At 65.2% G+C, this 45,182-nt stretch carries 28 protein-coding genes and 1 pseudogene; 23 read left to right on the forward strand and 6 right to left on the reverse strand.

All coding sequences use genetic code 11. The features are described from left to right. The coding region (locus tag ACX80E_RS12960) for a hypothetical protein (protein ID WP_459302407.1) at nucleotides 1–614 on the reverse strand (614 nt) is incomplete at its 3' end. Nucleotides 615–715: 101 nt separating this feature from the next. Further along, nucleotides 716–2,080 (reverse strand): reverse transcriptase family protein, encoded by a 1,365-nt coding sequence (locus tag ACX80E_RS12965; RefSeq protein ID WP_459302408.1) that lies wholly within the window; start codon nucleotides 2,078–2,080, stop codon nucleotides 716–718. 291 nt (nucleotides 2,081–2,371) lie between these two features. On the opposite strand from ACX80E_RS12965, the gene ACX80E_RS12970 reads away from it, so the two are divergent. From ACX80E_RS12970 to ACX80E_RS13030, 13 genes are all read left to right on the forward strand, one after another. Continuing rightward, nucleotides 2,372–3,769, forward strand: a complete 1,398-nt coding sequence (locus ACX80E_RS12970) for a pyridoxal phosphate-dependent decarboxylase family protein (RefSeq protein WP_459302410.1) — start codon at nucleotides 2,372–2,374, stop codon at nucleotides 3,767–3,769. 195 nt (nucleotides 3,770–3,964) lie between these two features. Further along, a complete protein-coding gene (locus ACX80E_RS12975; RefSeq protein WP_459302411.1) occupies nucleotides 3,965–10,072 on the forward strand; it encodes an Ig-like domain-containing protein in 6,108 nt (2,035 codons plus the stop codon). A gap of 105 nt (nucleotides 10,073–10,177) precedes the next feature. After that, on the forward strand, nucleotides 10,178–11,149 hold the full coding sequence (locus ACX80E_RS12980) for an AAA family ATPase (protein WP_459302412.1): 972 nt from the start codon (nucleotides 10,178–10,180) through the stop codon (nucleotides 11,147–11,149). A gap of 62 nt (nucleotides 11,150–11,211) precedes the next feature. Further along, a complete protein-coding gene (locus ACX80E_RS12985; protein WP_459302413.1) occupies nucleotides 11,212–12,543 on the forward strand; it encodes a DUF58 domain-containing protein in 1,332 nt (443 codons plus the stop codon). Then, entirely contained in the window at nucleotides 12,540–14,987 is a 2,448-nt protein-coding gene (locus ACX80E_RS12990; protein WP_459302414.1) for a transglutaminase-like domain-containing protein, read from the forward strand. The genes ACX80E_RS12985 and ACX80E_RS12990 overlap by 4 nt, the downstream gene beginning before the upstream one ends. Before the next feature lie 58 nt (nucleotides 14,988–15,045). Beyond that, complete coding sequence (locus tag ACX80E_RS12995) at nucleotides 15,046–16,488, forward strand: RDD family protein (protein WP_459302415.1); 1,443 nt, start codon at nucleotides 15,046–15,048, stop codon at nucleotides 16,486–16,488. Continuing rightward, complete coding sequence (locus ACX80E_RS13000) at nucleotides 16,485–17,468, forward strand: PP2C family protein-serine/threonine phosphatase (protein WP_459302416.1); 984 nt, start codon at nucleotides 16,485–16,487, stop codon at nucleotides 17,466–17,468. Before ACX80E_RS12995 ends, ACX80E_RS13000 begins: the two co-directional genes overlap by 4 nt. Beyond that, entirely contained in the window at nucleotides 17,461–19,449 is a 1,989-nt protein-coding gene (locus ACX80E_RS13005; protein WP_459302417.1) for an FHA domain-containing protein, read from the forward strand. The genes ACX80E_RS13000 and ACX80E_RS13005 overlap by 8 nt, the downstream gene beginning before the upstream one ends. Then, nucleotides 19,446–21,086 carry a serine/threonine-protein kinase gene (locus tag ACX80E_RS13010; protein ID WP_459302418.1) on the forward strand — a complete coding sequence of 547 codons (1,641 nt, stop codon included), beginning with the start codon at nucleotides 19,446–19,448 and terminating at the stop codon, nucleotides 21,084–21,086. The genes ACX80E_RS13005 and ACX80E_RS13010 overlap by 4 nt, the downstream gene beginning before the upstream one ends. A 40-nt stretch (nucleotides 21,087–21,126) precedes the next feature. After that, nucleotides 21,127–21,831: an FHA domain-containing protein gene (locus ACX80E_RS13015; protein ID WP_459302419.1), complete on the forward strand. Its 705-nt coding sequence runs from the start codon at nucleotides 21,127–21,129 to the stop codon at nucleotides 21,829–21,831. Continuing rightward, the gene (locus tag ACX80E_RS13020; protein ID WP_459302420.1) at nucleotides 21,828–26,264 is read left to right on the forward strand and encodes an FtsK/SpoIIIE domain-containing protein; all 4,437 of its coding nucleotides are present in this window, start codon (nucleotides 21,828–21,830) and stop codon (nucleotides 26,262–26,264) included. The genes ACX80E_RS13015 and ACX80E_RS13020 overlap by 4 nt, the downstream gene beginning before the upstream one ends. Before the next feature lie 182 nt (nucleotides 26,265–26,446). Then, nucleotides 26,447–28,762: an NAD-dependent DNA ligase LigA gene (gene ligA / locus ACX80E_RS13025; RefSeq protein WP_459302421.1), complete on the forward strand. Its 2,316-nt coding sequence runs from the start codon at nucleotides 26,447–26,449 to the stop codon at nucleotides 28,760–28,762. Between the two features lie 2 nt (nucleotides 28,763–28,764). Beyond that, complete coding sequence (locus ACX80E_RS13030) at nucleotides 28,765–29,601, forward strand: inositol monophosphatase family protein (RefSeq protein WP_459302422.1); 837 nt, start codon at nucleotides 28,765–28,767, stop codon at nucleotides 29,599–29,601. A 12-nt stretch (nucleotides 29,602–29,613) separates the two neighbouring features. Here ACX80E_RS13030 and ppgK read toward each other — a convergent pair whose 3' ends face one another. From ppgK to ACX80E_RS13045, 3 genes and pseudogenes are all read right to left on the reverse strand, one after another. Then, entirely contained in the window at nucleotides 29,614–30,384 is a 771-nt protein-coding gene (ppgK, locus tag ACX80E_RS13035; protein WP_459302423.1) for a polyphosphate--glucose phosphotransferase, read from the reverse strand. A gap of 39 nt (nucleotides 30,385–30,423) precedes the next feature. Continuing rightward, a complete protein-coding gene (locus ACX80E_RS13040; protein WP_459302424.1) occupies nucleotides 30,424–32,100 on the reverse strand; it encodes a glycoside hydrolase family 13 protein in 1,677 nt (558 codons plus the stop codon). A gap of 55 nt (nucleotides 32,101–32,155) precedes the next feature. Next, nucleotides 32,156–32,260 (reverse strand): annotated as a pseudogene (locus ACX80E_RS13045) (carbohydrate ABC transporter permease); the annotation flags it as partial. Nucleotides 32,261–32,533: 273 nt separating this feature from the next. Here ACX80E_RS13045 and ACX80E_RS13050 point away from each other — a divergent pair. The 7 genes from ACX80E_RS13050 (at nucleotide 32,534) to gatB (ending at nucleotide 40,559) form a co-directional block, all read left to right on the forward strand. Next, a complete protein-coding gene (locus tag ACX80E_RS13050; protein ID WP_459302425.1) occupies nucleotides 32,534–33,721 on the forward strand; it encodes an ROK family transcriptional regulator in 1,188 nt (395 codons plus the stop codon). Nucleotides 33,722–33,763: 42 nt separating this feature from the next. Beyond that, a complete protein-coding gene (locus tag ACX80E_RS13055) occupies nucleotides 33,764–35,116 on the forward strand; it encodes a CoA transferase (protein WP_459302426.1) in 1,353 nt (450 codons plus the stop codon). A 91-nt stretch (nucleotides 35,117–35,207) separates the two neighbouring features. Next, nucleotides 35,208–35,705 (forward strand): GNAT family N-acetyltransferase, encoded by a 498-nt coding sequence (locus tag ACX80E_RS13060; protein WP_459302427.1) that lies wholly within the window; start codon nucleotides 35,208–35,210, stop codon nucleotides 35,703–35,705. A gap of 86 nt (nucleotides 35,706–35,791) precedes the next feature. Further along, on the forward strand, nucleotides 35,792–37,126 hold the full coding sequence (locus ACX80E_RS13065; protein ID WP_459302428.1) for an LssY C-terminal domain-containing protein: 1,335 nt from the start codon (nucleotides 35,792–35,794) through the stop codon (nucleotides 37,124–37,126). A gap of 86 nt (nucleotides 37,127–37,212) precedes the next feature. Beyond that, on the forward strand, nucleotides 37,213–37,509 hold the full coding sequence (gatC, locus tag ACX80E_RS13070) for an Asp-tRNA(Asn)/Glu-tRNA(Gln) amidotransferase subunit GatC (RefSeq protein WP_459302429.1): 297 nt from the start codon (nucleotides 37,213–37,215) through the stop codon (nucleotides 37,507–37,509). A 3-nt stretch (nucleotides 37,510–37,512) separates the two neighbouring features. Beyond that, a complete protein-coding gene (gatA, locus tag ACX80E_RS13075) occupies nucleotides 37,513–39,054 on the forward strand; it encodes an Asp-tRNA(Asn)/Glu-tRNA(Gln) amidotransferase subunit GatA (protein WP_459302430.1) in 1,542 nt (513 codons plus the stop codon). Then, nucleotides 39,051–40,559, forward strand: a complete 1,509-nt coding sequence (gene gatB / locus ACX80E_RS13080; RefSeq protein ID WP_459302431.1) for an Asp-tRNA(Asn)/Glu-tRNA(Gln) amidotransferase subunit GatB — start codon at nucleotides 39,051–39,053, stop codon at nucleotides 40,557–40,559. Before gatA ends, gatB begins: the two co-directional genes overlap by 4 nt. 116 nt (nucleotides 40,560–40,675) lie before the next feature. Here gatB and ACX80E_RS13085 read toward each other — a convergent pair whose 3' ends face one another. Then, the gene (locus ACX80E_RS13085) at nucleotides 40,676–41,638 is read right to left on the reverse strand and encodes a LysR family transcriptional regulator (protein ID WP_459302432.1); all 963 of its coding nucleotides are present in this window, start codon (nucleotides 41,636–41,638) and stop codon (nucleotides 40,676–40,678) included. A 115-nt stretch (nucleotides 41,639–41,753) separates the two neighbouring features. Here ACX80E_RS13085 and tdh point away from each other — a divergent pair, with 115 nt between their 5' ends. From tdh to ACX80E_RS13100, 3 genes are all read left to right on the forward strand, one after another. Next, on the forward strand, nucleotides 41,754–42,803 hold the full coding sequence (gene tdh / locus ACX80E_RS13090) for an L-threonine 3-dehydrogenase (protein ID WP_459302433.1): 1,050 nt from the start codon (nucleotides 41,754–41,756) through the stop codon (nucleotides 42,801–42,803). Between the two features lie 86 nt (nucleotides 42,804–42,889). Continuing rightward, nucleotides 42,890–44,098 (forward strand): glycine C-acetyltransferase, encoded by a 1,209-nt coding sequence (locus tag ACX80E_RS13095; protein WP_459302434.1) that lies wholly within the window; start codon nucleotides 42,890–42,892, stop codon nucleotides 44,096–44,098. Between the two features lie 132 nt (nucleotides 44,099–44,230). Next, nucleotides 44,231–45,010 (forward strand): hypothetical protein, encoded by a 780-nt coding sequence (locus tag ACX80E_RS13100; protein ID WP_459302435.1) that lies wholly within the window; start codon nucleotides 44,231–44,233, stop codon nucleotides 45,008–45,010. The last annotated feature ends 172 nt before the right edge of the window (nucleotides 45,011–45,182 follow it).

Below are 45,182 nucleotides of genomic sequence, written 5' to 3' on the forward strand. Positions count from 1 at the left end.
AGGAAGTCCGGTGGTTCCGCCGCGGCGTAGCCGGTGAGCGTTGCTTCGAGCTCGTCGGCACTTTCTGCGGGAATGCGTCCGGCCGCTGCCAGGTGGCCGGCGTCCTCGGTGAAGCCCGAAACTATCAGGGCCTGCTCAACGGAGAGTTCCCCGCTAAAGAACGCGGAACCCAGCACCGGTTGTGGTGGTGGGGTGGTCACGGTGGTGAGCGGGTCGGTGGTGGGCATGAAGTGTTCGGCCAGGCGCAGGCGCCGGGAAGCTTCGGCGGCGCTGAGATTCAGTGAGGTGGTGAGTAGTGCCACCGGCTTGGTAATACCAACATCACTGAACCGTGAGGCCCGGGTGCGTGCGGCGAGCACTCCGGCGACCTGCACCTGCAGGGCGGAGAGGATGCGGTCCAGATGTTCTAGTGATTGTGCCCAGCTGATGGTCTGGGAGTCGGTGAGCGTCTCCAGATCCACACCCAACGGCGCGGTAACGGTGCCACGGCCCGCAGCTGGTGCAGCCGGAGCCAGTGCGGTGGCAAGCCTGAGAAGCTGGTGGATGTGTGCATCCGCCGCGTCCCTTGTCCTTGTGGAGCCGGGCGTTCCCGGCATCCTTGCCGTTGCTTCCATACCTCTTATTTTAGTGGCAGGCACCGACATTGTTCGAGGAATATACGAGTATGTGGATAAATTGTGGTATTTACTCGTACTGTGGATGAGTGGTTGCGGATCTACCAGCTGATCCGCTCAAACATGGTGCGCAGCGTTGCCCCTCGCGCCGGATTGACGCTCGCCACCCAGGCCACGCGCCCCATCAAATGGGCCCGGAAATCCGCATGGCCCGCACGGTTCTGACCCTCGGGGCCATGGATGGCGCAGTTGTGCAGCACAGCCTTCAACGCATCGATTTCAGGCCGGGGCAGATTTGTGTGCCGGTTGACCACCACCCCTGTCACGCTTTGGCGCGCCCCTGCCCGGTGCACCCGGGTCTTCAAACGGTTCAGCGTATGGCCCTCATCGACCACAATCCGCGAAACTCCGCGCACAAAGGGGTCAGCACACCGGGCCAATTCCGCAGACCCACTAAAGGCGAGGTCGTCGGCGTAACGGGTGTAGCCGGCGTCGAACGCGTCAGCCCAGCCCCACAGCCTCGAATCCAGGCGGCGCAGCGCAAGGTTGGCCAGCATGGGGGAGGTGGGCGAGCCTTGCGGCAGGTGCGGCACGGCAAGGGCCTTGCGCAGGGCGAAGCGGTCTGAAGGGTCACCGCCGGGCGGCATCTCGGCGATGACCCCGACGGGTGCGGCATGGGTGCACAGACCCGTCAGCCGGTGCGCCACCGCCTCCGTGAAGCCGGTCTGCTGCAGCACACCAAACACTTTGCCCGGGGTGACATGGGCGAAGAATGCTGCCAAATCAAGGCTCACCACCACCTCGGCGCCCGTGTGCAGCCGGGCACCGGTCACAGCGCTGCGCCCGGGCACAAAGCCATGGGCGGCGGGGTGCAGCGGGATCGGCGCCAACAGCTGGTGCAAGATGGTGCGTTGCAGCGCGCGCAGCCGCGGATGCGGAATCTCCAGCAGCCTGGGTACCCGCCCCGGCCGGCTGCGCCACTGATACCTGTAATGCAGGAGGCGGGTGCTGGCGGCCCTGCGGTTCCACTGCCGGGGATCGGAAAACCATTCCAGCTCGCCAACGCTCAACTCGAGGAACTGCGCCAGCTCGGCCAGCGTGTCGAGGCGGCGGACTCGGGCCTCGCGGGCACCAGCGGGCCCCACCGTGTAGTGCGCCACGGTGATGGGCTTGCGCTGTATCGCGGCCTTGTCAACCGCTCGCTGGAAGGCCTCGCTGTCAAGAACGACGGCGGCCAACTCCCGTGGGACGTCAGCCGGGGGGTGGTGGTAAATGCCCAGGACGTGATCGGCCAACGGGCCCAGCCAACGCCGTCGTGCCCCCAAAACGCTGGCACCGGCGGCGCGCAGGGCCGGCTTGGACCAGTCCTCCGCCGCCAGAAAGGCATGCGCCAGGGCTGTGGCGATCGTCTCCGGTGTGGGCCGGGGCGTGCGCGCCAGGACGGCCGCGGCAGGTGGGGGAGTCAAAGCTGTGACGGCTTCGTAGATGACCTGTCAATCTGTTCGGGCACCCTGCTGCGCGGAGCGCAGCGCCGTGCCCGAGGCGCCTGCTGGAAGCCAATCTTCGTCCCCCGGGGTAACCCCGGAGAGGGTGGTACACCTAGGTGACCGCCCACCTCATCCTGAAGCCGTCGCATGCTGACACACTAGCGCACAGCATCGGTGCTGTCCGTGGCGGCCCTGCGGGCGTACTGTAATAATCCACCGACACAACACTGTTCCGTTCCTTCCTTCTCGCACAGCGGAGGCATTGAGGTCATGAAAACCAACGGCCAGGCAGATGAGTATCGCGCCGCCCTCGACCGAGCACACACGCACGCCAGCCAATGGCTTGCGTCCCTGCCAACACGTGCCGTCGGGCCCAGCCTGAACGCCGACGAGCTGCTCGCCGAGTTTGCCGCACCCCTGCAGGAGCAGCCAATGGATGCCGCTTCCGTCATTGACGAGCTGGCCCGGATAGCGCAGCCCGGTCTGATGGCGATGCCCTCGGGCCGCTTCTTTGGTTGGGTCATTGGTGGCACCCTCCCGGCCGCACTGGCGGCGGACTGGCTGGTCAGTGCCTGGGATCAAAATGCTGCCATCCGCTATGCGACGCCGGCCACCGCGGCCGCCGAGGAGGCCGCCAGCGGTTGGCTGCTGGAGCTGTTGGGCCTGCCGGCCGGGGCCGATGTTGGCTTCACCACCGGGGCAACAGGGTCCAACGTCGTGGGGCTCGCCGCAGCACGGGCTCATGTCCTGAATGAGGTTGGCTGGGATCTTGCCAGCGACGGCCTGTCCGGCTCGCCCCGGGTGCGGGTCTTCGTGGGCCGGGAGCGGCACGCCTCGGTGGACTTGGCCCTTGGCTACCTCGGCCTGGGCAAGGCCACCGAAGTGGCAGTTGATGCGCAGGGCCGCCTGATCCCGGGGACCCTTGCCGAGGCGCTCGAGGCCGGGCACGGCCCGGCAATTCTCTGCCTGCAGGCCGGAAACTTGCACTCCGGGGCGTTCGATCCGATGGCGGAGGCGGCCCGGATTGGCCACGACCACGGGGCCTGGGTGCATGTTGACGGTGCATTTGGGCTGTGGGCGGCGGCGAGTCCACGGCACCGCCACCAGCTGGCCGGGCTGGAACACTGCGACTCGTGGGCCACCGACGCGCACAAAACCCTCAACGTGCCCTACGACTGCGGCGTGGCCATCGTGTCGCGGCCCGAGGTGGTCCGCGCGGTTTTCGGTGCCCACACCAGCTACCTTGTCAACGACAGCAGCGGCCCCGGTGACCCCTTCGAAAAGGTGCCCGAGTTCTCCCGCCGGGCCCGTGGTGTGCCTGTGTGGGCGGCACTGCGGTCGTTGGGCCGCTCCGGTGTTGCGGCCCTGGTGGACGGGCTGGTTGACCATGCCCAGGCGATGGCCGCAGCCTTGGCGCGCATGCCCGGTGTCGAGGTGCTCAACGACGTTGTCTTCACCCAGGTGTGCGTGAGCTTTGGCTCCGATGAGCGGACCCGAAACATCACCGCACGGATCATCGCCGATGGCACCACCTGGATGTCCGGCTCACACTGGGCCGGCCGGGAGATCCTGCGCATCTCCGTGAGCAACTGGTCCACGGATGACGACGACGTGGCCGCATCACTGGCCGCCGTCGAACGGGCCATCAGCGCCGAGGACGCTCGCTGAGCCGCACAGCCACTGCCCGCTGAGCCGGAGCTGGTGCCGCTCACTTGCCGCCGCCCAGTTGGCGCCGCCCAAAAACTATTAAGCTATCATCTGGATCAATCCGCTATGATGGCCAAGGCACCTTTGTACCGGCGAGGCGCCTTGTAGGTTCGTACCCGTTTTCTCCCACAGCAGGCGGATGAGTAAAGGCTAGTCATGGCATTGAGCGATCTCTTCACCAGGTCAACCAACAAGAAGCGCATCTTCACAGTCTCCGCCGCAGCCGCTGTTACGGCGGCAGTGGTCACGGGGGCGTTGATCTATCCCGGTTTCAGCACTGCCGATGTTGACCTCAACGACGGCGGCGTGTGGGTGACAAACCGCAGCATCAACATGGTGGGTCACCTCAACGTCCCCTCAAAGGTGCTTGACGGCGGGTTCACGGCCACCTCCCAGGGCTTCAACGTGCTCCAGGATGCCGGGACGGTGTTCATGGACAACGACTCCGGCACCCTGCTGAACCAGGTGGATGTGCCCGCCATGACCCTGACCCAGGACACACCCCTGGGCGGCGGCAAGGCCGTCTCGCTGGGCAGCGCCATCACTGTCATCACCGATTCGGCGGCCGGCAAGGTGTGGGCCGTGCCCACCGCCGAGGCGGCAACGTTTGATGAGAAAACTACCAAACCAATCCTGACGAAAATCACCAACGCCAAGGCCGCCGTCGGACTGACCACCCACGACGGCGTGAGTGACGTCTTCGTGCTTGACCCGAGCAAGGCGCAGCTCACCCACGCAAAAATTGCTGCCGACGGCAAGGTGATCAAGGTCGCCGAGGAAGCTGTGGAGGGCGTGCCGGATTCGGGCAAGCTGGCGCTGACAGTGGTGGGGGAGAAGGCCGTTGCGCTTGACCCCGATACAGGCACCCTGTTTTTGCCCGGCAACAAGCGGGTCAGCGTACCCGACGCCAAGGGTGCCGTGGTGCAACAGCGCAGTGACGAGTCTGATTTCGTGGCCCTGGAAACGGGCAATTCCTTGGTGCTCCAGCCCCTCGATGGTGGCGCGGCGACGAGTGTTGATGCCGGCTCCCTGGGCCGTCCGTTGGCTCCCGTGCAACAAGGTGGCTGTGTCCACGCCGCCTGGAACGGCTCCAACAAGTACCTCTTCCACTGCTCCGGCGATGACACAAAGCCCATCAGCATTCCCAAGGCCACTGCGGCCTCGGAGCTGGTGTTCCGCAAGAACCGCGACGTTGTGGTGCTCAATGACATGGCCGGCGGGGACGTGTGGCTGGTCAATCAAAACATGATGCTGGTCAACAACTGGGATGACCTCACAGTCGATCAAAAGAACGCTGAAAACGCCGACAAGGACTCCTCGGACCCGAATGTTGTCAACACCCTGCCGGATCGGACCAAACCCAACCGGCCACCCATTGCCGAGCCGGACCAGTTTGGTGTTCGGGCCGGCAGCACCACGCTGCTGCCGGTGCTGTACAACGATTCCGACCCCGACGGTGACGTGCTGACAGTACGGGACAGTGCCGATTCCATCAAGGCAGGTGCCCTGCAAACCGTGTACGGCGGCACGGGCCTGCAACTGGTGGTCCCGGCCGAGGCACCCACTGGGACGGAATCGTTTAGCTACACCAACGACGACGGCCGGGGCGGCACCGACAAGGGCACTGTGAATGTCCGTGTGGTGCCTGAGTCAGAGAACGCCCAGGCCTTGTCGATGCGTGCCACCACCATGGTGGTCGCGCAGGGGCAGACCATCAGCCAGAACGTTTTGGCTGACATGATCGACCCCGACGGCGACAGCATCTTCTTGGTCGGTGCCACCGCGGTGGAGGACACCGGGCAGGTTAAGTTCACCCCGGACGGCGAGTTGAGCTACACCGATGACGGCTCCTCCAATGGCCTGCGCACGGTGGTCATCAAGGTCTCCGACACGCGCTCCATCGTGGAAAAGAAGATTCGAATCAGTGTGAAACCTGCCGGCGGAGTGCCTCCGGTGGCCAACGCCGACTACGTCCGCGTGGTGGCAGGACAAAAAGCGATTGTGGCGCCGCTGAAGAACGACCAGGATCCGCTGGGCGGGGAGCTGCGCGTGGCCAGTGTGGACAAGCCCGCCACCGGCAGTGTCTCCGCCATTGCCGACAACGGCACCTTGACCTTCACCTCGGACACGGTGGGCGCCAGCTATCTGACGTACCAGGTGACCAACGGCCCGCAAAGCGCCACCGGGCTGATCCGTATTGACGTGGTTCCGGCGCAAGCCGAGCTGGCCCCCACCGCCGTGAAGGACATGGCGCTGCTGCCGGTGGGCGGCACCACCTTGGTGGATGTGCTGGGCAACGACACGGACCCGGCCGGCGGCGTGCTGGTGGTGCGCGGTGTTGACGCGCCGGCGGACGCAGGCGTCTCGGTCACCGTGTTGGAACACAATGTTGTCAAGATTACTGACGTCCGCGATCCTGGCTTCCCGGCCACCATCCACTATTCGGTCTCCAACGCCCAAGGCACCTCTGTAGGTGCCATCTCGGTGGTCCGCATCCCTTCGGCGACCACGCTGCAACCGCCTGTGGTGCGTGACGACGTCGTCGATGTCAGGGTGGGGGACGTGGTCCGCATCCCGGTCCTGGCCAACGACTTTGACCCCAATGGCGATGCCCTCAAGAACCCCGACATCACCGAAAGCCCGGCCGCCGAAGCGGGCAAGCTGTGGGTTGATCAAAACGCCCTGCGCTTCCTGGCCAAGGACACGCCCGGATCCGTGACAGCCGTTTACAAGGTCACCAACGACTCCGGCCAACCCGGCTCGGCCACTGTGACCATCAACATCATCGCCCAAGACCCCGAACGGAATCTGCCCCCGGCACCGAAGAATGTTCAGGGGCGAGTCATTGCCGGCGGCCAGACGAAGATTCAAATCCCGCTGGACGGCATTGACCCCGACGGGGATTCGGTGCGGCTGGCGGGCGTGGACATTCCGCCGTCGTTGGGGACGGCCGTGGCAGGCAACGGCTTCATCCTCTACACGGCGGCCGGCAACGCGGCAGGGACTGACACCTTCACCTACAAGGTCAGGGACCGCCAAGGCGCGCAAGCGATTGGCACCGTGGAGGTCGGCATTGCGCCGGAGGATTCCAGCAACCGGCCGCCGAAGGCCGCCGATGACTTCATCACCATGCGTCCCGGGCGTCAGGTGGCCCTCGATGTGGCGCTCAATGACACCGACCCCGACGCCGACAAGCTCTTTGTGGCCAAGGACGGTTTTAGTGGACCCGAAGAAATGGCGCCCTCAGTCACCAAGCTGGGACGGGTCCTGCTGAAAAGTCCAGCTGCCACAGCCATTGCCACCATGGGCTACACGGTCAGCGACCCGGCCGGTGCCACGGCCACGGCCAATATCCGCATGACAGTCACCCCCGACGCGCCGCTGCGGGCCCCCATTGCCCGTGATGATGAGGTCACCGTGCAGGAGGCCCTGGGCAAAAACACCGTCAACGTGCCCGTGCTCAAGAACGACGAGGACCCGGACGGGGTTGCGGAGAATCTCGCCGTGAGCCTGACGCTGCCGAACCCGAATGCCTCGGTGAACGCCGACGGCACCTTGCGCGTTGCGCTCACGGACGCGCCGCAAATGGTGCCGTACACGGTCACCGATCAGGACAAACTCTCCTCCACGGCCATTGTCTGGGTGCCGGGCCTGGATGCCCAGTACCCGGTGCTGGCCACCACTGATGTCATCGAGGTCCAGGCCGGCGAAACGGCTCTTGCCGCGCTGGGCGAGTACGTCAAGGTCCGTCCCGGGCGCACGCCGCGGATCACGCAGGCAGACAAGATCAAGATGATCGGCGCCCCCGCCCTCGACGCTGTCACACCCGACGGTGCGGGGCTGAGCTACAAGTCCAATATTGACTTCTATGGTCCCGGCTCCATCACCTTTGAAGTCACCGACGGCACCGGACCGGAGGACCCGGCGGGGCTGAAATCGACGCTGACCATCATGACGGAGGTGACGCCGGCCCCGGCGAAGAACCTGGCCCCGAAGCTCCAAGGCACCTCGCTGGCTGTTGCCCAGCTGGAATCGGGCACGGCGAACCTGGCCCTGCTGGCCAGCGACCCCGAGAAGGATTCCCTGAAGTTTGCCCTGACCGGTGAGAGCCCGGCCGGTTTGAAGGTGAAGCTCGACGGCGGCAAACTCACGGTTGAGGTGGGCAAGGACACGAAGCTGGGCTCCACCCAGACGGTGGGCATTTCGGTGGATGACGGCCACAACCGGCCCGTCACGGCGGCGGTAAAGATCGACGTCACCTCCTCCACCAAGCCCAAGGCCGTGGCCAACGCCGATTCGGTCCCGGACGCACATGCGGGCCGCCTCGAAACGGTTCCCGTCCTGGCCAATGACGTGAACCCGTTCCCGGACACACCACTGGAAATTGTGGACGTCAAAATGACAACCGGCGCCGCCGGCACCAAGGTGGCCGTGGCCGGGGACAAGGTCACTGTACAAACACCTGAGGACTTCACCGGCAATGTGGTGGCCAGCTACACGGTTGTCGATAAGACGAACGATCAGGAACGCTGGGTTGACGGGCGCATCACCTTGAACGTGAAGGGTAAGCCGGCCGTTCCCTCGGTGCCGCTGGTGCAGGAGGTCAAGAGCAAAACCGTGCTCCTGAAGTGGAGCACCCCCGTTGACAACGGCTCGCCACTGACCGGGTACACCGTGAAAAGGAGCGACGGCGCCACGCAGGAATGTGCCACCAACACTTGCTCGATCACCGGGCTAGCCAATGGCAAGCCGTACACCTTTAGCGTGAGCGCCAAGAACGCGGTCGGGGATTCGGCCTTCTCCAAGTCGTCGGCGTCGGCCACGCCGGATACGCAGCCAGACAAACCTGGCGCTCCCGCCGTCGTTCGGGGCGACACCCAGCTGGATGTCAGCTGGGTGACACCCGTGGGGGAGTACTCGCCCGTGAAGAGCTTCAATGTGCAGATTTCCCCGGTTCCGGCCGGGCAGAATCCGCAGCGGAGCGTCAAGGGCAACAAACTCACCTGGCCGGGGCTGACTAACGGCACCGAATACACCTTCCGGGTACAGGCGGTGAACAGTGCCGCTAAACCGTCCGACTGGAGCGACTATGCGTCCCGGGCTGTGAAGCCGGCGGGCAAGCCGTCCGCTCCTGCCGCGCCGACAACGACACTGGTGGACACGGTGGGCGGCCAGAACCAGATGCGAGTCAACTGGACCCAGCCGAACCTCAACGGCGGCGAGCTCAAGAGCTACACGCTCTTTACTTACCTAGATGGGAAACAAACCGATTCCGTCACGACTACCCAGACCAGCCAAACCGTTTCGCTGCCCAACTCCGTGGCCAGCTACACCTTCAAGGTGCAGGCGGTTACAGACGTTGAGCCGTCGGATCTTAGCCCGGGCTCTGCGGCTTGGCGCTCGGTTAGTCAACCGGGTCAAGTGGGTAAGCCAACCATTGCCGAGGCCAACACAGGTGCGGCCGGCGGTAGCGTGAGTGTTAATTTCGAACCGCTGGGTGGGGCCGCCCTGGGTGGTTCCACTCCCGGTGAGATGAGCTACTTTGCCAACGTCACCCCGGGCGGCAAGAACATCCCGGTGACCAAGGGCGCCACTGTTCCTGCCAGCAACGGTGTCAGCACAACTGTCACGGTCTATGCCAAATCCTCTGCATTTGCCAGTGCTGGGAGCGCGTCCCCGGCGTCGGACGCGGTCACCCCCTATGGCAATCCGGGAACGGCAGGTCTCAGCGGGAGCAACGGTGGGCAGGACAGCCAAAGCGTGTCCTACAGCTGGAGCTTCCCCGGTGGGGCAACGGACACCAGGAATGTGCAAGTCCAGGTGGACGGCGGTGCATGGTCTGCCAAGGGGGGCAATGGCAGTGCAAGCTACAACACCGGAGCATTCAACAAGACGGTGACCATCCACGCCCGGACCGTCAATTCTGTGGGAACGTTTGGTCCGGTGCAGACGGTCATGCCCAAAAGTGGTGCCCAGACGCCGCCCCAGCCAACGAGCTGGACGATCGAGGCATCGCCGGTTCGGAGCTGTTTGGAATCAACCACGGGAAGCGACCACTTTACAGATGGCAGCCCGCCCTCGTGTACGTCACAGTGGTTGCAGTCCAGCACGCCCGTGCAGGTCAACTGCTGGAAGTACTGGACCGGGTCCACCAGCGGCAACCAGTGGTATCACATCACCAGCCCGGGTTACGCCAACTACAGCTACTTGTCAGTTCGCTCCACGAACAACGAGTCGATCCCGGCAGGCATGCCCCGCTGTTAGGGGCCGTATGGACCCCTAATGGCGAGTATCGCCAATTAGTGGATAAACTACTTCAGGTTTCCCGCAGGCACTGCAGGGATCAACAAGATTGAAAGAGGATGAACTATGTCCATGACGCCGGAACAGGCCACGTGGTTTGCAGGAACGTTTGACAAGTTGGTTGCCAATGTTGGCCAAGCCATGTTGGGTAAATCCCACGTGGTTAGTTTGACGCTGGCTGCCATGCTGGCCGAAGGCCATGTCTTGTTTGAGGATGCCCCAGGCACGGGCAAGACCATGCTGGCCCGGGCCATCTCAGCAACTGTGAAGGGTACCAATTCGCGTATCCAGTTCACTCCTGACTTGCTGCCCTCCGACGTCACTGGTGTGATGATCTATGACCAGAAGTCACAGGTTTTTGACTTCCACAAGGGACCCATCTTTGCCACCATTGTGCTGGCCGATGAGATCAACCGTGCCTCGCCGAAGACCCAGTCGGCGCTGCTTGAGGTCATGGAAGAATCCCGCGTGACAATGGATGGCACCACCTATGAGACCGGCCGGCCCTTCATGGTGCTCGCCACCCAGAACCCGATTGAGCAGGCAGGCACCTACCGGCTGCCCGAAGCCCAGCTTGACCGTTTCCTCATCAAGACAGCCATTGGCTACCCGGATCACGCCTCCACTGTGCAACTGCTCTCCAACTCCGGTCAGCGTGACAGGACGTCCAGCCTGCAGGCCATCATCACCCCGCAGGCCGTAGCCGAAATGGCCGATTTGGCCTCCACTACCCACACCGATGCCGCCGTGTTGGAGTACATTTCACGCCTGTGTGAGGAGACCCGCAACGCACCGGAAACCCGTTTGGGTGTTTCGGTCCGTGGCGCCATTGCCATGGTGCGCATGGCCAAGGTGTGGGCGGCCGCCAAGGGCCGTAACTACGTTTTGCCGGACGACATCAAGGAGCTTGCTCCCTACGTGTGGACACATCGTTTCGTGATGGACCCGGAAGCAGAATTTGCCGGCGCCACCCCGGAAGTAGTCCTCAACCGCGTGCTGGCAGAAGTTGCCGCACCGCAGCAGCGCGTCTCGGTCTAACCCAAAACGCGGCAAGACAGCAGTTGTTCGGCACGCCCAGCACACACAGCTAAAGGTCAATCATGAGCATTAAGTCCAGCGCTTCGAAGGTGGGGGAGTTACTCGCCCGTCCCTTCCACAGCGAAGGAACTCCAACGCGGCTGCATCCGGCGTCGTTGACGCGTGAAGCGACCAAGGTGGCCAGTATTTATCTGGCCCCTGCGTGGACCAACGTCGCGGGCTGGCTCAAACGACACGTGGGACCGGTGCTGGCCACCATCAGCACCTTGGGTTTTGTGGTGCTGGGAACAACCGTGCTGCTGTGGGTGCTTGGGGCAAGCTACGGCTGGCAGGAAGCCAAGGTGGCCGCCTTGTTGGCCACCGTGCTCCTGCTGATTGCCAGTGCCTTTGTACTGGGCCGGTCAATGTACGCGGTCAAACTGGACTTGGCACGCACGCGGGTTGCCGTGGGCGACAACGCGGTGGGAAGCCTTGCCGTGGAAAACACCTCAGCGCGTACAGTGCTGCCCGCGGCCCTGGAACTGCCTGTGGGCGTTGCCACGGCGCTGTTTCACTTGCCGCGCATGACCCCTGGCCAGATCCACGAGGACCTTTTCACCATCCCCACCACCCGCCGGGCAGTCATTACTGTGGGCCCCGTCCGTTCGGTGCGGGCCGATCCGTTGCAGCTGCTGCGCCGCCAGCTCGTGTGGACCGAGCCCACGGATTTGTTTGTTCACCCGCGCACCACCTCCCTGGACGGGCCCGCGGCCGGGTTCCTGAAGGACCTTGAGGGCCTGACCACCAAGGACCTGTCCAATTCAGATATTGCTTTCCACGCCCTGCGCGACTACGTGCCGGGGGATGACCGGCGCCATATCCACTGGAAAACCACCGCCCGGACCGGCAAATTGATGGTGCGCCAGTTTGAGGAAACCCGCCGCTCCCACATGGCTGTGGCCCTGTCGGTCAACACGGATGAATACGAGAATGACGACGACTTCGAGTTGGCCATTTCGGCGGCCGCGTCGCTGGGCCGCCAGGCCATCAAGGAGAACCGCGAGTTGAGCGTCATCACCCAGCGTGGCCCCATCCGTTGCGAAACGGGCAAGAACCTGCTCGATGACATGACCAGGTTGGCCGGCTACAACCGTCGCGGCACGGCGGTGGATCTTGCCCGAACACTCACGGACGCCGTTCCCAACGCCTCCGTGGTGTTCTTTGTGGTGGGCTCCAAGGTGACACCGGCACAATTGCGCAGCGCAGCCGCCTCCGTGCCACCGGGCGTTCGCGCCTTCGCCGTACGCTGCTTTACCGGGGCACAATCCGCACGCGCCAACATTGCCGACCTCACGGTACTGACCCTGGGCGATTTGAGCGATCTGTCCATGGTACTGAGAAAGGCCGTCGCATGAACGCCCGTAGGAGTGCGGCAGCACAGCCGCAACGCAAGCCCTCAGCCTTCTCCGGCGGGCGGCTGTGGTGGCATTTCATGATCGACGGCGCCGTGCTGGCAGTACTGCTGGGCATTGGCGTCCTGGGCTTTGGCCCCACCTTTGGCCATGACCCCCACTACCTGGTGGCGGGCTTCGGCGCCATTGTGTTGGGCCTGGCCGTGGCGGCCCTGGGCGCTCATTGGCGCTTGGGCACGATCACCCTGGCTGGCCTAGCGTTTGCTGTGTACATGATCTTCGGCAGCGCCCTGGCGGCGTCGGGTGCGGCAATCATGGGCTTCATTCCCAGCTTGGACTCTCTGCGCGGGCTCCTGCTGGGGATCATGCTGTCGTGGAAGCAATTGCTGACCCTGGCCCCGCCCGTGGGCATCAGCGTGGAGGTCATGGTGGTTCCCTACCTCAGCGCTTTTGTGGCAGCTGTGGTTGCCGGCACCCTGGCGTGGCGGTTGCGCAGCGCCTACTGGGCCATGATCCCGGTAGTTGTTTTGTTCATTACAGCCATCCTCTTTGGTACGGCCCAGGTGTTCCTGCCCGTGCTGCGTGGTTCTCTGCTGAGTATCGCTGCCATCACCTGGCTGGCGTACCGGTATGAAATGATGCGCCGTGAAACCGCCGGCAGTATCTCGGCCAACCGACAAATTTTGGACACGGCCAGCGCACGCACCTCCTTGTTGCGCCGCATCGGCCTGGCTGCGGGTGTCATTTTGGTGGCAAGCGCAGTCACCATGGCCGCCGCGCCGGCACTGACAGGCAGCGCCAGCCGTGAGGTCCTGCGTGACACGGTGATTCCGCCGCCGGAACTCCATGACTTGCCCTCGCCACTGACAAAATTCCGCGACTACGTCAAGAACGAAAAAGAGACAGTCCAATTTGACGTGCAGGGCCTGCCCAAGAATGGCCGCGTCCGCGTTGCCGCCATGGACAGCTACGACGGCGTGGTGTTCAATGTTGACCCCAACAGTTCAGCATCCTTTGCCCCCATCGGTGACCCCACGGCGCTGAGCCACACCGGCGAAGGTGCCGGATCCGGCGTCGACGTTATCATTGATGGCTACTCTGGGGTCTGGATCCCCAGCGTTTCCGTGGCACACAGCCTCAGCTATCAACGGGCCCAAGGTAAAACACCCACCTTGTACCTGAACAAGGAATCCGGTTCGGCGCTGAATCTTGACGGCGTTGCCAAGGGCGATTCCTACAGCATGGACGTGGCGTTCCCGAACATTGATGGCAAAAAGTTGGCCGGCTCGGACTTTGGCTCGGTGCGTTTGCCTAAGCTGGAAAACGTTCCCCCCGTGGTGGGCACGAAGGCCAACGACATTGTTGGCGAAGCTGACACGCCGCTGAAGAAGGTGCAGGCACTGGAAGGCGCCCTGCAGCGTGAAGGCAAGTTCAGCAACGGCCTGGACGGGCAAACCCCCTCCACCTCCGGCCACAGTGCCGCACGCATCACCAAGCTGCTCAGCGGAAAGGAGATGGTGGGCGACGACGAACAGTACGCCACAGCCATGGTGCTCATGGCCCGCCACCTTGGCATTCCGGCACGCGTCGTCATGGGTTTCTACCTTGATGAGAAGGACCCCAACAACGGTGCGCAGAGTGTGAAGATGAAGGGCTCGGATGTCCGCGCGTGGGTTGAGGTGAATTTTGCCGGCCTCGGCTGGGTGCCTTTCAACCCGACGCCGGACAAGGATCATGTGCCCAATCCGCCGGAACCGCAGAACGCCTCCAAACCCAAGCCGCAGGTCCTGCAGCCGCCGCCTCCGCCGCAGGAGCCGGCCGATCTGCCACCAGACAGTGCACCGGACGCTTTGGACACGGACGGAAAAAAGAACAATCAGGGCGGCATTTTTGGCCAGATTCTGATGATTCTTGGGGTCGCTGCCATCCCGCTGCTCATCATTGCCCTGCCACTGGCGGTGATTGTTGCTTTGAAGGCCAAACGCCGCAAGAAACGCCTCACCCTTGGCTTGCCCACCGACCGGGTCAATGGCGGCTGGTCAGAGGTCATGAGCCATGCCACGGACCTTGGCGCCGCGTTGGAGCGCAGCGGGACCCGTCGTGAGAGCGCCGCGTCACTAAACAGCGCCTTCCCGGCCAACCAGGCAAGCACTGCCTTGTTGGCTGAGCGGGCCGACGCCGCCATCTTCGGCCCGGGTCAGCCCACCGAAGCCGAAGTCGCCACATATTGGCAAACTGTGGAACATTCACTCAAGGGCATGACCGGGTCGGTAGGATTCTGGAAGCAGCAACGGGCAAAGTTCTCACCACGATCGTTGCTGACCGAGGCTCAGGCCCGGGCCAGGCGCAAGACAGTTTCGCGCGGCGCGGTGGGCCAGGCGCAATCCTTGCGTTCGCGTGGTGTTGCACTAGGCTCCAAACTGTCCCAGCTATTCAAGAAGTCATAAGAAGGGTACTAAGTACATGGCGCAAAAAGTGGCCGAACCCTGCCGGAATTGTGGAGCCGTGCTCTCACCCGGGGCACCCTTCTGCACACTGTGCGGTGCCGCGGTGAACAACCGTGCCGCCTCACCTGGGCCTGCCACCGTGCCCGTGGGCGTTCCCGGTGTTGGCCAAACTTTTGCTCCCGCGAATGGCGCGGTGCCGGGCATTGTGCCCGTGGGCACCACCGTGGACGGGCCGTTGCTGGCCCCCCGCGAGCTTGGCGTCGATCCCCGCATTGGCGCCGCCACGGTCTTGGTGCCTGGCGGTGCGGGGCGCCGTTTGGCGGCCGCACTCATTGACGGGGTGCTCCCGGGCATACTGATGGCTGTGGCTGTTGGCATTGGAGTCGGCAAAATGACAGTCACCCAGGTGGGTGAATTTTCCCAGCTAAACCTGAGCTGGCTGTTGATCCTGACGGGGATAGCCAGCGTGCTGTCCCTGGGCTATGCCATCTGGCTGTGGCTGTGGGAGGCCAGGTCCGGCAAGACTCCCGGCAACCTGATGGTCGGGTTGCGCACCACCTCCATGGACGGCGAAGCCGCCGGTCTGCTGGCCATTTTTCTGCGCAAGCTGATGATCGCCGTCAGCTCCATTGTGCCCACCGTTGGCCCGCTGTTGGTGATTATTTCCAACACTTGGGATGCCAACGGAAAGCGCCAAGGTTGGCATGACAAGGTGGCCAACACCCTAGTTTTCAACGTCAACGCCGGCCGCAACCCCATAGAAACGGGTGGCATCGCTGAGCGGGCAAACTTTGTGCCGGCAGTTGTGCCCACCATTTCTCCGGTCAGCTCTCCGCTGGAGCGCCGTGCCGTACCGACTCCGCAGCAGGCGCCGTTTACCCCACAGCTCCACGACTCGGGTGTGCAGCCCGGCAACCCCTTTGCGCCGCCGCAGTCAGCGCCGGCGCAGTCCGTCCCGCCACAGTCCGTGCCGGCGCAGTCCGTCCCGCCACAATCAGGACCGACGCAGTCAGCACCGACGCCCCCGATACCCGTGGACGAGGGGCCCATCACCTTTGTGCCCGGCGCCGCTCGACGTGCCCAGCCACAGCAGGCCCAGCAGGGAGCGCCCTTGGCCGGGGCAATTGACCAGGATGCGGGGGAGACCCGGGTACGCCCCGTGGCTTCCACCGCGGGCCTGCGCCTGACCTTTGACAACGGCCACATCGAAGACGTCAGTGCCGTGGCGCTCATTGGCCGCAACCCCGCCGGATACGATGGTGAGATGATTTCTCGCCTTATTCCAGTTCAGGACTCCAGCAGGTCCGTGTCCAAGACACACCTGCACGTTCGCGTCGGTGGTGAAGGCCTGTGGGTTACCGACAGAAACTCCACCAACGGCAGCGCCGTCACCACCATGAGCGGAGTCAAGACACCCCTGCACGGCGGGACGCCGGCCCTGGCTGACATTGGTGCCCGGGTTCATTTCGGTGACAGGTCATTTGTGGTGGGGCGCCAGTGACCACGGGGGAGGGCCAGCAAGCCCGCAGCGGCTCCGGCGTCGGGCTGAGCTTTGGTTTTGGTACTGACAGGGGCCTGCGCAGGGAGCTCAACGAGGACTCGTTCCTGGCTGCGGACCCCTTGTTCACTGTGGCCGACGGCATGGGTGGGCACGAGGCCGGCGAAGTAGCCAGCCGTGAATGCATCCAAACGTTGAGCGAGCAACGTGTTTTGAGCGCCAAATCGCGCCAGGCGACGGCGTCGGAGCTGGCGCATGCGGTGCGTCTTGCCGATGCGCGGATCCGCGAGCTCACCAACGCCCGGGCCGGGACAACCCTCACGGGCGTTGTGCTGGTTGAGGAACGCGGTGTGCCGTATTGGTTGGTCTTCAACGTTGGCGACTCACGAACATACCTGCTCAGCCAGGGAACGTTCACTCAGGTCAGCGTGGACCATTCCGAGGTACAGGAACTGGTGGACGCCGGTTTCATCACCCCCGAGGAGGCCTTGACGCACCCGCGCCGCCACGTGGTGACGCGTGCCTTGGGCACGGGAACAGACACGGAGGCTGATTTTTGGCTGGTCCCGGTGGAAGAGGGCGACAGGATTCTGGTGTGCTCCGACGGGCTCTCCGGAGAATTGAGCGACAGCCAGATTCACCGGGCCCTGAGCACCCTGCGCCACCCCCAGGATGCTGTCGATTCCTTAATCCAGGCCGCACTGCGCTCCGGCGGGCGTGACAACGTCACAGTCATTGTTGTCGATGCCAGCAATGTCAGCGGCGGCGCTGGCGGGGAAACACTGAACAACCCGAACACGTCCCGAACCGCCGAGGAAGACACCTTGCCGCGCCTGTTGTTGACGCAGGAGGTCCTTCCCGACGTCGTGGCCGGTACCCACCCCAACGAAGTCCTGGAATCCATCCCCAAGGAATTCCTAGCGCCCGGGCAAAAGTTGCTCGCAGGCGTTCAAGCACCCCTGCACGAGGAGAATCATGGTTAGCACCACGTACAGCACAGGTTCATGGCTAGGAATTGTGCGCTCGAGTTCGGTCATCGTGCTCCGGGGGCACACCGACCCCGCCATCGTGAGCGCGTTGTGGGATTTTCTTGGGCAGAAACCCACCATTCACGGTGTCCTGGACGAGGTCACACGGCTATTCGGCACGGGCCCCACCAGCATGCCCGACTTTGGCATTGTGCTCCAGTCAGACCGTTTGCACGCCATTTTACGTGGCGAAATGACGCTGGCGGCCCGCACCGGCGACGCCACGGAAGTTGTTTCGGGCCGGGACGTCACCACCTGGAGTGAGCGTTCCTTGCCACTGCCCGACTCCCTTGAACTGACGCTGGCGCAAGCGTCGGAACCAGCCGAACCGACCCTGCTGCTGCCTGTGGGTGAGGCTGTTATCCGGCTGCAGTCGCTGCGGGTGGAGCTTGCCGAGCACCACCTGCCCGAAACGGTGCTCGTGGCAGATTCGGAATCCACGGAACTGCTGGCCGACGACGCTGCTGCCGCGGCCGAGCCGGTTGCCGCCGTGGACGACGCGGTTGCTGCCGCGGCAGAGCCGGAGGTTGTCGAACCGGCAGCCGAGCCCCCGGCTGATGCTGCCAGTGCGCCGGAAGAGGCCAGCGCTGAGGAGTCAGCCAGTGCTGCCAGTGTGCCGGAAGAGGCCAGTGCGGCCAGTATCGAAGAGCCAGCCAGTGTAGAGGGGGGGGAGGGCGACGATGACGCCTACGCCAGCTTTGCCATGGCCGCAGAAGCTGCCGACGCCGAGTGGAACGCCCAGTTGGCGCCCACGGCGGCGGAGCGGGAGGCGGATATGAATCTGACCATCCGTCCCGACCTGACCGATGACGAGCCTTTCGACGCCGAGCCACATGACGAGGACCCCATTGGTGACGAGTCCCTAGCCGAGCACCAGCCGGACTTCGCCGAAGCGATGGCGGAGGATGTGGCGGTGGTCAGCGACGCCGCCGAGGACGCCAGTTTTGCGGCCGAGCCAGCTGGCGCCGACAGCTCCGAGGTGCCCGGGGAGCAGCCGGCCGGGCAGGAGGCTGCCGAGAATGGTTTCACCACCAACTACGACCACTTGTTTGGGCCCACGGTTGCCAGAAGTGTTGAGGACGCTGCGGTGCGGCTCGATGACGACGGCCAGCCGGTTCATCCCCAGCCGCGGGACGCTGTCCTGCCGCCGCTTCCCGCCCTGCCCCCCGTGGCGGGCATCGCCGCGGAAGTCCTGGCAGACCTCAGCGCCGCATCCCCCGCCCAGAGCGCCGAGGAGCAGTGGCAGCCCGAGGGCCTGTTGATCGACTCCGTGCCGTGGGGCAACCACCCGGGGCCCGAAGCCGGGCCCGAAGCCGGCGCCGAAACCGGCGTCGCAATGGACGCCGCAACTGGTGTGCTCGCTGCTCAGCCCTACGATCCCGACCATGACGGCCACACTGTCATGCGCGGCGACGTCGGCGACGTCGGCGCCGACGAGGCGCCCGACGCGCGACCGCTGGAGTCCCGCCCACCCACCGGCCCCATGGTTTTGGCACGCGTGTGCCCCAACGGGCACGCCAACCCGCCGAGCCGCTCACAGTGCTCGGACTGCGGGGCCGCCATCAACTCCGAACCCCGTGAAGTGGGCAGGCCGCGCTTGGGCACCATGCATATTTCCAGTGGTGAAGTGGTTGAACTGGACCACTCGCTGATCATTGGCCGCCAGCCTTCAGTCTCCCGGGTGATGGGCGGCGCCATGCCCCGCCTCGTGCAGGTCATCAGCGGCAACGACGATATTTCACGCTCCCATGTGGAGGTTCGTTTGGATGGCTGGGATGTGCTGTTGGTCGATCTCAAGGCCACCAACGGCACGGTGTTGGTCCGTGAGGGCCAGGCCCCGCGCCGGCTGAGCCAGGGTGAGCAAGCTATTTTGCTCAACGGAGACATCGCTGAACTGGGGGATGGGATCTCCTTGCTCTTTGAGGGTCTCCTGTGAGCAGCAAGCGTGCTCCCGCCGCACCCCCGGTACTTCCTGGCTACAGGTTCGTCTCCGTGCTGGGGTCCGGCGGATTCTCCGACGTCTACCTGTACGAGCAGGACAGGCCCCGGCGCAAGGTTGCCGTCAAGGTCCTGACAGCTGATCTGAAGACCGACGGCGCCAGGGCAAGTTTCGAGTCCGAAGCCAACCTCATGGCCCAGCTCTCCGCGCACCCGTACATTGTCACCATCTTTGAAGCCCAGATCACCGATTCCGGGCACTCATACCTGGCCATGGAGTACTGTTCCCGGCCCAGCCTTGACATGCAGTACCGGCAGGGGCGTTTCAGCGCCGACAAGGCCCTGGAAATTGGTATCCAGGTCGCCTCGGCCGTCGAAACAGCCCACCGGGCAGGCATCGCCCACCGGGACATCAAACCGGCCAACATTCTTGTCACCGACTACAGCCGGCCGGCGCTGACAGACTTTGGCATCTCCGGAACCATGGACGCCGTGCAGGCCGACGGCGGCGGCATGTCCATCCCGTGGTCGCCACCGGAATCCTTCGCCTCCGGTGCCACGGACGGCATCAAGGTCGACGTGTGGGCGCTCGGCGCCACCATCTACACCTTGCTGGCCGGGCATTCACCCTTCGTCATCCCGGGCGCGGACAATTCCCAGCGCGAACTGATCGCCCGCATCAGTGCAGCGCCCCTGCCCATGCTGGGCCGGGCAGACATCCCGCAGGCGCTGGAACTGGTCTTGGCCACAGCCATGGCCAAGTCACCGGCCTCGCGGTACAGCTCCGCCAAGGACTTTGCCCGCGCCCTGATGCGTGTCCAGGCCGACCTGAACCTCTCCGTCACACCCTTCGAGGTGCAAGAAGAAATTGTTGTTGCCGATTTTCGTTCCGACGACCATTCGGAGCCAACCCGCGTTCGCAGCGTTGTCTCCATTGACCCCGACGCCGGCACCTCCAACCCCACCTTCCCCTCACGGCAGGGCAACAACACGCGCGGTGCGCCCGTCACGGCCACCCCACAGCTCAACACCGTGCCGGGCGTAACCGGGTCCACCACCGGACTGAACCGCAACGCCCAAACCCTGCCATCGGCGGGCCCGGCCACGACCCCACCATCGGCTCCCCAGCCCAGCGGCTTCGTGCTGGATTCAACCGTGCAGCGCAGCGAGCTGGCGCCAGCGGCGCCCCAGCCGCAGCCCCCGGCCCCGCCGGCAGCTCCGGCCAGGAAGCGGCTGTGGCTGGGACTAGGCTCCGGGCTGGTACTGCTGGCCGCCGTCGTGGTGGGCCTTGTGGTTTTCCTCAATGGTGGGGCGAACCAAAAAGCTGACCCGCTGGTGCAGGAGTCCGCAACACCAGCCCCCGCCCTGATTGTGGGGGCGGAGGTGCCGCCGGTGAAAGATTTGGCGGCTGCACCCAAAAATGGTGGCTCCGAGTGGAGCTGGAGCAATCCCGACCCGCAACCGGGCGACAAATACTTGTGGGCATCCGTCAGCGCGGTGGATACCGGCGCCTTCAAGCCCATCACCGAGAAACGGGCCTTCGTGGTGGACGACCCCAATGGTCAGTCCTGTATTTCGGTGAAGCTGGTTCGCACGAACGGCCAAACCTCACCGGAGACCAAGAAGTGCTCCTAATCGTCACCGTCATCAGCAACAAGCCTAGGGGGCTGCCGTCATGGCTGAACTAACCATTGATTTTTGTGGCGAATGGTACGAGCCTGCGCCGGAGGGCGTTTTTAGCATTGGCCGTGAGGGTGACATTGAAGTTGATGACAACCCTTATTTGCACAGGAAATTTCTTGAGGTGAGCAAGTACGACGGTATTTGGTGGCTGACCAACGCCGGCACCATGCTCTCGGCCACGATCGCCGACGCAGCAGGTGGTATGCAGGCGTGGATGGCCCCGGGTGCCCGCATTCCCTTGGTCTTTAGCCAGACGAACGTGATCTTTACCGCCGGCCCCACCACGTACGAATTCTCCGTGCACGTGGCGTCGCCGTCGTTCATTTCGCCAAGCCGTGAGGATGACTCGGCCGGGTCAACCACCATCGGCCCGGTGGTCTTCACCGAGTCCCAAAAGGCGCTGATTGTGGCCCTGGCCGAGCCCATGCTGCGCCGCGGCGGCACAGGATTCAGCGCCATCCCCTCCTCCGCGCAGGCGGCCCAACGGCTGGGTTGGGCGCTCACCCGTTTCAACCGCAAACTCGATAACGTGTGCGACAAGCTGGACCGCGTGGGTGTTGTTGGCCTGCGCGGTGGCGGCGGAAAACTGGCCACCAACCGCCGGACCAGGCTCGTCGAACATGCCGTCACCTCCCATCTGGTGACCCCCGATGACCTGCCCCTGCTGGACGCCCAACGCGGAGTCGTGGCCGAATGAGGATCCGGCTGACGCTTCGACGCGAACCACAAGAGGCGAAGAATCTGGCCGTCACCGTTGACGGGCTGGCCTCGGTCGGTGACATCGCCACCGAACTGTACCTGGCCGACCCGGCCCGGAAGGGGGCACAAGCCCCAGCCAAGCTTTCGCTGCTGGTGGAGGAGTCCGTGGTGGGCGGGGTTCGCGGGCGCACCCTGCCGCCGGAGAGCAACCTGCTTGAATCCGGGCTGCGCCCCGGTGCCACCGTGTCCCTGACCCAGGTCAGCGACACTTTTGCCCTGCCCAATCAAGACCGCGGGCCGGCGGCTGCCACCTTGCGCGTCATGGCCGGCCCCGACCTGGGCAAGGAATTCGCCCTGCCCCTGGGCACCAGCTATGTTGGCCGCGACTTTGACGTTGATGTGCGGCTCAGCGACCCCATGACCTCAAAACGGCACGCCCGCATCACCATTGGCGAAACAGTGGAGATTGCCGACACCGGCTCCGCCAACGGTCTCATGATGGAGGGCACCCAAATATCGCGGGCCGTGCTGGGCTCCTCGGATGAGGTGACACTGGGCGAAACCACCATTTCGGTGGTGAGTCTTGGCCGCAACGCCCAATCCGGGCCCACGGGCCCCCTGGTGGAATTCAACAGGTCACCGCGGGTGGTGCCGCACTTCACTGTGGAGGATCAGGCACTTCCCTCCGGCCCGCAACGGCCGCGCCGCGAACGCTTCCCGCTGGTCATGCTCTTGGCCCCCGTCCTGATGGGCGGTGTCATGTTTGGCGTGACCCGTAGCCCCTTCAGTCTCATCTTCATGGCCATGATGCCCTTGATGATGATTGGCAGCTACCTTGACCAAAAAGCCAATGCCAAACGTGAACTCAAGGACTCAATAACGCACTTCCGTGGCGCCATGGCCGAGTTCCGCCGCCAAATGACAGCCCGCCAGCAGGTGGAGCGGGCTGTGCGCCTGGCCGAAAGCCCCTCAACGAGCGAAACCGTTGACGCCATTTACAAGTTGGGTCCGCTGATGTGGACTCACCGCCCCGAACACGCGGCGTTCCTGTCGCTGCGCCTGGGAGTGGGCCGCCAACCCTCGCGCACACCCGTCAAAGCGCCGGCCGAGAGCAACACGCTGCCCGAATACATGGCAGAAATCGAGGACGTCAGGGCCGAGTTCTCCGACATCGATGCCGTCCCGGTGGTTGCCGCGTTCCGCAGCAGCGGGGCGTTGGGTGTTGCCGGACCGCGCGGGGTGGTTGACGACGTGGCCCGGGCCCTGGTGCTCCAGGCCGTGGGCCTGCATTCACCGGCGGAACTTGCCGTGGCGGCCATGACATCCACCGAATCCAAGGAGCGGTGGGAATGGTTGCAGTGGCTCCCGCATGTTGGCTCGGTGTATTCGCCCCTGGCCGGGGAACATTTGGCCTCGGGCACCGGCGCCGGCAGTGTGCTGCTGGCCGCCCTGGAAGACTTGCTGGTGAACCGCGGCGTCAACATGGCCGCCAACGGTGCCGCACACCGTGGCGCCCTTGACCCGCTCACGGGGGACCTGCCGGCACCGGTGGTGCCTGCCCTGTTGGTCATCATTGAAGACGACGTACGGGTGGACCGTGCCCGGTTGACCCGACTCACCGAATACGGCGCCGACGTGGGCGTGCACATCCTGTGGGTGGCCGGCACCATTGAGGCGCTCCCCGCCTCCTGCCGTGACTTTGTCCACGTTGCCGAGACGGCCACCACCGGCCAGGTCCGACTGGGCCGGCTGACCTACCCGGTCAGCTGTGAGAGTGTCAGCGCCGAGTTGGCCGGTCAGCTGGCCCGCATGCTGGCGCCTGTGGTGGATGCCGGCAAACCGGTCGATGACGACTCCGACCTTCCCCGCAGCGTCTCCTACGTGGCTCTTGCCGGGCACGACCTGGTGGAGAGCACCACGGGCATTGCCGATAGGTGGTTGGAGAACAACTCGGTGGCCTCCCGTGCGGTGAAGAACCGCAAACACCAGGGCTCCCTGCGCGCCCTGGTGGGGTCCAAGGGTGTGGAACCGATGTATCTGGACCTCAAAACCGAGGGACCGCACGCCCTGGTGGGCGGCACAACGGGTGCCGGAAAGTCCGAGTTCCTCCAATCCTGGGTGTTGGGCATGGCGGCGGCCTACAGCCCCGACAGGCTCTCCTTCTTGTTTGTTGACTACAAGGGTGGCGCCGCCTTCGCCGACTGCGTGCAGCTACCGCACACTGTGGGCCTGGTGACAGACCTGTCCCCGCACCTGGTGCGCCGGGCCCTGACGTCCCTGCGTGCTGAACTGCACCACCGCGAGCACCTGCTCAACCGCAAGAAAGCCAAGGACCTGCTCGCCATGGAGCGGGAAGCAGATCCCGAGACGCCGCCGTCGCTCATTATTGTGGTGGACGAGTTTGCCGCCCTAGCCAAGGAGGTGCCGGAGTTTGTTGACGGCGTGGTGGATGTGGCGGCCCGTGGCCGTTCGCTGGGGCTGCACCTGATCCTGGCCACGCAGCGGCCCTCGGGCGTCATCAAGGACAGCCTGCGCGCCAACACCAACATGCGCATAGCCCTGCGCATGGCAGATGTTGACGACTCGCAGGACATTTTGGGGGAGCCCACGGCCGCGTACTTCAGCCCGTCGATTCCCGGCCGCGGCGCGGCCAAGACCGGTCCGGGGCGGATTCAGGGCTTCCAGACCGGGTACGCCGGCGGCTGGACGACACGCACCCCGCAACGCCCCCGCATTGACATTGTGGAAATGGATTTTGGGGCCGGAAACCCGTGGGAGCAGGAGCTCGCAGCGGCCCCTGTGGAAGAGTCGGCAGGTCCCAACGACATTTCGCGGGTCGTGGCCAATATTTCGCTGGCCGCCGTGGAACTGGGCGTGAAGCCGCCGCGCAAACCCTGGTTGAGCGAACTGTCGGAAATTTATGACTTCTCCAAACTGCCCACACCGCGCACCGATGAGCAGTTGCTGTTGGGTGTTATGGATGACCCCGAACACCAGGCCCAACCGACGGTGTTCTTTGAACCCGACAAGGACGGCAACATGGCCATCCTGGGTGCCAGCGGTTCGGGCAAGTCGGCAGCCCTGCGCACCATTGCTGTGGCCGCGGCCATCACCCCGCGCGGTGGCCCCGTGCAGGTGTACGGCATAGACGCCGCCTCCAACGGTCTGCAAATGTTGGAGGTGCTCCCGCACGTGGGCGGCATCATCAACGCCGAGGACAACGAACGGGTGGGGCGCCTGTTGCGGTACGTCCGCTCCGTGATCGAGGAACGGGCCGAGAGTTTCGCCCAGATCAAGGCCGGCAGCATTGCCGAGTACCGCCGCCTAGCCAACAAGCCCAACGAGCCGCGCATCATCGTCATGGTGGATGGCCTGGCCGCGTTCCGTGAACTGTACGAGTTCCGGACGGGCATGAACCAGTTCGAGACCCTGCAACAGATCGCCACCGACGGCCGTCCCATGGGTGTGCACCTTGTCATCGCCGGGGACAGTCCCAAGTCACTGCCGGCGTCGTTGGCGTCATCGGTGCAACGCCTGCTGGTGCTCCGGCTGGCCACCTCCGATGACTACTCCAACCTTGGCCTGCCCCGCGATGTGCTCAACGCCGCCTCGCCCCCCGGCCGTGGCATGATCGACGGCGGCGAAATCCAATTGGCCATCTTTGGTGGCACCCCCAACCTGGCCTTGCAGGCCCGGCAGGTGTCCAGCCTGGCCGAGACCATGCGCCGCCAGGGCGTTGCGCAGGCGCCCCGGGTGGAGTCACTGCCGGAAATGCTGGATCTGAACGTGCTGCCGGCCGCGGCGCCGGGCCACGTGATAGTTGGTGTGGACGACTTTAACCTTGACGCGGCCGGGCTGGAGGCCAGTGGTGCGCTCATGCTGACAGGTCCGCCGTCGTCCGGGCGCACCACCGCATTGGTCACCCTGGCGGAGGCCTTGAAACGGTCGACGCCTGGCACCCGGCGCGTGTACTTTGGCTCGCGCCGCTCAGCCATCGCCAACCTGCCGGTCTGGGACGAATCCATTGTCACCGCCGCGGCGTTGGAGCCCGAGCTGCGACGCTTCATCGACCTGGTGGACAGCGAAAGCGTGCCGGTCGCGTTCTTCATTGAGGGTGTCACCGAGTTTGGTGATTCGGAGGCCGAAATGGACCTTGTCACCTTGATCAAGGCCGCCGTCAAGGCCAACTGTTTTGTGGTGGGTGAGGCCGAAACGTCCACCTGGTCCGGTGCCTGGAGTTTGGCGGGGCTGTTCAAGGCCGGCCGGCGCGGGCTGCTGATGAACCCCGGCGATGTGGAGGGCGACACCTTGATGAGCACCCCGCTGGGACGGTTGTACAACAACAAGTTCGTCCCGGGGCGCGGCTATGTTGTGGGCCGCGGCAAGGCTTACAAACTGCAGGTGGCCAGCACCATGGACCACGAGCGGTAGCTTGCGGGCTGGGTTCGTCACGGCGCACCCTCCCATCTGACCCGCAGAAAACGCCGAAAATTCGCGGAAATCCGCGAATTTTCGGCGTTTTCTGCGGGTCAGATCATGGTGGGGGTGCTTGTGCTCGGCATCATGGCGCGCGGTTGGTGCACAGCCGGGGGTTCTTGGGGCAAGATAGTACCGTGAGCAGCGAGCCAGTAGCACCCCAGCCAAATCCCGCCGATACCACCTCCGGGGCGGGCGTCCCGGAAGAGGTTGTTCCCCCGGACGTTGCCCGGGAGCGTTACGGCGTCCTGGTGGATCTGATCCAAAAATACCGGGCGGCCTATTACAACGACGACGCCCCGCTGGTCTCCGACGCCGACTTTGACGTGCTCTACAGCGAGTTGGAGACCCTCGAGGCCCTGCACCCGGAACTGATCGCCAACGATTCCCCCACCCAGACAGTGGGCGGGGAAGTGTCCGAGGCGTTTGCCGCCGTGAACCACCTGGCCCGCATGTACTCGCTGGAGGACGTGTTCTCGCTGGAGGAACTGCAAGCCTGGGTGGGCAAGGCCCAGGCGTCGGTGGAAAAACAGCACGGGCTGGCGCCGAAGTGGCTGACGGAGCTCAAGATTGACGGTCTGGCGGTGAACCTGCTCTACCGTGACGGCGTGCTGGTGCGGGCCGCCACCCGCGGGGACGGCACGACAGGTGAGGACATCACCCACAATGTGGCCACCATCAAGGACATCCCGCAGCGGCTGCACGGCACAGGCTTCCCGGCAGAGGTGGAGATTCGTGGCGAGGTGTTCATTGCCTCCAAGGACTTCCTCGAACTGAACGAGACCATGGTGGCCGCCGGCAAGGCGCCGTTCGCCAACCCGCGGAACTCGGCAGCCGGTTCGCTGCGCCAAAAAGATCCCGCCGAGACAGCCAAACGGCCGCTGAGCATGTACGTGCACGGCATCGGGGCTCGTGAAGGCCTAGACACCACCAGTCAGTCCGAGACGTACATCCAGCTCAAGGAATGGGGTATGCCCACCAGCCCCTACTTCACGGTGCTGGACACCCTGGCGGAGGTGCTGGAATTCATCGCCCACTATGGCGCGCGCAGGCACGATCTGATTCACGAGATTGACGGCATCGTGATCAAGGTTGATGACTTCGCCACGCAGCGAGCACTGGGCAACACGTCCCGGGTGCCGCGCTGGGCTGTCGCGTACAAGTACCCGCCGGAGGAAGTTCACACCAGGTTGCTGGACATCCGGGTCCAGGTGGGGCGCACGGGCCGGGTGACACCCTTTGGCATCATGGAGCCCGTCAAGGTGGCCGGGTCCACTGTGGAACGTGCCACGCTGCACAACCAGGACGTGGTCAAGGCCAAGGGCGTGCTCATCGGCGATGTGGTGGTGCTGCGCAAGGCCGGCGATGTGATCCCGGAGATTGTGGGTCCCGTCATGGCGTTGCGGGAAGGCCGTGCCGGTGAGCTGCACGAGTTTGTCATGCCCACGCACTGCCCGTCCTGCGGCACCGAACTGGCCCCGGCCAAGGACGGGGACGTAGACATTCGCTGCCCCAACGCCGCGTCCTGCCCGGTGCAGCTGACGGAGCGGCTGGCACATTTGGCTGGCCGCGGCGGCTTCGACATTGAGGCGCTCGGCTATGAGGCGGCGGCCGCATTGACCAACGGGGCAGGAGCCGACCCGGCCGAAAACGACGGTGTCATTGCCCCCAGCGGCCCCGGCCCGTTGCGCAGCGAGGCGGACGTGTTTGAGCTGCGCAACATCGACCTGTCCGAGGTGGTGGTGTGGCGTGAGATTCGTGCCAAGGGCGCCGGTACCGGCCGTTTCCAGCTGGTTCCTTACTTCTACACCAAGGCAACAGCGACGAAACCCTCGGTGCCCACCAAGACCACCGAGAAACTGTACGACGAGCTGGACAAGGCCAAAGCGCAGCCGCTGTGGCGTGTGCTGGTTGCCCTGAGCATCCGGCATGTTGGCCCCACGGCGTCCCGCGCCCTGGCCACCCGCTACGGCACCATGGCGGCCATCATGGAGCAACTCAAGGCCGCCGACGCCCACGAACAGCTGGCCGACGTCGACGGGGTGGGGGCCATCATTGCCGAGGCACTGATCGAATGGTTCGCCGTGGACTGGCACCTGAACATCATCGAGAAGTGGCGGGCCGCCGGTGTGCTCATGGCCGATGAGGCCGATGAATCAATGCCGCGCACCTTGGCTGGCCTCACCATTGTGGTGACGGGCACGCTGCCCAATTTCAGCCGGGATGAGGCCAAGGAGGCCATCATCACCCGCGGCGGCAAGGCCTCCGGATCCGTGTCAAAAAATACCTCGTACGTGGTGGCCGGTGAAAACGCCGGCACGAAACTGGACAAGGCCGAATCGTTGGGGCTGACGGTGCTGGACGAGGATGGTTTTGTGCGGCTGCTCGCGCAGGGCCCACCGGTCGAGGGTTCCAGCGCACCACGTCCGCCAACAGAAGCACTAGGGGAGTAGCCATGCGCCACATCAGCATCGATGAACTTTTGGAAGTGGCGTTGCGCGCAGCGGCGGCCGGGGCTGCCGTGCTAGCCGCCCGCGACCCGGCAGGGTTCGGCGCCACCGAGAAGTCCTCCGACGCCGACTGGGTGACAGCCTTTGACGTGGCCGCCGAGGAGGCTGTCCGGGCCGTGATCACCGACGCCCGCCCGCATGACGTCATCACCGGGGAGGAATTGGCCCCGGCCCTGCCGGCCGAGCCGTCGGGCTACCGGTGGAGCATTGACCCGCTCGACGGCACCATGAATTTCATCCGCAACATTGCCTACTATGGCACCTCGGTCGCTGTCGTCGGGCCCGACGGCGAATGGTTGGCCGGGGTTGTCCACGCCCCTGCGCTGCGCAGGGTGTACTTTGCCTCCCGCGGCGGCGGCGCCTGGCTCGATGAAGTCCGGGCCGACGGCGCTTCGGCGCTCCGGCGCCTCACCGGCCCCACCGATGACCGTGGTGGCACGTTGCTGTCCACGGCGTTGACGTATGATCCAGCGGTCCGGCGTCGTCTGGTTGCCGAACTCGATGGCCGGATGGACCACTTCGGGGACCTGCGCCGCCTCGGCGCTGCCTCCTTGGAACTGTGCGCGGTCGCCGAGGGCGGGGTGGACGCCTACCTGGAGTACGGGCTTTTTGAGCACGACTTTGCCGCGGGCGGGCTGATTGCGCAGGAGGCCGGTGCATGGGTGCACAGGCCCGCGTTGAGCCCGGCGGTGAACGGCCTGCCCACCCGCGCCGAAGTGCTCGGGGTTTGGACTGCAGCCTGTGTGCCCGGCCTGGAAGGCGGCTTCGCCCCGGGCCGGTAATCCGGGTGCGGGCTATCCCACCGTCAGGGCCGCGCCCACCACCCCTGCGGTGTTGTGCAATTGTGCCGGGCGCACGGGCGCAGCCAACCGCAGCTGAGGGATGAATTCCTCGTGCCGCACCGAGATGCCGCCGCCCAGGATGATCAGCTCGGGGGAGAATAGGAACTCCACGTGGGAGAGGTATTCCTGCAGCCGCAGCGAGTACGCCGCCCAGCTCAGCCCGTCCCGTTCACGAGCCACGGCCGAGGCCCTGGCTTCGGCCTTTTCCCCGCCCAGGTGAAGATGGCCCAGCTCAAAGTTGGGTACGAGAGTGCCATCCACCACCAGTGCCGAACCAATCCCGGTGCCCAGTGTCAGGACCAGGACAACGCCGCCGTGCCCTTGTCCGGCGCCCCGGGCCGCTTCTGCTAAACCGGCGGCATCGGCGTCATTGATGACAACGACCGGGCGGCCCAGTGCCGCCCCGAGGAACTCGTTGACGTTCTGGCCAATCCATTCAGCGCTGATGTTGGCTGCCGAACAGGCGGTGCCCCGGCGGATGATGGCCGGGAAGGCGACACCCACGGCCGTGTGGGACGGCGGGGTCGCCGCCCGGGTCTGGACGTCCGCCAGCACGGCCTGCAGGGCCCGTGCAATGGCTGCGGGGGTGGCCGGCTGCGGTGTGGGCAGATGGGCGATGGGGCTGACCGGCTGCCCGGTGACGGTGTTCACCACACCGTACTTGATGGCTGTGCCGCCAATGTCGATGCCGATCCGGAGGGCTTCGCGGCTTGTTGATTCCATGGGGTTTCCTTGCTGTGCGAGATGGACTGCAACGGGGTGTTAGGAAAGCAGCCAGGCCGTGGCGTTGGCGGCCAACGTGCCGTCTTCCAGCGGAACACTGCTCACGGCAACCGTTCCGGCGGGGAGGGCGACGGCTGTCGCGCCAAAGTTGGTCACCACCTGCCAGCCGTTGGGGCGGGCAAAGTGCAAAACGTCCGGGTTGGCGTTGGCGATCCAGTGAAGTTCCTCGGCGCCCTGCAACTGGCGGCGCAGGGCCAGGGCGTCGCGGTAGAGGTTCAGGGTGGACGCTGCCACGAGGTCCTGGGCGGACACGGCGTGCTCGGCAAACCAGGCTGGCTGGGGCAGGTGCGCCTGAACGTCACCAAAACCGTAGGAGGTGCCGGCAGCCGTCCAGGGCAGGGGCACGCGGCAGCCGTCGCGGCCCTTCTCGATGCCGGTGTTGCGGAAGAAGGCCGGGTCCTGGCGGTCGGCGTCGGCAATGTCGGCCACCTCGTGCAGACCCAATTCCTCGCCCTGGTACAGGTAGGCGGAACCGGGCAGTGCCAGCATGAACAAGGTTGCGGCGCGGGCCCGACGCAGGCCAAGTTCACGGTTCAGCTCCGCCTCCTGACCACCGTTGAGGACCCAAACCTTGCCGTCCTGGGTCTTCTCCGCATCGGCCAGCGCGGGCAGGCCGTAGCGGGTGGCGTGGCGGACCACGTCGTGGTTGGAGAACACCCAGGTGGAGGAGGCCCCCGTGGCGGCTGACTCGGCAAGGTTCTTCGTCACGATCGAGGCGAACGATGCGGCCTCAAAGTCGGCCATGAGCAAGTCAAAGTTGAAAGCCTGGCCCAGGCTGGTCGGGGACGCGTACCGGGCGCGGCGGGACTGGTCCACCCAGGCCTCGGCCACGGCCGTGCGCGGCGGGTTGTACTCGTTGAACAAGGCTCGCCATTCGGCGTAAATCTCGTGGACGGCGTCGCGGTCCCACAACGGGTTGGAGCCATTGTGCAGCTTCTCCAGCCGGCGCAATTCCGCCGCGGACGGCAACGGCTCGGACAGGTCCTTGGAGAGCGCATGGGCCACATCGATGCGGAAACCGTCAACGCCCCTGTCCGACCAGAAGCGCAGGGTCGTGAGGAAATCATCACGGATTTCACGGTTGTCCCAGTTGAAATCGGGCTGCTCGGAGGCGAACAAGTGCAGGTACCACTGGCCGTCGGGTACCCGGGTCCAGGCCGGGCCGCCAAAGATGGAAGCCCAGTCCGACGGCGGCAGCTCGCCGTGGGCGCCCTGGCCGTCGCGGAAGATGTAGCGGGCCCGGGCGGGTGAACCCTTCTCGGCGGCCAGTGCTTCCTGGAACCAGGGGTGCTGGTCGGAGGAGTGGTTCGGGACAATGTCCACGATGATCTTCAGGCCGGCGTCGTGAAGGGCGGCAGCCATCTCGTCAAAGTCGGCCAGGGTGCCCAGGCGCGGGTCAACGTTGCGGTAGTCGGCAACGTCGTAGCCGCCGTCGGCTAGTTCGGAGGGGTAGAACGGGCTCAGCCAGACGGCGTCCACGCCCAACTCCACCAGGTACGGCACCTTGGCGGTGACTCCTGCAATGTCCCCGAGGCCGTCGGCGTTGGCGTCGTAGAAGCTGCGCGGGTAGATCTGGTACACGGCGGCCTGGCGCCACCAGTGGGGATCGGCGGTGCGGGAATCCGGGTTCAGGGCCGAAAGCGGGGAAACGGTCATGGTGTATTCCTTCGTGTCAGGTGCGGTTGTGGCAAGCCTTGGAAAAAGGGGGGTGCTATTTCACGGCGCCGCGCATCACGCCAGACATGATCCAGCGCTGGGCGAACACGTAGACCAGCAGGGTCGGTGCCAGGGCCATCAGGTAGGAGGCGAACGCCAGGGCCGCAGCAGCAACGCCTGCCACCGCCAGCAGCTTGCGCCGGGTCATGGCGGAGGGGCTCACAGGGTAGATCCCGCAGCGTGGGGTGAAACGGCCTTCATCAAAAAACTCCCTTGTTCTTTTGGACTGAGCGGTTCTTTTGGGCTGAGCACGAACTGCTGCATCGGGGTGTGGGCGACCGAACACAATGATTTGCGCTCTATATTTAGAGTCTAAATTTATGCGCTGTTAGTATTATGTACATCACACGGCCGGACGTCAAGGGGCACCTTTTTGGAACTGACAGCTAACACCCCTCAGCAACTGCGCCAGACAAATATGAGTGCCGTGCTCGGTGTCATGCGCCGCTCCGGACCCGTCACCGGCACCGACCTCATCGAGGCCACGGGGCTGGCCCGGGCCACGGTGATAGCCGTGTGCGATGACCTGATCCAGGCCGGCTGGGTCCGCGAACTCCCGACCCAACGGTCGGCGCTGCAAAAGGGCCGCCCGGCGCGGGTGTTTGAATTTAATGCCGCGGCAGGTGTTGTGGTGGGGCTGGACGTTGGCGTTGCCAAGACCACTGCCGTGGTGGCGGATCTTCGCGGCACCATTCTGGCCAAAGCCACCGAAAGTCTGAGTGAGTTCACGGCACCGGATGCCGAACGGCTGGCCAGCATTGACAAGGCCATCCAGACGGCGCTGGCCAGTGCCCAGGTGACGCATCAGGCGGTGCTGGTGGCCGGGGTGGGCATCGCCGCTCCCGTTGACCGGGCCGGCAAAATTTCCCACAGCCAGCCCTTTTGGGAAAACTTTGACATTGGTATTCAGGAGAATCTGCGGGACAGGTACGGCTGGCCAGTGCTTCTCGCCAACGACGCCAACCTGGCGGCCATGGCCGAACGCTGGATGGGTGTGGGGGCAGGCACCGAGGACCTGGCCGTCATGCTGGCCGGTGAGCGCATCGGCTTTGGCTTGATGGAGTCGGGCCGGCTGCTGCACGGTGCCTCCGGGCGCAGCGGTGAGGTGGGGCTCCTGCAACTGGTGGACGGGGTGGGAACACCTGAGGGAATTGCCATGCTGGCCCGGGACATGGCGGCGGCCGCCGTCACGGTGGGCACGCCGCCAACACTTTTGAGCACGCTGGCCGGTGAGATGACGGCCGAGGCGGTCTTTGCCGCAGCAGCCCGGGGCGACGCCGTGGCGCGGCGAATCCTCGATGACATTGCCAGGCGCATGGCCCGTGTCATCGCCTTGATCGCCACGCTCACGGACCCGGCACTGGTCGTCATTGGCGGAGCGGTGGCGGCGTCCTCGGCCGTGTTGCTCGAACCACTCCGGGCCGAGCTGGTCACGATCATGCCCAACCCGCCCAGGGTGGAAGTCTCCACGCTCGGCGATGCCATTGTCACGCTCGGTGCCGTCCGCCTGGCGCTGGACTATGTGGCCCGGCACGCCCTGGATCTGGCCCCGGGCGCCTAACAGCCCTGTCCCGCCCACCGGCGGCGGGCGTACTGTAGTGCCATGGACGTCAGGCACGGGAACTTTCGCCCGCCCCAGGGCATCACCGTCACGGGGACCGGGACACTACCGGCAGCCTTTGATGTCTCGGGACTTGCCGTGGCCGCCATGGCGCAGGCGGCCACGGCAGTAGCCCAACTGGCCCACCATCATGGTGCTGCGGTCCCGGAAATTTCCATCGACAGGGACCTTGCCGCCCTGTGGTTTGGGTTCTCCTTCACCCCCGTCGGCTGGGAGCTGCCACCGGTGTGGGATGCCATCGCCGGCGACTACATCTGCGCCGATGGCTGGATCCGCTTGCACACCAACGCCGTGCACCACCGCGCCGCCGCCTTGAAAGTCCTGGGGCTGGGCGCCGCCGCCAACCGCGCCACTGTGGGGTCCGCCGTCGCACACTGGCCGGGGGAGGAGCTGGAGAAGGCAGTGGTGGCGGCCCACGGCTGCGCCGCTGTGATGCGCTCGCCGCAGCAGTGGCGCGAACACCGGCAGGGGAGCGCCGTGGCGGGCGAGTCCTTGATTCAGTGGGGTGCAACGCGCCTGTACGACGCCGGAACCCCCGCACGCCGTGCCACCGCGGGACGGCCGTTGGCAGGGGTGCGGGTGCTGGATTTGACGCGGGTCATCGCCGGCCCCGTGGCGACACGCTTTCTGGCCATGTACGGGGCGCACGTGGTGCGCATCGACCCGCCCGACTGGGCGGAACCGGCGCTGGAGGCGGAGATGACAGTGGGCAAGTACTGTGCCCGGCTCGATGCGAAAACCGCTGCCGGACTGGCCCGGCTGCATGAGCTGCTGGCAGGGGCTGACATCCTCATCCACGGTTACCGCCCCGGCGCGCTGGAACACTTGGGGCTGTCCGAGGCTGCGCTGGCCCACACCTATCCGGCCCTGGTCAACGTGGCCCTGGACGCTTACGGGTGGAGCGGTCCATGGGCCCACCGCCGGGGCTTTGACTCCCTGGTGCAGATGAGTTGCGGCATCGCCCAGGCCGGCATGGCCCACGGTGGTGCGGACAAACCAGTCCCGCTGCCCGTGCAGGCACTCGATCATGCCACGGGGTACTTGTGTGCCGCGGCCGCCATCAACGCCTGGCGGGACCGGCTCGGCGGCACTGTGCGTACCGCGCGGTTGTCCCTGGCCAGGACGGCAGCGGAACTGATGCGCACGGGGCCCTCGCCAGCGGGTGCCCCGCCACCCCTGGCCGGGTCAGTTGTGCTGGAGCCCGAGGAAACCCGCTGGGGGCCGGGTCTGCGGCTGCCCTCAGCCATCGCCATGCCGGGACTTCTCCCTGCCACGCAGGTGCAGGCTCGCGGCTTCGGCTGGGCACCGGCACGGTGGCCTCCTCGCAGCAGCTGACCGGCGGAATTTCCGTGGCGGCACCCGGGTGCGCCAGACTGGGCAGGCAGGGTCCGCCTGCCCCACCCGCAAGCGAGGAAGTACGCCCAGCATGAATGTGTTAGTCCGTCCCATCACCGAAGCCGACTACGACGCCGTCGCCCGTGTCACTGCCGACGCCTACCTCGGGGCAGGGTATTTCGACAGCGCCGATTACCCGTATATGCAAAAGATCCTGCGCGTGGCGCAGCGGGCGGCCGCGGCGCCCATGATTGTTGCCGAGCGTGACGGAGACGTCATCGGATCGGCCACCCTGGCCGTCTATGGTGACGAATGGGCCGATATTGCCCTCCCCGACGAGCTCGAGTTCCGCCTGTTGGTGGTGGATCCGGCGGCACAACGCAGCGGCGCTGGACGGGCCATGGTCAACTACATCCTGGCCCGGGCGCGCGCCACCGACGGCATCCTGGCCGTCAGCCTCACGACAGGCGATGACTGGCACAGCGCCCATGCGCTGTACCAAAAACTCGGATTCTCCCGCGCCCCCGAACGCGATTGGCCCATCCCGGAAAACGGCAAAATGTTGCGCGTGTACACGATGGTGCTGTAACGCCCAGCCGGTGGCGGGACGGGCGGCGATAAACTCGGGCACGGCGTGCCCTCCCGCCCGGCCGGGCACAGCACTAGGATGACCTCATGAGGCCCAGCCCGTCAGCGGTAACCCGCCCGCAGAAACTCTCACGGCGCACCAGCTGGCGTGCGCGGTGCAGCTCCGTCAACGCCGTGGTGGACAACCTTGTTTTTGTGTTCAGCGGTGTTGCCGCGCTGTGGCTGGCGTGGCTGGTCCTTCAGGAGGGATTCTCCTGGGGATGGTACTTGGTGCTGTTCTTCGTCATTTTCTGGGCTGTCCTGGCCTACCTGGTGTTGCCACGGCTGCACAGGATCCTGACCTCCGTCTACGTCCCGGACTATTTCATTGGCCGGGCCCGAACCAGTGACGGGCTGTTGGGGGACCCCATCAACCTTGCCGTCATGGGAGCCGAAGCCCAACTGCACCAGGCCATGACACGGGCCGGCTGGATCCGGGCCGATGAGGTCACCCTGGCCTCCAGCCGCCGCATCATCACCTCCACCGTGTTCAAGCGCAGCTACGATGAGGCGCCCGTGAGCCCCCTGCTGCTGTTTGGCAGGCAGCAAGACCTGGCGTACCAACAAGAAGTCGCCGGCAATCCTGCCAAGCGCCACCATGTACGGATTTGGCGCTGCCCCGAGGGTTGGCTGCTGCCGGGTGGGCACCAGGCCGACTGGCTGGCGGCCGGCACCTTTGACAGGGCCGTGGGCTTTTCCCTGTTCACACTGCAGATCACCCACAAGATCGACGCCAACACCGACACCGAGCGCGATCACATTGTCACGACGCTTGTCGATTCCGGCGACGACGTTTACGTGCGGGTGCTGGCGGACTTCGCCACCGGATACCACTCCCGCAACGGGGGCGGAGACACCATTGAGACGGACGGGGACCTGCCCGTGGTGGATGTTCAGCAGGTGGTTGTTCCGGCCAACGGGAACGCACTGGGCCCGGACCTTCTAGCGCGCCGGGCCGCCAGGGCGAAGCGACGCCCCGTCTCCACGGCCCTGGGCGCGCTGCTGATGGTCATTCGCGTGGTGGTGGGCGCCGTCACCGTGGCCACACTGCTCGGTGACCGCCAGGAAATCCTGGCCGCTTCAGCCGCCAGTGTCAGTGCCGAGGAGACGGCGGCCCTGAATCTTTTCCTGATTGTGCTCACGTCGCTGGCTGCCCTGGGCGTCGCCGGTTACCTGCTCCTGGCCTACCTGGTCTTCAAGGGGAGCAACTGGGCAAGGATTGCTGCCATGGCGTACAGCGGGCTACTCATTGTGCTCACTGCCATAGCCTTCACCGAGGGGGAGTCCGTCAGCTTGGGCACGAACATCTTTGGGCTGCCACTGGACATTTTGGTGCTGCTGGCCTTATCAGCACGCAATTCAAGGCTGTGGGCGCGGAGATAGGCATCTCATCTGCGGCGGGATTTATCCGCTGTCACGACGGATAAGCTAGGAGGGACAACTTTTATTCTTTTGTGCAGGGGAGATCCATGGCTGCGATCAACCGTGACGACGTGGCGCATTTGGCGCAACTGGCTCACATCGAGATGAGTGACGACGAACTGGACCGCATGGCCACTGAGCTGGCAGTGATTGTGGATTCGGTCAAGAGCGTCAGTGAGGCTGCCGGGGATGACGTGCCCGCCACCTCACACCCGATTCCGCTGACCAACGTCATGCGTGAAGACGTGGTGGGTCACGTGCTGAGTGTTCAGGAGGCCCTGTCCGGTGCCCCGGACTCCGCCGACAACCGTTTCAAGGTGCCCGCAATTTTGGAGGAAAGCTAAACCATGACTGCCAACGAACTCATTCGTTCCAGCGCGTCCGCCATGGCCGCCAAACTGGCCGCCAAGGAAATTACCTCCGTGGAACTGGTCCAGGCGCACCTTGACCGGATTGCCGCCGTCGACCATGGCGAGCGTGGCGTCAACGCCTTCTTGTACGTGAACGCCGAGGAGGCGCTCGCCGTCGCCGCCGACGTCGATGCCCGCCGCGCCGCCGGTGAGGAACTGCATGAACTGGCCGGTGTGCCGATCGCCATCAAGGACTTGATCGTCACCAAGGGCCAGCCCACCACGGCCGGCTCGAAGATCCTTGAGGGCTGGATGAGCCCCTATGACGCCACCGTCATCAAGAAGATCCGTGCCGCCCGCATGCCGATGCTGGGCAAGACCAACCTGGATGAATTCGCGATGGGTTCCTCCACGGAGCACTCCGCCTACGGCCCCACCCGCAACCCCTGGGACCTGGACAGGATCCCGGGCGGCTCCGGTGGCGGCTCCGCTGCGGCCGTCGCAGCCTTTGAGGCTCCGCTGGCCCTGGGCACCGACACCGGCGGCTCCATCCGCCAGCCCGGCGCCGTCACAGGCACCGTCGGGGTGAAGCCCACCTATGGGGCAGTGTCCCGCTACGGCGCCATCGCCATGGCCTCCTCGCTGGACCAGATTGGCCCGGTAAGCCGCACAGTCCTTGACTCCGCCTTGTTGCAGGAAGTCATTGGCGGGCACGACCCGCAGGACTCCACCTCCCTGACCGACGCCTCCACGGGCCTTGTCGCCGCCGCCCGCCTGGGCAACGTTGCGGGCATGAAGATCGGCATCATCAAGGAGCTGCACGGCGAGGGCTACCAGGCAGGCGTCGAAAACCGCTTCAACGAATCCCTGGAGCTGCTACGCGGAGCCGGGGCCGAAATTGTTGAGGTCTCCTGCCCCAACTTCGGCTACGCGCTGGGCGCCTACTACCTGATCATGCCCAGCGAGGCCTCCTCCAACCTGGCCAAGTTCGACGGCGTCCGCTTCGGTGCGCGCACCCTGCCCACCGAGGGCCCGCTCACCATTGAGCGTGTCATGGGGGCAACCCGCGCGGCCGGTTTCGGTAACGAGGTCAAGCGCCGCATCATCCTGGGCACCTACGCCCTGTCCGCCGGCTACTACGACGCCTACTACGGTTCGGCCCAGAAGGTGCGCACCTTGATCCAGCGCGACTTTGCCGCCGCGTTCGAGCAGGTTGACGTGCTGATCTCCCCGACGTCGCCCGTCACGGCGTTCAAACTGGGCGAGAAACTCAACGATCCACTGGCCATGTACCTCAACGACGTCGCCACCATCCCGGCGAACATGGCCGGGGTGCCCGGGCTGACCCTGCCCGGCGGCCTGGCCGATGAGGACGGCCTGCCCGTGGGCATCCAGCTGCTGGCACCTGCCCGCGAAGACGCCCGCCTGTACCGTGTGGGTGCTGTCCTGGAGTCCCTGCTGGAAGCCCAGTGGGGTGGCCCCATCCTTGACCAGGCACCAGCACTTGCCAGCACAGCAGCCGAGGAGGCTAACTCATGAGCGTTGACACCATTTTGAGCTTCGACGAAGCCATGGAAAAGTACGACCCCGTCCTGGGTTTTGAGGTTCACGTTGAGTTGAACACCAAGACCAAGATGTTCTCCTCCGCCCCGAACGCCTTTGGCGACGCGCCCAACTCCAACGTCAACGAGGTGTGCCTGGGCCTGCCCGGCGTGCTGCCGGTCGTGAACAAAAAGGCTGTCGAATCCTCGATCCTGATCGGCCTGGCGCTGAACTGCAAGATCGCCCCGCACAGCACGTTTGCGCGCAAGCAGTACTTTTACCCGGATACCCCGAAGAACTTCCAGACCTCCCAGTACGATGACCCGATCTGCTACGACGGCTGGATCGACATTGAGCTCGAGGACGGCACAGTGTTCCACGTGGAGATTGAGCGCGCCCACATGGAGGAGGACGCCGGCAAGCTGACCCACATGGGCGGCTCCACCGGCCGCATCCAGGGCGCCGACTTCTCCCTAGTGGACTACAACCGTTCGGGTGTTCCGTTGGTGGAAATTGTCACCAAAACCATTGAGGGTGCCGGTGCCCGTGCCCCCGAACTGGCCAAGGCTTATGTTGCGGCCATCCGGGAAATTGTGAAGAACCTTGGCGTGTCCGAGGCCAAGATGGAGCACGGCAACGTCCGTTGCGACGCCAACGTCTCCCTGCGCCCGCACGGCCAAGAAAAGTTCGGCACCCGCACCGAGACGAAGAACGTGAACTCGCTGCGCGCTGTTGAAAACGCCGTGACGTTTGAGATCCGGCGCCATGCGGCCGTTTTGGATTCCGGCGTGTTGATCACTCAGGAAACCCGGCACTGGCACGAGGACACGAAGTCCACCACTTCGGGGCGCCCCAAGTCCGACGCCGACGACTACAGGTACTTCCCGGAACCTGACCTGGTGCCCATTGTGACCACGCCCGAGTGGGTTGAGGAGCTGCGCTCCCGCCTGCCCGAGCCGCCGGCGGAGCGTCGCAAGCGCCTGCAGGCCGACTGGGGTTACACGGATCTGGAATTCCGCGACGTGGTCAACGCCGGGCTCATGGACGAGATCGAGGAGACGGTTGCCGCCGGCGCCTCGGCCGCCGCCGCCCGCAAGTGGTGGATGGGCGAGATCGCCCGCCGCGCCAAGCTGGCAGACGTTGACCCCGCAGCGCTGGGCGTCAGCCCCGCAGTGGTGGTTGAAATCGAGAAGCTCATTGCAAGCGGTGCCATCAATGACAAGCTGGCCCGCAAGGTGCTCGACGGCGTCCTCGAGGGTGAAGGCACGCCCGCTGAGGTTGTCGCCAAGCGCGGCCTGGCCGTTGTCTCCGACGATGGCGCCCTCCAGAGCGCCATCGATGAAGCCCTGGCAGCCCAGCCCGAGGTTGCGGAGAAGATCCGCGGCGGCAAGGTCCAGGCAGTTGGCGCCATTGTTGGCGGCGTCATGAAGGTGACCCGCGGACAGGCCGACGCCGGCCGCGTGCGCGAACTGATCCTGAAGACGCTCGGCGTCGAAGGGTAGCGCTCCCTAGACGGCGGCGCCCTGGAAATTCCAGAACTTCCCGCGGAACTTACGGAGTACTTCAACGCGGGCCAGCCGGTCCGCGGCCAGCGGTAAATCCGCATTGACGGGACTACTCAGTCGCCTGTCAGCTCGGCCATGACTTCCGCCAGCGCCTCGGCCACCATCATGACGGATTCACGTTTCAAGTTTTCCGGGCGCACCAGCAAATCGATGCGCCGTTTGGTGTTGATCCCGGCCAGCGGGCGCAGGGCAACACCGGAATTCAGGGCCGGGCTGGAGGTGTACCTGGGCAGCAGGCCAATCACATCGCCGGTGGACACGAGCGCGGCCACCGTTGAGTAGTCGTTGATCCTGTGCACCACGTTCACGGGCATGCTGGCCATGGCGCCGACGGCTACTAAAACATCCGCGGGGGAGTAGCCGCTGCGGCTGGTGACCCAGGGGTAGTGGACCACATCGGCCGGCGACAGGGTTTCCTTGTCCGCCAAGGGGTGATCCACGGCCAGGGCCACATCGAGGGGTTCGTGGGCCAGTGGAATGACCTTAATCTGTTGCTCGGGCCAGGCCGGGCTGTGGTCCATCCGGTGGGCCAACACCAGGTCGTACTTGGCGCAAAGTGCCGGAAAGTCGTGCTGGGCCACATCCTCGTCGCTCAATCTGACCCGGGGGGCGCCGCCTGAGAGGCCTGCTGGCCCGCCGCGCTCGAGCGTCCGCGCATCAGGCTGGCGCAGCTCGGCCAGTCGCCTGACCAGCGGCGCGAACAGGGCCTGCCCGGCGGAGTGGAAGCCGGAGATGGACACGGAGCCGTGGCGGTCGCTCTGGTAGGCGCCAATGGCCGCGCGCGCCTTGGCCATGGCGTTGATGACGTCGGCCCCGGCATCGGCCAGGACTTGCCCGGCCTCGGTGAGAACCAGGTTGCGCCCGTCCTTGCGCGTGAGCGGGGTGTCCACCTGGCGCTGCAGCAGCGAGATTTGTTGGGAAACGGCCGATGAGGTGACGGACAAGGTCTCGGCGACGGCCTTGACGCTGCCCAGTTCGCCGAGTTCACGCAGCATGGCAAGTTGATGGAGTTCCACACCACAACACTATCATTTAGCGCAAGCTAAACCGTCGGTGGAGAAATTATCGATTGTGCTAAACAGTCTTGGCGGCTGTAATGGAATGCACACCACCAGGACAGGACAGTCAGCCATGAAAGCACTTTACAAGTCCGGCGCACATGCCGGGTTCGAACTCGTTGACCGCCCCGAACCCGAAACCGGCCTGCGGGACGTCAAAATCAAGGTCGCCACCACCGGCCTGTGCGGCACCGACCTGCACATCCTGGCCTGGGACGCCTGGGCCGCAGCCACCATCAACGCCCCGCTCATTGCCGGCCACGAGTTTTACGGCGAAGTGGTCGAAGTGGGCGCCGACGTCCGCGACGTCACGGTGGGCGACAGGGTCTCCGGCGAAGGCCACGTGGTGTGCGGCATGTGCCGCAACTGCCGGGCCGGCCGCCGCCACATGTGCATCAACACCATCTCCGTGGGCGTGCAGCGCGACGGCGCGTTTGCCGAATACGTGGTCATCCCCGAATCCAACGTCTGGGTCCACCACGACCCCTCCATCACCCCCGAACTGGGCGCCATCTTCGACCCGCTGGGCAACGCCGTCCACACAGCGCTCAGCTTCGGCCTGGTCGGCGAAGACGTGCTCATCACCGGAGCTGGCCCCATCGGCCTGATGGCCATCGCCGTCGCCCGCCACGCCGGGGCCCGCAAGATCGCCATCACCGACGTCTCCGAACCGCGCCTGGCCATGGCCGCCGCCATGGGCGCCGACCTGGCCGTCAACGTCGCCACCACACGCCTGACGGACGCTCAGCGCCAGCTGGGCATGCGCGAAGGCTTCGACATCGGCCTGGAAATGTCCGGCCACCCCACGGCCCTGCCGGAGATGATCGACAACATGAACCACGGCGGGCGCATCGCCATGCTGGGGCTGCCGAGCTCAGCCATCGACATCAACTGGGGCAAGGTTGTCACCCACATGCTCACCCTCAAGGGCATCTACGGGCGCGAAATGTTTGAGACCTGGTACGCCATGAGCGCCATGCTCTCCTCCAACCCCGTGCTGCGCAAAGCCGTGGCCAGTGTTGTCACCGACGTCCTGCCCGCCACAGAATGGGAGCAGGCCTTCGAGATCGCCAAGTCCGGCCGTGGCGGCAAAGTTGTCCTCGACTGGTCAGTCTTCTCCTAACATTCCCCAGCACGTTCCCCAGCACGACGGCGGGAGCCAGCCTTCCGCCGTCGTCCGCACCGTCCCCCACGCACCCAAGGAGTCCCATGTACACCGCCATGAAAGATGCGCTCACCGCCGAGCTGTCCGAGATCCGCACCGCCGGGCTGTTCAAGACCGAACGCCAAATCACCTCGGCCCAGTCCAGCCACGTGCAAGCCGGCCCGCTGGACGGTGCCACAGCCCCCGTGCTGAACTTCTGCGCCAACAACTACCTTGGCCTGGCCGACCACCCGGCCATCATCGACGCCGCCAAGACCGCCATGGATGAGCGCGGCTTCGGCATGGCCAGCGTCCGCTTCATCTGCGGCACCCAGGATCTGCACCTGCAGCTGGAAGCGGCCGTCTCCGCATTCCTGGGCACCGAGGACACCATCTTGTTCTCGTCCTGCTTTGACGCGAACGGCGGTGTGTTCGAGTCCCTGTTCGGCCCGGCCGACGCCATCATCTCCGACTCCCTGAACCACGCCTCCATCATTGACGGCATCCGTCTGTCCAAGGCCGCGCGCTTCCGCTACGCCAACCAGGACATGGCGGATCTGGAAACCCAGCTGCAGGCAGCGGCCGCCATGAACGACGGCGCCGGTGCCCGCCGCACCATCATCGTCACCGACGGTGTGTTCTCCATGGACGGGTTCCTGGCCCCGCTGGAAGCCATCTGCGATCTGGCCGACAAGTACGACGCACTGGTCATGGTTGACGACTCCCACGCGGTGGGCTTCATGGGCGCCACCGGTGCCGGCACACCCGAGCACGCAGGCGTCTCTGACCGCGTGGACATCTACACGGGCACCTTCGGCAAGGCACTCGGCGGCGCATCGGGCGGCTACGTGGCCGGCCGCGGCGAGATCGTCGCCATGCTGCGCCAAAAGGCCCGCCCGTACCTGTTCTCCAACTCCCTCGCTCCTGCCATCGTGGCGGCAACCCTGAAGGCGCTGGAACTGGTGGCTGGCTCCGGGGAACTGCGCACGCGCCTGTTTGAAAACGCCAACTTGTTCCGCAGCCGCATGACCGAAGAGGGCTTCGAGCTGCTGCCCGGCGAGCACGCCATTGTCCCTGTCATGTTTGGCGACGCCGTCGAGGCTGCCCGCGTGGCCAATTCCATGCTGGATCATGGCGTCTTCGTTACGGCGTTCAGCTTCCCTGTTGTTCCGCGGGGTGCCGCACGTATCCGCGTGCAGCTCTCGGCAGCCCACAGCGCCGACGACGTCGAAGCCTGCGTGCGTGCCTTCGTCGCCGCCCGCGGCACCGAGTAAGCGCTGCCGGACGCAGCGCACTTTGCGCCTGCGCTCCATCCGGCGTGGATCTAGCGCAGCTTTGAGAGCTGCGCTCCATCCGGGGCGGACCGTGCGCAGAGGGAAAGTGCGCGCTCGTGGCATGATGAAGCCATGACTTTTGCCTGGGACAACCGTGCACGCGTGCAGTTTGAGGGCGACGCCCACGTCAACGAGGACAGCTGTGGCTTCAACGGTCCCAACGCCTGGATTATTGACGGTGCCACCACCTTGCTGGCGCCCCTGGAGTTGCCGGCCGCCTCGAACCCGCAGTGGCTGGCTGCGGAGTTGAGCGCCGTGTTGGCGCAGGCCCCTCTTGACCCAAGCCGGCAGGGGGTGCGGGCGCTTCTGGCCGGGGCACTGGCGTCCATCGACGCCACGGCCGCAGCCCTGGCGGGGGAGGAGCGAGTGCGCTTCCCCAGCGCGGCCCTTTCAGTGGCCCAACTCAACGCCGGAGGTGTGGAGGTCGCCAGCCTGGCTGATTGCACAGTGGTGGTGCGCACGGTCGATGGCACCACCCACCTGGTGCGGGCCGAGCTCGCCGACGCCCGGGTCGACGCCGTCGAACCGGCCGAACGGCTGGCACAACTTCAGCTCGACCGCGAGCTGCGCAACACCCCCGGCCGGCTGTGGGTGGCCCGGCGCGAACCCGAGGCGGCCGACCACGCCGACGTGGTGCAGCTGGGCCGGCCCGAGATCATGGTGATGGCCACCGACGGGGCCTGGCGTGCAGTGGACCTTGGCCTGGTGAGCGGCCCGGCGGAATTCTTGGCCCGCACCAGCACCACGGTTGATGCGCTGGGGCTGCTGCACGAGCTGCGCGTTCATCAGGGCACGATTGGCGAGGTGTCCGACGACGCCACGGTGCTGACGCTGGCGCCGCGACAGTCCTGACGCCCGCCCGTTCCTCCCACCCCTCCGAATCTATGTGGCAGTTGTTGGATCAATCCGGGAATGTCATGTCTCATACCTGTGTAGACAGTTCATGTCTCATACCTGTGTAGACAATTGATGTCTCATACCTGTGTAGACGCTTCCGGTCTGAGTAGTGGCCAGACCGGGAGTG

This window comes from Arthrobacter sp. TMN-49, from assembly GCF_054511095.1.

Bases quoted from the DNA above. Each gene is read 5' to 3' on its own strand.
- ACX80E_RS12970 (WP_459302410.1), top strand. From the start codon at position 2,372: ATGAAAACCAACGGCCAGGCAGATGAGTATCGCGCCGCCCTCGACCGA.
- ACX80E_RS12975 (WP_459302411.1), top strand. From the start codon at position 3,965: ATGGCATTGAGCGATCTCTTCACCAGGTCAACCAACAAGAAGCGCATC.
- ACX80E_RS12980 (WP_459302412.1), top strand. From the start codon at position 10,178: ATGTCCATGACGCCGGAACAGGCCACGTGGTTTGCAGGAACGTTTGAC.
- ACX80E_RS12985 (WP_459302413.1), top strand. From the start codon at position 11,212: ATGAGCATTAAGTCCAGCGCTTCGAAGGTGGGGGAGTTACTCGCCCGT.
- ACX80E_RS12990 (WP_459302414.1), top strand. From the start codon at position 12,540: ATGAACGCCCGTAGGAGTGCGGCAGCACAGCCGCAACGCAAGCCCTCA.
- ACX80E_RS13005 (WP_459302417.1), top strand. From the start codon at position 17,461: ATGGTTAGCACCACGTACAGCACAGGTTCATGGCTAGGAATTGTGCGC.
- ACX80E_RS13015 (WP_459302419.1), top strand. From the start codon at position 21,127: ATGGCTGAACTAACCATTGATTTTTGTGGCGAATGGTACGAGCCTGCG.
- ACX80E_RS13020 (WP_459302420.1), top strand. From the start codon at position 21,828: ATGAGGATCCGGCTGACGCTTCGACGCGAACCACAAGAGGCGAAGAAT.
- ACX80E_RS13030 (WP_459302422.1), top strand. From the start codon at position 28,765: ATGCGCCACATCAGCATCGATGAACTTTTGGAAGTGGCGTTGCGCGCA.
- ppgK (WP_459302423.1), bottom strand. From the start codon at position 30,384: ATGGAATCAACAAGCCGCGAAGCCCTCCGGATCGGCATCGACATTGGC.
- ACX80E_RS13040 (WP_459302424.1), bottom strand. From the start codon at position 32,100: ATGACCGTTTCCCCGCTTTCGGCCCTGAACCCGGATTCCCGCACCGCC.
- ACX80E_RS13055 (WP_459302426.1), top strand. From the start codon at position 33,764: ATGGACGTCAGGCACGGGAACTTTCGCCCGCCCCAGGGCATCACCGTC.
- ACX80E_RS13060 (WP_459302427.1), top strand. From the start codon at position 35,208: ATGAATGTGTTAGTCCGTCCCATCACCGAAGCCGACTACGACGCCGTC.
- ACX80E_RS13065 (WP_459302428.1), top strand. From the start codon at position 35,792: ATGAGGCCCAGCCCGTCAGCGGTAACCCGCCCGCAGAAACTCTCACGG.
- gatC (WP_459302429.1), top strand. From the start codon at position 37,213: ATGGCTGCGATCAACCGTGACGACGTGGCGCATTTGGCGCAACTGGCT.
- gatA (WP_459302430.1), top strand. From the start codon at position 37,513: ATGACTGCCAACGAACTCATTCGTTCCAGCGCGTCCGCCATGGCCGCC.
- gatB (WP_459302431.1), top strand. From the start codon at position 39,051: ATGAGCGTTGACACCATTTTGAGCTTCGACGAAGCCATGGAAAAGTAC.
- tdh (WP_459302433.1), top strand. From the start codon at position 41,754: ATGAAAGCACTTTACAAGTCCGGCGCACATGCCGGGTTCGAACTCGTT.
- ACX80E_RS13095 (WP_459302434.1), top strand. From the start codon at position 42,890: ATGTACACCGCCATGAAAGATGCGCTCACCGCCGAGCTGTCCGAGATC.
- ACX80E_RS13100 (WP_459302435.1), top strand. From the start codon at position 44,231: ATGACTTTTGCCTGGGACAACCGTGCACGCGTGCAGTTTGAGGGCGAC.